We start from the raw sequence: 52914 nt of genomic DNA, 5'->3' as shown, positions 1-52914 counted from the left end.
TGATGCTGTTCGGCCCCACCCTCGCCGCCCGCCTCATCCCGCAGGCGGCGTCCTTCCTCGTCGACGTGCACGTCCTCACCACAGAGAACGTCATCCTTCCCCTGTCCGACGCGGCAGGCCTCGACCTCGGCCGCCTGGTGATCGCTGCCGGTGGTCTGCTGCTGCTGCTCGCTCTGGTCGTCTTCGCGGTCCGTCGCGCCGCCGCCCGGTCCGCGAGAAGCACCGCGACACGATGACACGGCACCGCCGGGCACATCGGCTCCCCACCTCGAAAAACACCGCCCGGTAGACTCAGCGACACCCGACCGAAAAAGACGAAAAGCGCTCCGGAGTCTTGATCGACCAAGACTCCCCGCCCTGGATGACGAGGCGTCCCTCAGTGCCCTCCACTACACCTTCCCCCGCCACAGGCAACAGGCTCCGCGGCTACTTCCTCCCCGTGGGCCTTCACGCGCGCATCAAGGCCGCCTGGTGGGGGACCCGAGACACTGCTGACGCCGCTCCGACCCTCGCCTCGCTCGTGGCGCAGCTGCTCGTCGCCGGCGCCGCCCGTCTCGAAGACCGATACAACGACGGTGAGCCCTTCCCCGCCGCTCCCGAAGGAGCTCGCGGCCGCGCGCTCGGCGACGGCGAGCAGCGCAACCACAGCTACTTCCTCCCCGATGCCGTGCACGCCCGAGCGAAAGCGGCCTGGTGGGCAACGCGCGATCGCGACGCCGGCTATCCGTCGATGTCGTCGATGGTCGCCGCCCTGCTCACCGAAGAGGCCACGCGACTCGAGGAGAAGCACAACGCGGGTGCCCCGTTCCCCGAAGCGCCGATCGGCGCTCGAGGGGTGGACCCGGAGGCCGCCAGGCGTCAGGCGGAGATGATGGCCAGCCTGTGGGCCGAGCGATCTCACGCGGCCCGGAACGACTAGCTCCAGCTGGTGGCGAGTCCGTCAGGTGAGCGGCGCGGTCTCCGTGTGCAGCGGATGACGCAGCAACCCTGTGTCGGATCTCACGAGAGTTGTCAGATCGTGGAGCTGCTCACCTGGGGTTTTCTCACTCGAGCGTTCGAGCCAACGCAGTGATCCGTCTCACGACAGTTGTTACGAATCCGCGGCCGCGCACCGGGAGTGTCCGCGGCCATGCGCACTATCAGCGCTGCCACTCAACTTGTCAGCAGATCCGCCCGGCGGGGGATTCATAGCAGGGATGCTGCTTCTACCCTGGGGCATATGAGCGACTTCCTTGGGTGGGGCGCGATCGGGATTGTGCTCGCCATTCCGATCGTCTTTGGGGTGGTGGGGATCGCAACCCGCCGGCGCCATCATGCCGGTGATGCCACGGCACCCTCATCAGCTGGCCTGCTCGGATTCGACGAACTCTTCCATCCGTCTGCTCACAACGCGCGGATCGCGTGGGAGGCCGAGCGAGAGATTCCCGCCCCGGCGCCGACGCCCGACAAGGGGCCGGGTGTCATCGACGCGAGCGGCAAGATCGTGATCGAGGTCTCGGAGTGAGGGCGTCATGCTGAGCCTGCGGGAGAGGGTAGACGCCGACATTGCGACGGTGATGAGTTGGATTCCGGATGAGAGGGCGCTGTACCTGTTCACGGGTCCCCGGTTGGTGTGGCCGCTGACAGTAGATCAGTTGGCAGCCATGACCGTCACCAGTGAGATAAGGGCGTGGGTGATGGTCGACGATGAGTCACTTGTGATCGGGCACTTCGACCTCACGCTGGCCGATGACACCGCCCGGATTGGGAGAGTCATCGTCGATCCGGCAGAGCGCGGTCGTGGCTATGGCGGCGCGCTGGTGAGCCTGGCGGTAGAGAGGGCTCGCTCGCTCGGTGCGAGGCGCGTCGCGCTCAACGTGATTGCCGACAACGCGCCCGCGATCGCAACTTATGAGCAGGCCGGATTCCGGCAGCTGCCCGGAGGCGACAGGCCAGACGTTCGGTCCATGGCCCTGACCCTCTGACTCTCCGGTGTTGCTTGCCATCGACTACTGGCAGGTTCCGTGGCGACGGCGCCCGTCGAGGGTGAAACTGTGCCGCGGAGTTCTGCGGGACACTGGCTGGCGGCCAGCGACAAAGAGCATGGCGTCGACCAAGAGCTACGCGGCTCGCCGTGCTTCTGACAACTGGAGTGAGAATCGGACAACTGGAGTGAGACGACTCGACAGGTCCGTGAGAATCGGACAACTGGAGTGAGACACGACACCCTGCATGCTCTTGATCTAGCAAGTTGCTATCTACCTGATGCCGGTGGGAAGCTCGCTCCGTTGCCTCGATCGGCAGTCGCGAGCTTATCACGGCTGTCAAGGGGGGTGCCAAATATCTGCCTATCGTCTGCATATGCCGCCGCACCCGCACCGATGACAACCCATCGGTAGTTTCTGCCAACCGATCTGTGGTTCCAGCCCCGGGCGCCCGGGGAGTAAGGGCTTCGTCGACGCCTGCATCACGTTCGCCGGTGATGTCCGATTCCGCTGGCAATGCCGACCTATGTGCCATAGAGACGCATCGTCTCTGCAGCCGCTGATGCATAGGAGGTAGATGGGATGTCTCGCGCAATGTTGGGTGTGAGGCCCGAGGTCGTGGAGGACGTTGCCGTGCGCGCGTTGCCGCGGCGGCCGCTCGCGTGGCCGATGCGGGTCGTCGTCGTCTCGGCGATCGCGTTGATGGCCGGAGGACTGGCGGCGGTGACCGATCGCGTCGAGCTGCTGGTGTTGGTCGTGATCGTCGCGGCGGTGATCATCGCCGCCCTGATCGTACTCGGTCATCGCGCGTGGCAACGCGGCCGGTCCATCGACCTGATGATCGAGGCCGTCAACTCTGTGGTGAGAGCGTCAGCTCCGACCCGAGACCTGGTGACCGTGTCGAGGTGGAGGGGAGGGTGGATCGGCGCTCCGCAGCGCATCGTGATCCGCTACCCCGGAGATCTGGTCGACTCGGATCTGAAGTTCGCCGAGACGCTGGTCGTCCAGGTGAGCAACCGGATGGGGATCGCGTACCGGGTGAAGAAGAACGATGCGCGCCGATGCCTGATCACGCTGACCGCAGACCCGGCCGCCCCTGAGCCTGTGGTCGACCCGGATCAATCCCGTCTGGAGAGCGTGCTGTCGGTGATCATCCCCGGGGTGTCCGTCGACGAGTTCGTCCGGGACAATGCCGACAACCTGCAGCGAACGATTCTGCACTGGCCGCCGACGTCGACTTCGCGGGTGTCGAAGACGATCTGGCAGAAGCAGGCTGTCGACGCCGTGCGCTCCTCGGTCGTGGCGCCCAACGCGGCGCAGCTGACCATCGACTGGGATCTCACCGCCGACCGCGGTACCGTGCGCCCGCTGACGCCGCTGCCTGATGTGCTCCCTCATCCGCCCCGTGACGACGACAACCCGATGAAGATCGCCTTCGGTCACTTCCGCGACGGGACTCCCTGCGTCTGGGACCTCGACGCTCCACTCCCGCACTTGCTGATCGTGGGTGGCACCGGTGGTGGAAAGACGGTGCTATTGCTGTCGATTCTCACCGCACTGCCCACGGGGATGCGGCGTGACGCATTCGGTCAGTGGGTTCGCGACCCAGACATGCCGATGGCCGAGATCTGGCCGATCGACCCGAAGCGCCTCGGCCTGTTCAACCTCGGGCTGCTCCCCGGCGCGAAGCCGGCCGCGACCCGCGAGGCGGCGATCGTCACTTACATCCTCAAGGTGAAGAAGCTCATGGACGACCGATACGAGTACCTCGAGCGGAACGGTCCTCATCTGCGCTCCACGCTCGACCCGCTCGTCCTCGCCGTCGACGAGGGCGAGGAGATGGCCGACATGCTCAACGAGTGGTGGAAATCCGGCGGCGGCAAGGCCGACTGGTGCCAGAGGATGGGTCTCGAGAAGGCGCCGACCGGCAGCATCCACCCCGTGATGACGGCATTCGGCTCGATCCTGCGGCTCGGCCGCGAAGCGCGAGTGCACGTCATTCTCGCCTCGCAGCAGGCGGCGGCGTCGTGGTTGAGCACTTCGAGCCGATCCCAGTTCGCCGTCCGCATCGCGCTGCGCAACCTGGAGCAGTCCACCTCGATGATGACGTTCGGCAGCCTCGTGGCCACCGCCGGGCTCGAGAACAAGCCCGGCCGCGCCTGGGTGTCTCCGGGTATGGGTATCCCGCCCGAGCATGCGCAGATCTTCTGGACCCCGAAGCTCGCCCAAGGGCTCGGCGACGAGGACCGCGCGATCATGCACGCGCTCGGAATCACCCTCCCGGACGACCCGGACTTCGTTCCGCAAGACGACGTCGTCCAGGTGCCCACCGAGAACGGTGAGACCGAAGACGTGGCAGAGATCTCCGGCGAGGAGGATGCGGGCCGCCCGCACCTGTATGCCGTCGAGGACTCGACCCCCATCGAGGAAGAGAACGTGCGCAGCTTCGAGCTGTCGGTCTCCGAGCTCGATGTGGGGATGAGCATCCTCGTCGACGTCGACGGTGAAGGCGTGATCGCGACCGTGGAGTCCATCGACGTCGACTTGGAGGACCAGGACTACCTCATCCTGACCTACCTCACCGAAGACGGCGAGAAGGGTGAGGTCGCGGTGCCCGACGACGAACAGGTGACGATCCTGCTCCCGGAGTGACCTCGAAGCCGACAAGACGATCTCGTCTTTCTATCGCATAGGAGTTAGACTCATATGCGTAAAGAAAGACGAGATCGTCTTTGTCCGATCTGGGCCTCTAACCGGACCCATGTCGAGTAGAGGCATCCCGCCTCATCCTCGACAAGAAGGAGGGTCATCATGACCATCACCCAGACCGCCCCCGCGAGCACCGCGGTGGGGGTCGATGTCACCGGAACGGTGCGCAGCCCGCTCATGCTCTTCCGCACCATCCCCGACCGCATCCCGCACGTCTCGTTCCGCATCGACGGCGTCGACGGGCCGTACAACGTGCACGCGCGCGGCGTGCTCGCAGAGCTGCTCCGGCAGACGATCCGCAAGGGGAACGCCGTGCGGGTTCACGCACCCTGCGCGACTCTCGCGCACCCCGATCAACACGTTCCGGATCTCGAGGCGGACAGCGTCGAGCTCGATCTGCGTTGACCTCCGCGTCAACGCCCGGACCCCTGACGAGAGGACCTCTCACGGATGTGTGACCCGAAGCCTGGTGCGCGGTGCAGCGCCGACACCTGGAAGGAACTGCAGCACGCGCGATCGAAGGCAGATGCCGCTCGACGAGATCTCGACCGCGCGCCCGAGGACCCTTCCGCACGGCGCCGGCTGCACCAAGCCGAGAGCAACCTCGCAGAGAAGAGCGCCGCATACGACTCCTCGCCTCGGGGCCAGCGCGAGCTCGCGGAGATGATCGACTCCGCAGCTGATCCGAATAACCCCGAGCTCGACGATCTGCGCACTCGGCTCTGCGCCGGCCGGGCTACGCGCATCGCCCAGAAGCAAGCCCTCGCCCGGTCACGCGGCCTGTCCGGGGCGGAGGAGTCCCTCGAGGTGGATCGTGCCCTCAACCGGCTTCGCCACCCGGACGGCGGATACACCCGCCACCCGAACACTGGTCGCGAGGAGAGCATCGGCTTCTTCGTCTCGCCCTACCCAGACCGCGAGGTAGCCATCCCCGTCGACCAGCTCCGACCCATCGACCTCCTGCGATTCAGCAAGGCCAACGCCGATCTGCTGCGGATGGACTACCACTACGAGGGCGCCTGGCACGATCCTGAGACGGGAATCGTCTCCCTGGACGTGTCCGTGAAGACCCTCGACGCAGCCGAGGCTCGACGGCTCGCCGAGCAGCACCAGCAAGTCGCGTTCTTCGACGCGCAGACCGGCGCCTCGGTCGAGGTCGACCCGAATGCCCGCGACCGAATCTCGCACCTCAACGAAGGGAACCCGTCATGACGAAGGACCTCAAGTACATCGCGGCCGGGGCGCCCGGCGATCCGCTCACGGACATCGTCGCCGCCGTCGCCGCCGTCGCCGCCATCAACGGCCACACCCCGGACGACGCCGAGCTGCGCGAGCTGCTCGACGAGCAGGCTTTGCCCTCCGATGACGAGAGCGTGCAGCGACTGCGCGCCATGCTCGTCGACGCCGGGCTGGGGGAGGGGACATGACCGCACGATCCGCACAGCCCCGCACCCTTCGCGGCCGCATCGTGACGTCGAACGAATCGTCGCTCGAGGTGCTCGCTGACCTCGTCGCCTCGGCCGACGCTCTACGGGCGGAAGCCGATGCGCTGCGCGCGAGACTGTCAGCCGGCAAGCTCGTCGCCGTCGCCGCGGCCGCGCGGGAAATGATCGTCAAACTGCGCATCCGTGGAGCAGTACCCGAAGGCGACTACCTCGCGCTGGTCGACGCGGCGCGCATCGTCCTCTGCCGGCAGCGATTGCTCCTGCACCAGCTGCTCGCGTCAGGGGGAGCCGCCTCTGGGACCGGACCAGCTGCAGGCGATGGGGTGCAGGAGCCATGAGGACGCTCCGAGACAATGACGCTGCCGGCTACCCGGACGGCGTCTCGAGCGATGATCTGCACCGCCGCCGCGAGGGCGATGAGCTCGGATACATCCCGTCGACGGGGGACTGCATCCGGTATGCGATGCGCCACTCGGCCTGGGACGAGAACGGGCACCGCCTCGAGGACTGGCCGGCCCGAGACGCGCGCGGGCCGTGGGGGCCGGCGACCGACGTCGTGAGCGTGACGCCGGTCGCCGAGCCTCTCATCGTGAAGGTCGCATGCCGCAACCCTCGCAACGGTGAGCGCACATGGATCGACCTCGACTGGTGGATCTGTGAGCCGGTCTATCAGGACGGAGCGCTCTGGTGAGCCCGTCGACGTGGGCGGAGCGATCGCACAGCGATCCCTACTGCGCGGCCCATTGCTCAGCGGGGCACAAGCACAGCCAGTGCGGATGCTCGTGCAGCCACCGTCGCGCCGCCTCGATCTCTGATCGGTGGCAGGGCGCGTACTCCTACGCTCTGACGAACTCAGAGATCGACGATGCTGCAGCATTCGCGGATGAGTTCGCGGCCTACATCGAGGACAGGATGCACGAGATCCGGTATCCCGACGTGCCCCTGCCGACGCCCGAGGAGTACGAGCTCGCGCATCGATGACAGGTGCTCTGAGCGCCTGGACATCACCGTTGCACATATGAGATAGTTGCTGTGGGTGACCGCCCGAACTTCACCTCGGTCCCCGGAGGGTGCTGCATCCCTCCGGGGACCTTCTCTATGCGGCGTCTTCACCGCCGGGGGTGATCAACGGCAGCAGGTCTCGCGCGGCCTTCGGGTACGTCGTCCGCTCGAGAGCGACCAGCTGTTGGCGACGCTGACGCGCAGTGCCGAGCGCCCAGGCGTAGCGGAAGTTGCCGGGGTGGCGGATCTTCTGCACTCCGACGTCGACGAGTGCCGTATGCAGCCACGCGCGAGGATCCTGCCCGGCGCGACGCGGCCGGGCACCGAGCTTCACCAGGTGCCGCTCGGCGGCGTCGCATCCCTGCTCCCCAGTGCGAAGCTTCGAGAGGGTCCGCTCGGAGAGCACGAGGCCGGCGGTGGGGACGAAGCCGTCGACGATCGCAGCGCGCGTGATGTCGGGACTGGTGAAAGATTTGCCTCGTCGGGCCGCCGGCTGCCGGTAGGTTCCCACGTCGGAGTGCAGTGCCCATTGCGTCAGAAGGTGGTCGATCAGCTCTCGGAGCTCGTCGAGGTTTCGGGTGGTCACCGTCGGCCGCTCGAAGCGCCTGCCGTTACTTGCTCGGAATCATCCTCTAGGCGAGCAAGCGCGCGGGCGACCGTCGATTTACCAACGCTGAGAACCCCGGCGATGTGATCAAGACTCGCGTTCTCGGCGCGCATCCGTTTGGCCTGTGCGATCTTCTCCGGCGTCATCTTCGCCGGCCGCCCACCGACTCGACCCTGCGACTTCGCGTGAGCGAGGCCCCGCATGGTGTTCTCCCGGATCGTGTCGACGCGGAGCTGCGCGAACACGGCGACCATGCCGAACAGGGCGCGGCCCATCGGGGTTGTGGTGTCGATCATCGGCTCCGTGAGGCTCTTGATGTTCACCCCTCGACGGTCGAGGTCGTGCAGCGTCTCGATGATGATTCGCTCCGTGCCGCCGAGGCGGTCGAGGCGGCGCACCAGAAGGGTGTCGCCCTCGCGGAGGTAATCGAGGCAGGCAAGCCACTGCGGGCGGTCCGTGATGCGGCTGGATTCGCCGTGGTCGACGAATACTCGAGAAGCGCCGGCCGCGCGCAGCTCGGCCTCCTGGGCGGCGGGGTTCTGCTCCCGCTTCGACACACGGGCGTAGCCGACAACGTTCATCGCGCACTCCCCCGCGTGCCCTTCGACGACGCATCCGATCGACGGATGTACTCGGCGTGGTCGATCCGGCCACCCGCATACTCGGTGAGGTTGGCGACGTCGGCGCGGTTCGGCTCCCAGCCCTCATGCCAGGCGGCCGCGAGGGACTGCGCGACGGACCAGCGCTGCGTCTCGGTCAGGCCGTCGAACAACTCCGGCCACCGCTGCTCAATGTCGAATCGAGTAGTCATCGGGTCAGTCACGTCCGCTCCGTCCTGTGTCGGTTCTGCCTCTTTCGGGGTGCTGCGTCGTCGAACGTTTTGCGACGTTCGCGCCCGGCGTGGGTGCCGGTCGCACGGCCCCTCTCGCACTCATGGGGAAGCTTGCGCGGAGGGCGTCGGCTACGCCGTTGTCGCTCATCCGGGACGCCGAAGCGTCACGGTCTAAAGGGGTGATCGCCTTCCCCAGCACCGCGGCGAGCTGATCGTTTCGGCCGGTGTCCTGGGAGTGAAACCGTGCCTGCACGAACTCGTCGCGCAGCGGCGAGCCGGGAGCAAATTGCGCGGCGTCGATCCGATAGCCGGCCTGCTCTGCGAGCTGGGAGAAGAACACGAACTGCGTCCGCGTATTGCCCTCACGGAAGCTGTGCACGACATTCAGCTCCCCCCAGCTCTCCGCGAGCTCGTCGACGAACTTCGCTTTCGGCAGTCCGCGCAGATAGTCCTTGCTGGCGAGCTTGGCGTACTCGGCCTCGGCGCCCGCCGTCAGGTGAGGGCCGGCGCCGTAGTAGGCGTGTCCGTCCTTCGTCATGAACTGTCCGGCCGGCGCCACCCGTTCTTGACCAGCCCACTCGTAGACGTCCTGGAACACGTAAGCGTGGATCGCCTTCATGTGGTCGTAGTCGAACTGGCCAGGAATCGGGCCGTCGTACAGCTCTTGAAGGCGCGTGTGCGCGTATGCCTCTTCCAACTGCCGGAGCTTGTCGGGGTCGGGTTCCCCATACGGCTTGCCGGGTGCGGTGAACTTGTTCCTCAACACAGAAGTACCTGGGATGAAGTAGTCATCCCAGGTACGAAAGGTGGTGCCGCGAGGCATCAGCCCTGCACATGGCGGCGGATCGCAGCGCGCGCCTCATCCCCCGTCAGCTCGTGGCGAGCGGCCCGCTCGACGATGGTGCGCAGCGCCGGGTCGATGACCTCGTGGCCGGCCAGCGCGAGAGCTGCATCCGCGAACGCCAGGCGGTCCTCGGCAGTGGTCGATGCCGGCGGTGCGGCAATGAGCGTACGGACCATGATTGCCCCTCTCGTGGCGTGCTTCGATTCTATCAGCTATGGGCCGAAAACGGTCGAATCAGGTTTCGGAACATGGGAGGTTTTGGCACGGAGTTTCGGCACGGCGTGTCGACGTCGACGTGTGGATGTGATGGCTTGGTGGCGGGCTTCTGTGATCGCTCAGTGGCGGTGCAGGCGCGGTCAGGTGTCCGCCGTGGTGCGGCGCAGCTCGCGGTAGATGGTGGTGCGGGAGACGTTGAACAGCTCGGCGAGCTCGGCCTGGGTGTGCTCGCCAGCCGCGTGCAACGTCAACAGATGCTTGCGCTGAGAGGGCGAGAGCTTGGGCTTCTTGCCCTTGAGCTTGCCCTTGGATCTGGCGATGGCCATGCCCTCGCGGGTGCGCAGGCGGATGAGGTCCGCCTCGAACTCGGCCACCATGCCGAGCACGTTGAACAGCAACCGGCCGACGGCGTCGTTGGGGTCGTAGACGCTGCCTCCGAGACTGAGCGCCACTCCTTTGATGGTGAGCTCGTCGGCGATGTCCCTCGCGTCCGGGAGCGAGCGGGCCAGCCGGTCGAGCTTGGTCACCACCAGGGTGTCCCCATCCCGGGTCGCGGCCAGTGCCTCACGCAGCCCGGGCCGGGCGCGGGTCGTTCCCGTTAGGCCGTGGTCGAAGTAGATGTTCTTGTTCTCGACTCCGAGGCGCTCGAGTGCTTCCCGTTGGGCGGAGAGGTCTTGCTCGAGAGTCGAGACGCGCGCGTAGCCGACATGCATGTCCCCATTGTTGCAGTTGCCCTCCCCTCACCGCCCATGTCACCGTACGGGTCTTGCGTACATGCCGATCCCTCGTAAGGAGTCGTCGAGGAGGAAGCTCTCTCGACGTACGGTGAAGGTTCCCCTTACGGGCATGCGATCTAGGCTGACGCCTGTGACCGAGTGTTCAGTGCGCGCTGTATAGTTCAGTCCATGCTGACTATTGCTTCGCGTCTCGACGTGATGAACCGCCTGGGTCGTGCACTGGCCGACCCCACTCGATCCCGGATCATCTTGACCCTGCTCGACCATCCCGCTTACCCGGCGGAACTGGCCCGAGATCTGGACCTGACACGCCCGAACGTGTCCAACCACCTGGCATGCCTGCGCGATTGCGGGATCGTCGTCTCCGAGCCCGAGGGTCGTCGGACACGATATGAGATCGCCGATTCGCACCTGGCGCAGGCGCTGACGGCACTGGTCGATGCCACCCTGGCAGTGGACGAAGACGCCCCGTGCATCGATCCCGCCTGCTCGCTTCCCGGATGCGACGCAGCTGGGGAGGGCGCATGATCCTCACCTCGGTCTTGCAGGCGATGGGCCTGTTCGCAGCGACCAACATCGACGACATCATCGTGCTCTCCCTCTTCTTCGCGCGAGGGGCAGGCCAGCGCGGCACTACCGCCCGCATTCTGGCCGGCCAGTACCTCGGATTCGCCGGCATCCTCGGTGCCGCGGTCCTGGTGACCATCGGTGCCGGAGCATTCCTGCCCTCGGCAGCCATCCCGTACTTCGGTCTCATCCCTCTGGGCCTCGGCCTCTGGGCCGCATGGCAGGCCTGGCGCGGAGACGATGACGACGATGACGACGAGGCCAAGGTTGCCGGCAAGAAGGTCGGCGTGTGGACAGTCGCAGGCGTCACCCTTGCCAACGGCGGCGACAACATCGGCGTCTACACCCCTGTCTTCCTCAGCGTGGAACCTCTCGCAGTAGTCGCCTACTGCATCGTCTTCCTCGCGCTCGTCGCGGTCCTGGTGGCCCTGGCAAAGTTCGTCGCCACCCGCCCCCCGATCGCAGAAGTGCTCGAACGCTGGGAGCACATCCTCTTCCCCATCGTTCTCATCGGCCTCGGCATCGTGATCCTCGTCAGCGGCGGAGCCTTCGGACTCTGACGTAGCGGCAGCGATCCAAACGGCCCCGACCGGGCGCACCCCTCTCGGTTCAGACCGCGACACCTACCTGCAGCCAGTCCTGCGTGATCGCGGCAACAAGACCGCCACGGAGCGCTGCAAAAACCCCGCCACCAAGCGAACGAAGCCACAACGTCGACGGGTGTGAAGTTCGGCGCTCTTCGGCGGTGTTCTGTGATCGTCCGGTGTCGCTAGTTTCCGATGACGAGGATGCTGGCGGCGGCTTCGACGACGTCGTCGGTGATGGTGTCGAGCTGGTTGATCCTGAGTACCCGGTTGATCTGGGGGAAGAGTCGCTCGAGGAGGCGGAAGTTGCCGCGGGTGATGCGTTCGATCGCGGCGATGGCCTGCGCGTCGGTGAAGTCGTCCGGATCGAGGGTCTTTCCGAGGCGCTTCCAGTGGCGATCCAGGACGAACAGGAGTTCCTCACGGCCTAGGTTTCGGTACTGATGTGAGAAACCAAGCCGGCTGAAGAGTTGCGGGTAGTGGCGGAAACGTTCGTCGATGCCGGGCATGCCGATCAGGATGATCGCGAGGTGGGTGCGGTCGTGTTGGTCCCGGAGCAGTTCCAGCCCTGTCGGGGTGAGCCGTTCGGCTTCGTCAATGATGAGCAGTTCGACGAGGTGTTTGACGTCTCTCTGACAGAAGGACCCGGTGTCTGGGTTGAGTGTTCTGAGGTGTTCGTCGGCGCAGATGCCGACTTTCATTTGCCAGTGGTCGATGTCCTGCATGAGGTCTTTGGGGCGGCAGAGGACTTCGGGCGTGTAGAAGACGGCCCGAGATCGGTTCGCCAGTGCGTAATGCTTCGCGTCGTGCTCTCCGCGCGGACCCCATTCGTTGATGTACGGCTCGAGGATGTCCCAGCTCGCGTAGCGGCGGGCGGAGTTCGTCTTCCCGACGCCCGCTGCGCCGTGGCAGATCCCGATCGTCTTCTCTTTCCGGACGGCGTTCGCGAACTCGGTGAAGCGTCGGTGTTCTTTGGTGACGATGAATCCGTGGCTCATCATTCGTCCTCTTCGTAGGTGCGCAGCCGTGGCCGCCGCGGGGTGAGCGCGGGCACTGGCGCGCGGGGTTCTTCACGTGGAGCGACCGTGGCGATCCGATCGTTGATTGTGCGGCGCAGTTCTCGGCGCCGTGCCCGGCGTGCGGTTTCGATGTCGCGGAGGCTGAGGCGGAGGTTCGGGTGGGCTTCGTCTATGGCTGTGCAGATGAACGTGTCGCGGTCGTAGACGCGGATCTCTGAGATGTCGCGGGGGTCGTATCGGATGGTGATTGTTCGTCCCACGAACGGCGCCAAAGTCGGCGCGAGGTACCTCTGGCCTTGGAAATGGATGCCGTCGCGTTGCACGACTCTGTTCTTCGGGACGGTGAGGAGCAGACCGTCGAGTTCTTCGAGGCTGTCGGGCATGCGAGGAAGCCACCCGTCGCCGATCCACGCAGCCTTCGGAGAGATCCCAAGTTCGCTGTGAATTCGGTCGTTGTAGGTCGCGATGAACGCGCCGATTGCCCGATCAAGCTCTGTCAGGGTGAGGACTGGCTTCGGATTCCTGCTGCCTCGGTCGAGGTGCCCGGGCAGCACTGCGAGGAGCTCGGTGTTGATGGTGCGGAAGACTCGCTCGATTTTTCCTCGCCCTTGAGGTCTGCCGACGGTGGAGTGGATGATCCGGATGTGTAGCGAGATCGCGGTACGTTCCAGATGATGGCTGGTGAAGTCGGAGCCGTGATCGACGTGCAGAACGTCGGGGATCCCGCACATGGCCCAGGCGGGGTCAGTCTTGCGCCAAATCGCCTGCCGGAGCGCGAGGGCGGTGTTTATCGCAGACGGTGCGCCGGTGAACACCATGTAGCCGCAGATCGCGCGGGAGTGATCATCTAGGACCGTGGTCAACCAGGGTCGATCCGGTTTACCGTCGGCGCCGACGATGAGGATGTCGAGTTCGGTGTGGTCGGACTGCCACGTCTGGTTCGGGTGATCGGCACGGCGACGGAAAACCAGCTCGAACTTGTCCCGATACGACGCCGGCCCCTCTAACGCGAGGGTCACCAACGCCGGGTCGAGATCCATGACGATCTCCCTGACCGTCGAATAGCTCGGCGCGGGAACACCCCTCCGTGTTGCGTCCGCAGTGGCGAGGCGATGGAGCGTAGCAAGGGCGGGACGGGGTCTCGTCAATGCCAGGCGTTCGATGAACGCCACAGTCTCAGGCTGGGTCCGTCGCGCTCCGCGGTCACCGCGAGGCTGAGCGTCGAGCGCGGCGAGGCCGCCATCGCGGTACAGGTGATGCCAGCGTTGAAGTGTTCTCGCGCTGATCCGGGATTCTCGGGCGAGGGCGGCGAGGGGAATCTGGTCTTCGACATGCAGCCGAAGAATCCGCCACCGCCCCTCACCGTCCACGACCGCTACATCGTCGCGGCGTGTGAAGCGTGAGTTTGCTGATGCCGGTACAGGGTCGCTCGGCTCCACCCGACGAGACGGGCCGCATCTTCCGCCGTGCGGCCCCGGGAACGCGCATCAGCTACGAGCTGCAGCTTCTCCGCGATCACGACCGGGTCAGACACGGGCCGACCGAATCGGGTTCCGTTTTGCCTGGCGGCGGCGATGCCGGCGTTGACTCGTTCGACAATCAACTCACGCTCGTACTCGGCGAGTGTGGCCAGCATGTTGAGCATTAGCCGGCCCGTCGATGTCGTCGGGTCGATGCCATCGGAGATCGAGCGCACGTGGATGCCGCGATCGCGCAGTAGGTTCACTGTGTTGAGGACGTCGATCAGGGATCGGCCGAGTCGGTCGACGCGCCAGACGACGACGGTGTCGCCGGGCTCAGCGTGTTCGAGAAGCTTCTTCATCCCTCGACGCTCGACCGCCGTCTTGCTGCCGGATGTGACGTCAGCGAACACATCACGCTTTTGAACGCCGGCGCCAACGAGCGCGTCGAGCTGCAGCTGTGCATCCTGGCTTGATGTGCTGACCCGGGTGTATCCAAGAAGTCTCACCTGGCCATTGTGACTCAGAAACCCTCGGTCGTCACCCGGCCGAGACACTTTGCGTTGAGACGAATTTGCAAGACATGCACCGCCACGGAATCGCGGCACTCGAACCGAGCCTTCTCGGCGACAGGCCACTGTCTCGGAAAGCTGTACGTTTCTGCAACACCGACATAATCGTTCGCAGTAGCGGAAACGTGGGCCGCTTGTCATATTCTCGCTGCGAGAATATGGTTGGTGATATGACCATTCCCCTAGCCCCACCGTCGTTTTGGATCTTGACTGCGCTAGCGTCGCACCGTCGGCACGGGTACGAGATCCTTCAGGTGGCGGCGACAGCATCCGATGGGCGGGTCTCGCTGAAGGTGCCCACGCTCTATGCGGCCTTGGAGCGACTTGAGGCGAACGGGTCCATCCGCGCTGATGGCGAGGAGATCGTAAATGGTCGCGCGCGGCGCTACTTTGTCATCACTGACGAGGGCGCCGCACGACTCTCGGAGGAGGTCGACTCGATGGAGCAGGCCGCTCGCGCGGCTCGCGCCCAGTTGACGACGCATAAGTCAGCGTTCGCCTTCACGCCGGCGGCGTTGGCATGAGCCGGCGCGGTGCTGACGCGTTCGAGCGGTTGCTGCGCTGGTATCCGGCGTGGTGGCGTGCGGCGAATGGGGACGTGCTGCTCGGCACGTTGCTTGATCACGCCGAGCACGAGGGCAGGAAGGGACCGTCTCGCGATGAGGCCCTCTCAGCGATGGTGAACGGCCTGGCGATGCGCTTGGATACCCGGGTCGCTCTCTGGTCGTCGGTAGTCGCGCTCGTCCTTAGCTCGGGTGTGTGGATGCTCGGTCTGCGGGGCGCTTACACGGGAGTAGTGACGACTGGGATAGCTCCTGTCCTAGCCTTGATCGGAGTTGTTGCGCTGATCCGCTCCCGTGGATGGATCGCGCCGCTTCGTACGCTGATCGTGCTCGCCGTGCTTGTCGGTGCGCTGATTCTTGCCGCGCTCGCGCAACTGTCGTGGGCGCGGGGCTTCGATCTCGCGGATGCTGGCATCGCCCTTGCCGGACTGGCAGCCGCGTGGGTGCCGCTCTTCATCGGCGGTTGGGTTGTCGGTGGTTTCGGGCTCGCGCTTCTTCTCGACGGCGTGCTCACCCCAACCCGCATACCGGGGTTTGGCCGCATCGCCATCGCGATTATTGTCGGCGCGCTGGCTGCTCCCGTCTTGGGCGTCGGACTGATCAATCCTGTGATGTCCAACGTCGTTGCCGTCATCGTGGCCATCGTGGCGCTGCGCACCGTCGAACGGGGGGACGCGACGCCCACGCACGCGCTCAGGTCGCCATCACGCGCCGATGAATCCCGACGTTCAGGGCAGCGGCTGGCCTGGTTCAGCGTGGCCGGCGGACTCGTGGGCGTGGCCTACGCTCTCACCGGCACCGCGTGGTCTGCGGGAGCGACGGATGGCACCGTGGCGATGGGCCAGGGCATTACGATCATGCTCGCCGCCAGCATCCCCCTCCTTGCTGCGGTCGGGCTCGATGCGTCGAAACACCGCGGACGCATCGTCGTGTGGGGGCCGCTCTGCGTCGCGGTCGTCGCTCTCATCGCAGTCGCCGTTGCCTATATGTTCGCCCCCGAGTGGGAGGGCATGGGTCCATGGATGACGCTGTCAGCTGCTCTTGGCGGCGGCGCCCTGGCCTGGTGGGCCACTCCGCGCCTGCGCGGACCGCTCGCAGCCCGTGTCGCTGTGGGTATCGCCAGTGGCATCGCCTACGCAGCGCTCATCGGCATCACGGTAATACCTGTGCTTGCGTTCGCCGTCCCGATTTTCGGCGTGATCGTCGCGCTCCGCGGCCGAAGCGGCGGTCAGTCGAAGCATCCCAGCGCTGTTCACGACGGACCCGCAGCCCCGGCGGTGATGGCATGAAGTGTGTCCCGCGGGTCGCGCTAGTTCTTGCAGCGCTGACGTTGCTGACGGGGTGCGCAGCCTTCGGTCAAACGCCGTCGCCAACGACCATCCACACGAACGCAGCGGGTGAGCAAGTTGTTGCCGAGTGGATGAACTATCCGGCGCATGCCGGTCAGGACGGAGAAGCGCTCATCGGCTACCCGGATCAGGTCGAGTTGCAGCCCGTAGCAACGCGCATCACCAAAGACATCGCCGAAGCGATCACGGACGAGTCAGGTATCGCCCTGGTCCCTGCCACCCCCGAATCGACCTGGTTCTCAGACGACAACTGGCACGCCCAAGTGGGGAACGGGTACGGCGGGGAATCCATGCTGATCACCGTCAACTGCTGCGAGCTCGCCTCGGAGGGGACGCCGGACCGAGCGAAGTGGCAAACGGTACTCGATGCGGCCAGTCGTGCAGCCGAGCGGGCCGGTCTCGGACCATTCGTCGTCGATGAGCAGTCTGAAAGCTGTGGGAAAGCCGACAGGGAGTCCTGCTGGATCCTCGCGGCGACCGCCAGTGATGGGGTCCAGTGGGTGTCGTTCACCATCCAGGACCGGGCGCTAGACCTGTCTGGCGATGCGGAACGCGAGGCCGAGAAGTTCGACTGGCCCATGGCAACAATCGCCATCAGCTACGGTGCAACCGTCGTCCAAGCAGGCAAGCAGGACAAGTTCGCTCGCGCCATGCAGGACTTCGTCGGCCTCGACCGGCCAGCGGGCACTACCTCTGACTAGTCTGCACCGACGACGCGGGTGCGTCGCAACCCGATGCCGCAAAGCTCAGACGCGACGAGGAGCGATCGCAGAACACCGCCGAAGAGCGCCGAACTCCGTGGGGATCTTCCCGAACCGTGATGCGATCATCCGCCTCGTCGGCGCAGTCCTCGCCGAGCAGACCGACGAATGGGCAGAAGGCCGCCGCTACCTCGGCCTCGACATCCTCGCCAAGTCCCGCCTCACCTTCGTCCCCGACACCACAAGCGAGGTGACCACCGACACGATCCTCGAACTCAGCGCCTAACCAACATCAACAGCAGAAGGATCACCGAGAACTACACCACTCCAAGGGGCCGTGGTGCCTCATTGTCAAGTGCCCGCGAAATCTGACCCGTGCCTCAAGTAGGAATGCCCGCGAGATCGGGTCAGCTGGCGGGGCGGAGACGGACGCCGCGGCTGGTGTCGGGCAGTGGCGTGGCCGAGACGGCCTGGAGGGCGAGGGTCGTGTCGCGTGCAAGGCCGGTGAGGTGGTCTTGGAGGGACTGGATGCGGCGGGCGATCTCGGCGGGGTTGAGTGCGTCGCGGCGGGCGCGCAGCTCGGCCTCTTGTGCCGGGGAGAGCACCCCTGCGTCCAGGAGCCGGTCGATCGGGGTCTTTGGCTTGTCGTAGAGGCGCTTGCGGCGCCCGGCGGCGTCGGTGGCCCATCCGGTGGGCTTCTTGGTCGGGGTGAAGTAGTTCAGCCGGTCGTTCACCAGCGGCCAGAGCTGGTTGAGCAGGATCAGCGCTTCGGGGGTGTCGTAGCGCCAGTAGAACCCGTAACGGCGTACGAGGTGGTTGTTCTTAGATTCGATCGTGGCCTGGTCGTTCTTCTTGTAGGGCCGAGACCGGGTGAAGAAGATCTTCCGGCCCGCGGCCCAGCCGACCACGTCATGGTTGATGAACTCGGATCCGTTGTCGAAGTCCAGCCCGACGATCTCGAAGGGGATTGCCTCCACCGCTGCGTCGAGGGCGGACAGGATGTGCACGTGCGCGTTGTTGCGGACCGAGCGCGTGAACACCCACCCGGTGCGCATGTCGGTCAGGTTTACCGTCCGGGCGAACTCGCCCCTGAGCGTTGGGCCGCAGTGCGCGACGGTGTCGCCCTCGAAGAACCCGGGGGCGTCCTCGACCTCGTCGCCAGCCTTACGGACCGTGATCGAGGAGCGCAGCAGCGGCGACGGCTTCGTCGTCGAGACCCCGCGCAGCGGGTCCGTCGCACGGGCTGGTGCAAGGTACCGGTCGATCGTTGCCGCGCTCATCCCGAGCAGCTCGGCGCGCACCTGCGCCGAGTACCGCGCCTTTCCGGGCACGAGTTCGCCGTGGCGCTCCAGCGCGTCCAGCAGGGCCATCATCGAGGCAGCCAGGTACTTCCCGCACTCGAATCCGGCGAACGCCCACACCAGCTGCAGCACCTTCACCGCGTCGTAGGAGTATTTCCGCGGCCGCGGCCGCTGCGGCGTCACCGCCCGAGGCCGCGGCTTGGCGGCGGCGGCCAGCCTGCGGCGGGCGTTGTCACGGGACCAGCCCGTCACCGCGACCACCTCGCCCAGCAGCCGGCCCCGCTCCTTCTTCGACACCCTCGCATACGCCTTGGCGTACTTCGCTGTGATCTCCGCACGTGACCGCACCGACAACTCGCTTCCCATGCCGGTGACGTCCCTGGGAGTGGTGTAGTTCTCGGGCTCGAGTGTCACGTCGTGAACGTGGTGAGCCATCGTGCGATGGTCAGTGAGAACTGTCTAGGAAACTCACGGAAGGACACAAACGCACGATGGCTCTTGACCAGTCTGCCCTGCTCGAGCTGCTCGGGGAACTGAAACTCACCGATGTCACCGACCGGATCCGGGTCGCGACCGAGACGCTCTACCAGGAGCTGATCAACGCGGAAGCGACCGCGTTGATCGGTGCCGCCCCGTTCGAACGGTCGTCCACCCGGACGACACAGCGCAACGGCTCCCGACCGAGGACCCTGTCCACGACCGCCGGGGATCTGGAGCTGCGGATCCCGAAGCTGCGGCAGGGGACGTTCTTCCCGTCGCTGCTGGAGCGACGTCGCCGCGTCGATCAGGCACTGTTCGCGGTGGTGATGGAGGCCTACCTGCACGGCGTCTCCACGAGGAAGGTCGACGACCTGGTGAAGGCGCTCGGCGCCGACACCGGGATCTCGAAGTCCGAGGTGTCCAGGATCTGCGCCGACCTGGACGCCGAGGTCGCCGCGTTCCGCGACCGCGATCTTGCGACGATGGGCTACCCGTATGTGTTCCTCGACGCCACCTACTGCAAAGCACGAGTGAATCATCGGGTGGTGTCGCAGGCGATCGTCGTCGCCGTCGGCGTCGCCGCAGACGGACGCCGCGAAGTGCTCGGCTTCGACGTCGGCGACACCGAGAGTGAGCCGTTCTGGACCAGCTTCCTGCGCTCTCTGAAGGCCCGTGGGCTGGCCGGCACGCAACTGGTGATCTCCGACGCCCACACCGGGCTGAAGAAAGCGATCAGCACCGTTCTGCAGGGCGCCGCCTGGCAACGCTGCCGGGTGCACTTCATGCGCAACGTCCTCGCGGTGGTGCCCAAGGCCAGCGGCGAGATGGTCGCCTCGATCATCCGCACGATCTTCGCCCAACCCGACAAGGAGCATGTTCAGGCCCAGTTCGACGAAGTCGTCCGCATGCTCGACCGGTCGCACCCGAAGGTTGCCGAGATGCTCTCCGACGCACGAGACGACCTGCTCGCGTTCACTGGGTTCCCGCAGAAGCACTGGCGGCAGATCTGGTCCACGAACCCGCTGGAACGGGTGAACAAGGAGATCAAGCGTCGCACCGACGTGGTCGGGGTGTTCCCCAACCCCGCCGCGCTGCTGCGCCTGGCCGGCGCGGTCCTGGTCGAGCAGCACGACGAATGGGAAGCCGGCGACCGCCGCTACTTCTCCGAGCACTCCATGCGGCAACTCGACGCCATGAACACCGCCCACATCGAGGAGGTGGTCATCCCCGAAATCGCTGCGGCATAATCAAACCCAACTGACCGCACGGTGTCGAGAAACTCCACCACTCAGCGGGACGTCACCCCCATGCCCCGAGCGTCGCCATTTCGCGGGCATTCTCAGATGAGGCACCGAAGGCGTTTCGCGGGCACTTTAAGTGAGTCTCGTCGGGGGCTTGACCCCCTCAGATTCCTCCCCTAGCCTCGACGTGAGAACACCATCGGCGGTCGTTCCTCGGCCGTCGATTCGGCATCCCAAAATCCAGGCAGAAGGAGGAGAACGATGGCAGAAGAGTTCGCGGGCAAGGTCGCGCTGGTCACCGGAGGAGCGTCCGGCATCGGTGAGGTGGTGGCCCGGATGCTGGCACAGCAGGGTGCGTCCGTGCTGGTCGTCGACCTGAACGAGGAGGGCGCGAACCGGGTCGCGGGGGAGATCGGGAACGCCGGCGGCAAGGCGGCCGGCTTCGCGGCGGACGTGACCGACGCGGACCGGATGAAGGCGGCGGTCGACGCGGCGGTCGAGCAGTTCGGCGGGCTGCACCTCGCGTTCAACAACGCCGGCATCGTCGGCCCGCTCGGCCCGCTACACGAGACGGACCTCGAGGGATACCGAAAGCTGATGGCGATCAACCTCGACTCCGTCTACTACGGCATGTACTACGAGATCCCGGCGATGCTGAAGGCCGGGGGTGGCTCCATCGTGAACACCTCCTCCATCCTCGGGCTCGTCGGCGTCACGGGGGCCGTCCCGTACGTCGCAGCCAAGCACGGAGTCACCGGAATGACGAAGGCCGCAGCGCTCGGGTACGCGCCGCAGGGAATCCGCATCAACTCGGTGCATCCCGGCTACATCGACACGCCCCTGCTCGGGAACCTCTCCGAGGAGTGGTACAACGGGCTGGTCGCGAAGCACCCCATCGGCCGTCTCGGGAAGGCGGAGGAGGTCGCGGAGCTGGTGCTGTTCCTGCTGTCCGACCGGTCGTCGTTCATCACCGGCACGCAGCACACCGTGGACGGCGGCTACACCGCGCAGTAACGCGAGCGGATCCAGGCGGTCACCGAGTCCGCTCCCAGGCGCCGGGCTCGGTGCCCTTCGACGGGCTCGGGGACCGTGCGCGGCCCTTCGACAGGCTCAGGGACCGTGCGCGGCCCTTCGACGGGCTCACGCGACCGGACGACTACCCCTGGAAGTCCTCCGGGTCGACCTCCTCCAGGAATCGCTTGAACTCGGCGAGCTTCGCCTCCTCGTCCTCGTGCGAGCCTTCCGTCTCGTCGGCGATGCCCGCCTCGGCGAGCACCTCGTCCGCCACCCAGATCGGCGCGTCGACGCGGGCGGCGAGCGCGATGGAGTCGGAGGGCCGGGCGTCGAGGACGCGGCGGCCGTACTGGGTCTGCAGGGTGATCTCGGCGTAGAAGGTGCCGCCTTCGATCTTCGTCACCTCCACCCGCTCGACCTCGGCGCCGACCGTCTCGAGCGACTCTTCCCCCAGATCAACCGGGTACTCAGGATCAACCAGCTCGACACCATCACCGACGACGTCGTCGAAGCCGCCGCCAGCATCCTCGTCATCGGAAACTAGCGACACCGGACGATCACAGAACACCGCCGAAGAGCGCCGAACTTCACAGTCGACGGGCCGGGGTTGGCACTCGTCCCGAAATCGATCGTTATCGGCCCACACAAGCCGAGCACTCACACACCCACTCGCTGCCATCAGTGGCGGGGATCATGGGGTGGAGACACCCAGGACAGTTCGGCACGTCCAGCGAGAGGTGTTCCCTCTCAAATCGTCGACGACGAGCGTGGGACACATCATCGTTGCCGTCGAACATGCTCAGAGCTTAGGTCGCTCGATCTGTCGAAGGAGCGCGGTTGGCCGGCGCCGGCAGTGATGGCGAACCGCTGGATGCCTCAGCGTGCCGTTCTAGCGGTTGCCCTTCTGACGATTGTGCGTCGTGCACAGCATCGTCAGATTGCTGATGTCCGTCGCCCCGCCCTTCGACCAGGCCGTGACGTGGTCAGCGTCCATCTCCTTCAGCGACCAGATCTTCGTCGCGTTGGCGTCGCCCGCGAACACGCACGCCGGGCAGTTGGAGGTGCCGGCCGCCTCCGCCGCCGCCGTCTGCTGTGCGTACTTGACCTTCTTGTCCTTGTCTTCGAACAGGCGGATGTTGAGCAAGCGCGGCTGCGTCTCGCCGCCGAGGACGTACTCGTACACCCCCTTTCGGTCATGCACGGCACCGCTGCTGAGCAGCTCGCCCACGCGCGCGCTCACGACGCGACCGTTGTAGGGGTTGTTGCCGAAGCGCTCGTACAAATCAGCCCACGCCAGCCCTCTCATCTCTGAGTCGGTGCGCCCCCCGAACGTCGTCTCGACCCACTCGATGACCGTTGTGAAGTAGGCCTGCAGCTCGTCGATCGTCGTGTCGTGCCGATGCAGCGACATATAGTCGTCGATCTCCTGGGCCTTGGATGCGGCGACCCACTTGAGCGCGACCTCGAGGACCTCCTGGCGGAGCGGGTCGCCCTTGACGAAGCTCGCCCACTTCTGCTGCAGCGCGTTCCGCGCGTTCGAGAACTCAGCCTTGGCGAGCGTAACGAACGGACCGGAGTATGCGGCGTTGCGCAGCTCCTGCCGGGTCAGCTCGACGCCTGCGGTGTTGATTGTCTGGAACCAGGCCTTTATCTCGGGCTCGGTGCCCTCGCACACGTAGACCAGCAGCTCGCGGTCCATGATCAGTTCCTTCTCGGTGTCCGACAGCGACGAGAAGTACCGCTCGCGGCCACCGACCTTTACCGCGAACTTGTTCGTCACGAAGCGACCGATCGAGGTGATGCGCTGCTGGCCGTCGAGCACCTCGAGATGCTGCTTGCCGTCGTTGAAGCCCGCGGTCACATCGGTGAAGTAGATCAGTCCGATCGGGTACTCCTTCAGCAGCGAGTCGATGACGGCGCCCTCGCGCGGGGTGTTCCCGTACACGAAGTGTCGCTGATACTCCGGCTGAATCGTCAGCGTGCCCGACAGGCCGTAGAGACCCTTCGCATCGAGCTCGCTGTACTGAAAACCTGCGACGAGGTCGCTGATCTTGATGAACTTCAGCTCGGTCTTCATGCTGTCTCTCTGATCTGGGGTGCGCGGTGGCGAACGAGAACGCGGAAGTAGGGGGACTTTCCCCCGGGCAGGCGTAGATCTTTGCCGTCTCTGCCATAACGGAAGCGCACGATCTCAAACTGCTCGGGGTTGTACTTGCCCAGAAAGGTGATCGGGACACCCATCAGCCCGGGGTAGTCGCTCGGGATGGCGTCCAGCCGCGGAACCTCAATCGCGTCTTCATTCTCGTAACGCTCGTAGCCGATGCCCTTGACGTGAGCGTGCTTGCTGTACCGGATGTTCTCCGCTTCGGACATCAGCTGCAGCGGCTGGTGACGTCGACCGTGGTCGATGTTGGTGAACCAGGCCGAGTTTCCGACCGTCTGATAGCGAACCCCGTCTTCGACCTTCTGGCCGGTGGCTTTGATCGGTGCGTCGTCGGGGATCCGGAACCACATCGAGCCGTTACCGTCGCGGGTCACACCCAGCCACAGATCGTTGTCCTGGATCAGTGGGTAGACCTCCTTGTACGTGGCCTGAGTCCCGTTGAGTGGTGGACTTTCCGGTCTTGAGCGTCGTGTCATTGACGTGGGGGGCCACCGTGCGATGGTCAGTGAGAACGACCAAGTTACTCACGACAGGAGATCGCACGATGGCCCTCAATCAGTCTGCCCTGCTCGAGCTGCTCGCCGAGCTGAAACTCACCGACACCACCGACCGGATCCGTCAGATGACCGAACGGCTCTACCAAGAACTCATCGACGCTGAAGCCGCGTCGGTGATCGGTGCCGGACCCTACGAGCGCACCGTCGAGCGCACCGCTACCCGCAACGGGGCGAGGCTGCGCACCCTGTCGACCACTGCGGGAGATCTGGAGTTACGAATCCCGAAGCTACGGGCCGGCAGTTTCTTCCCGTCGCTGTTGGAGAGGCGCCGTCGGGTTGATCAGGCGCTGTTCGCCGTCGTGATGGAGGCCTACCTGCACGGCGTGTCCACCCGCAAAGTCGACGACCTGGTCAAAGCGCTCGGCGCCGACACCGGCATCTCGAAGTCCGAGGTGTCGCGCATCTGCGAAGGCCTTGACGCGACGGTTGCGGCATTCCGCGACCGCTCCCTGTCCCAGATCGCCTACCCCTACGTCTTCCTGGACGCCACCTACTGCAAGGTTCGCATCGACGGTCGGGTGGTGTCCCAAGCGGTTGTCGTCGCGATCGGGATAACCGCTGACGGGCACCGTCAGGTGCTCGGCTTCGACGTGGGCGACAGCGAAACCGAGGAGTTCTGGAAAGCATTCTTACGGTCCCTGAAAGCCCGAGGCCTTGGCGGGGTGAAGCTGGTGATCTCCGACGCACACGCTGGCTTGAAAGCAGCCGCCGCAGTGGTGTTGCAGGGAGCCAGTTGGCAGCGGTGTCGCGTGCACTTCATGCGCAACGTGCTCACCGCCTTACCCAAGGGTCGGCAGGAGATGGTCGCCTCGATCATCCGCACGATCTTCGCCCAACCCGACGCTGAGCACATTGATGCACAGTTCGATGAGGTTGCACGCATGATCGACCGCGTTCACCCCAAGGCGGCTGAGATGCTCCACGATGCCCGAGCCGACGTGCTGGCGTTCAAGCACTTCCCAGCCCGGCATTGGCGGCAGATCTGGTCGACGAACCCGCTGGAACGGCTGAACCGGGAGATCAAACGTCGCACCGACGTCGTCGGAGTGTTCCCGAACGCTGCCAGCCTGCTGCGCCTGACCGGCGCCGTTCTGATCGAGCAGCACGACGAATGGGAAGCCGGCGACCGCCGCTACTTCTCCGAAGCGTCTATGGCCGAACTCGCCGCCACCAACTCGGTCGAGGACGCGGTGATGCTGCCCGAGATCACGGCCGCCTAAACTGCAACCAGCTGATCATCGAGTGGAAACGAAAGACCACCACTCAGCGGGACGTGGCCTTGTACGTGATCGCGTTGCTGTTGCCGATGACCGAAAACCGGACATCGCCGGCCATCAGCCACGCGTGAGAATGTCAACCTCAGCTGGGCCCAGGGCGGCAATCTAAACGGGACCCACCCTGTGGTTTCTGGTCTTGGTTCCGGGCCCCGGTAGTATCTCGTTCATGAACTTCAACCGTTCCGCTTGGTGGTGGCTGCGATAGCAGCCGGTTGAAGTATGTTCACGGGCTGCACGGCAGCTCGTGGAACGGCCCGAGTACTCCGTGTAGCTCCCAATCATCGGGAGACACAAATGGAGTCCTTCATCGCAACCGCGCAACGCTCGGCAGAGGTCGCGGTCCTCGTGGCCGAGCACCCCGAGCACTTTCGAGTCCTCACGGGTGAGCGGCCGACTGGGCCGCTGCATCTGGGCCACTACTTTGGCACCATCAGGGAACGGGTGCGTCTCCAGCAGGCTGGCGTCGAGATGTTCCTCGTGCTCGCGGACTATCAGGTCATCACCGACCGAGACACGATGGCTCACGTTCGCGAGAACGTCTATAGCGCTGTGCTCGACTATCTCGCCGCGGGCATCGACCCGGAACGGACGACCATTTTCACCCACTCGTCGGTGCCGGCGCTGAATCAGTTGATGCTGCCGTTCCTGAGCTTGGTCACCGAGGCGGAACTGCATCGTAATCCGACCGTCAAAGCGGAACTCGCGGCGTCCGGGCGCGCGTTGAGCGGGTTGCTCTTGACCTATCCGGTGCACCAGGCGGCCGACATTCTGTTCTGCAAAGGCAATCTCGTGCCCGTCGGCAAGGACAACCTCCCGCATGTGGAGATGACTCGCGTGATCGCTCGACGGTTCAACGAGCGCTATGGGGATGTCTTCCCGGTTCCGGATGCGTTGATCACGTCGACGCCGGAGGTTCCGGGCTTGGACGGTCGGAAGATGTCGAAGAGCTACGGGAACGCGATCGCGTTATCTATGACACCGGACGAGACACGAGCGCGTACATCGCCCACCCGCGCGCCAACCACCACACCGGCCGGAGCGAGATAAGCAGATCGATGACCCAGGAGGCCACAGCGTTGCGCCGCGCTCGCTCTACGGCCGAGCGCCAGCGGGTCGAGACCCACTCAGCCGCAACAGCCGAAGGCTTGCGCCGATCAACGGCAACTTCCGAGCGCGGCGGGATGCCCGCCGCCGAACGCAACTCGGCCGCGTATGCGTCGGGGTCCCTGAGCGCGAAGTCTTCGCCGCTGTCGGACGCCTGGTCGAGGAGGTCGGATTCGAGCCCTTCGACCAGTTCGTCGATCTCGTCGGTGGGAAGGTCGTCGAGAGATGCGCGCACTGCCGCCGCGAACGCGGCGATCGAGGCATCCGGAGCGGTCGTCGTCTGGTCCATCACTTCTCTCCGATCTTCGTGATCTTGCGGGGGCGCGGTTGGGGTTCCAGCAGAGTCGTCATGACCCCTGCGAACTCCATCCAGTCGCGCTGCTGCTCCGCGAGCATGTTTCGACCCAGCGGACTGATCGCGTAGTACTTGCGATGCGGTCCGCCGTCCGAGGGCACGACGTAGCTCGACAGGGCCCCGGCCCCGTATAGCCGTCGAAGCGTGCCATAGACCGAGGCGTCCCCCACGTCGCCGAGGCCGGCATCGCGCAGGCGCCGGACGATGTCGTATCCGTAGCCGTCCTCATGTTGCACGACCGCGAGGACGGCGGCGTCGAGCACGCCCTTGAGGAGTTGTGTGGAATCCATCGGACCTCCCTCTTGTCGAGTGCACGCTACCACGCAATGCGCAGTAGCTCGCACAGCGCTATGCGCGGCGCGGCGATCAACGGACCTCGGCCGCCGGCTCAGCCCGAGGCGGAGGGAAACAGAAGGGCGCCCCGAGTCAGTTTCGACTCGGGGCGCCCTCTGGTGCCGAATTCAGCTCGCGGCCGAGGCGGCGAGTCCCGCGATTTCGCGACCGGATCGGACGGCGTGGGTCTCGGCCGTCTGCTTCAGGTCCGCGGCCACATCGGCGAACGCGTCGAGGGCCGGGTTCACGCCGACGAGCGTGAAGGGACGCTCCACGACCCGCAGGTCGAGGCCCCAGACATCCTCCAGAACGCGACGCAGCCACGCGGTCGAGTGATCCCACCCTTCCTTCGGCGTTCCGGGGGCGTAGTTGCCACCGAGCACCGTGACGAGGGTTGCGGGCTTACCGCGGAGCGCGGTGCCCTGCGGGTCGATGCGCGGATCGGTGTAGGCGACGTCGAACCAGGTCTTGAAGTGCTGGGACACCCCGTAGTTGTAGAGCGGAACGGCGAACAGCAGGGCGTCGGCGTCGATCATCTCGTCGGCGAGCTCTGCTGCCAGTGCACGGGCTGCACGCTGGCCGTCGGTGTGATCCGCGGCGGGCGTGAAGTTGGAGGTGACGGCATCCGCCCATGCGGTCGCCGGAATCGGGTCGGCGGACAGGTCGCGTCGAACGACGTCGGATGTGGGGTGCGTCGAGAGCCACTCGGCCTCGACGAGATCGGCGAGCGCGCGGCTGGAGGAGGTGGGGGGAAGGATGCTGGCGTCGAGCCGGAACAGCGTGGTCATGGTGTCCTATCTGGAATCCGAAGTAACTAAGTAAAACATAGCGACTCCGGAGACTGTAGCACCCGTACGATGAATTCATGACGCCCCCCGACGACGAGCACGAGCGCGAGGTCTGCGACGCGGCCGTGACGCTGGCGTTCTCGGTGCTCGGCAAGAGATGGAACGGGATGATCGTCTCGGCGCTCGGCAGCGGCGCGTCCACGTTCGGCGGCCTGCGGCGCGCGGTTCCGGGCATCAGCGACGCCGTGCTCTCGGATCGCCTCGCCGGACTCGCCGAGGCGGGACTCGTTCTGCGGACCGTCACCCCCGGTCCCCCGACGGCCGTTTCGTACGCGCTGAGCGACAGCGGCGAACGCTTGCTGCCGATCCTCGACCAGCTCGGTCGATGGGCATCGGGCAACCTCACCGAGCAGCCCACGGCCTAGGCGCGGCTCGGAGATCGAGTGCCGCCGTCGCTCCGCACCCCGCGTCGGCGAGGGCGGAGCGACGGTTTAGCTCAGGGGACGACGACGGCTCGGCCGCGCACGGTTCCCGCGTGCAGCTTCGCGTACGCCTCGACGGCGTCGTCGATGCCGTACCGCTCGACGTGCACCTCGACATCGCCCGCGCGGGCGAGATCGAGTACCTCGATCAACTCACTGCGCGATCCCCAGTACGGTGCACGAACCGCCGCACCGAACGGGGTGGCGAAGTACCCGATCTGCATCGTGCCGCCACCGATCCCGACAATGTGCACGAAGCCATCCATCGCCACCACGGCGCGCGCGGTGTCGATCGTCTGCTGCACCCCGACGAAGTCGAAGACGGTCTCGGCGCCCGCCTCTCCCGTCAGCCGCTTGATCTCGGCGACCGTGTCAGGGCCCGAGATCACGGTGTGGTGGGCACCCACTTCGCGTGCGAGCGCGAGCTTGTCCTCGTTCAGGTCCACCACGATCACGGTGGCCGACGAGACGGCCCGCAGGATCTGGATCGCGACGTGGCCGAGGCCGCCCGCGCCGATGACGACGGCGGTCGCGCCGGGGTACAGCTTTGCTGCGGCTGACCGGATCGCGTGGTACGGCGTCAGGCCGGCGTCCGTGAGAGACACGGTCGCGACCGGATCGAGATCGCCGAGCGGCACCAGGTGGCGTGCGTCGTCGACGATCACGTACTCGGCCATCGCACCGGGGGCGCCCAGGCCGGGAGGGGCAATGCCCTGGGCCCAGGCGTTCGGGCAATAGTTCTCGCGCCCCTGGGAGCACGCGTGGCACTGTCCGCACCCCCACGGACCGTAGATCGCGTATGAACCGCCGAGCTCGATGCCCTCGACCCCTTCGCCCAGCTTGTCGACCGTCCCCGCGCCCTCGTGTCCGAGAGTCAGCGGTAGGCCGTAGATGTACTGCTCAGCCGGGAGGTCCATCAGGAACCAATCGGTGTGGCAGAGCCCTGCTGCCGCGACCTTGAGTCGGATCTGCCCGGGCCCGGGCTCCGGTGTATCGATCTCGACGACCTCGGGACCTTTGCCGATCTCGCGGTACTGGACTGCCTTCATGGTCAACTCCCATTCTCTGCGTGTTCTCAGTTCTCTGCGTTTCTCAGTCTGCTCCTCCGGGTGTGAGAATGTCAACCTCAGCTGGGCCCAGGGCGGCAATCTAAACGGGACCCACCCTGTGGTTTCTGGTCTTGGTTCCGGGCCCCGGTAGTATCTCGTTCATGAACTTCAACCGTTCCGCTTGGTGGTGGCTGCGATAGCAGCCGGTTGAAGTATGTTCACGGGCTGCACGGCAGCTCGTGGAACGGCCCGAGTACTCCGTGTAGCTCCCAATCATCGGGAGACACAAATGGAGTCCTTCATCGCAACCGCGCAACGCTCGGCAGAGGTCGCGGTCCTCGTGGCCGAGCACCCCGAGCACTTTCGAGTCCTCACGGGTGAGCGGCCGACTGGGCCGCTGCATCTGGGCCACTACTTTGGCACCATCAGGGAACGGGTGCGTCTCCAGCAGGCTGGCGTCGAGATGTTCCTCGTGCTCGCGGACTATCAGGTCATCACCGACCGAGACACGATGGCTCACGTTCGCGAGAACGTCTATAGCGCTGTGCTCGACTATCTCGCCGCGGGCATCGACCCGGAACGGACGACCATTTTCACCCACTCGTCGGTGCCGGCGCTGAATCAGTTGATGCTGCCGTTCCTGAGCTTGGTCACCGAGGCGGAACTGCATCGTAATCCGACCGTCAAAGCGGAACTCGCGGCGTCCGGGCGCGCGTTGAGCGGGTTGCTCTTGACCTATCCGGTGCACCAGGCGGCCGACATTCTGTTCTGCAAAGGCAATCTCGTGCCCGTCGGCAAGGACAACCTCCCGCATGTGGAGATGACTCGCGTGATCGCTCGACGGTTCAACGAGCGCTATGGGGATGTCTTCCCGGTTCCGGATGCGTTGATCACGTCGACGCCGGAGGTTCCGGGCTTGGACGGTCGGAAGATGTCGAAGAGCTACGGGAACGCGATCGCGTTATCTATGACACCGGACGAGACAGTTGCGGTGATTCGTCAGACTCGGACCGATCAGGACCGGCGGATCAGTTTCGATCCCGAGGACAGGCCTGGTGTTTCGGCGCTGTTGTCGACGGCCGCGCTGTGCCGCGGTGTCGAGCCAGCCGAGTTAGCCGACGAGATCGGTGATGGCGGCAGCAGCGCCCTGAAAGCCATGACGGCGACAGCCGTGAACGACTTCTTGGAACCGTTGCGCGTGAGGCGGCAAGCCTTCGCCAAAGACGAGGATCTCGTGCGGGCGATTCTTCGCCACGGCAATGAGGCTGCGAACACTTCGGCGGAGTCAACACTGGCCCAGGTGCGCGAAGCAATGGGGACGATCTACTAGGACCTCGGTCAGACCTGGTCAGTGAGTCGGCGGGTGTGGGCGAGGCGATAGGAGTCGGTGCCGGTTTCGATGATGCTGCCACCGAACGTGAGTCGGTCGACGATCGCAGCGCAGAGCCTCGGGTCGGTGAAGGTCCTCGTCCATCCGGAGAACGATTCGTTGGAGGCTATCGCGACGGAGTTCTTCTCTTCGCGTTCGGTGAGGACCTGGAACAGGAGCTCGGCTCCGCGGCGGTCGAGTTCCATGTAGCCGAGTTCATCGATGCAGAGCAAGTCGACGCGGCCGTAGCGAGCGATGGTGCGGGCGAGCTGCTTCTCGTCGGCGGCTTCGACGAGTTCGTTGACGAGTTTCGTCGCGAGCGTGTATTTGACCCGATAGCCCTTCTCTGCAGCCGCGGTTCCCAGACCGATCAGTAGATGCGATTTCCCGGTACCGGAGTCGCCGATGAGGCAGAGCGGTTCGCCTTTGCGGATCCAGTCACCGGTAGCGAGTTGGTGGATCGTGGCCGGGTTGATGTTCGGGTTCGCGTCGAAATCGAAGTCACCGAGCCACTTGCTCCGCGGGAAGCCAGCCGCAGACACGCGCCGAATCGAGGAGCGCCGATCGCGATCATCGCACTCCGCGAGCAGTAGCTCTGCCAGGAACCCTTGGTAGGACAGCTGCTCTCGGTTCGCGGTCACCAGGGCCTCGTCAACGACGGCGCGGACAGTCGGGAGCCGGAGACGCCGGCAGGCCTGATCGACAGCCGCGATCGCTGCTTCTTCGGTGAGCCCGCGTCTCCGGCGCAGCGTCGTCGTGACGGTGGTGGGTTTCGTGGTCATGTTCCCGTGGTTCCTTCCCGATCAATCGCTTCGTCCGTGAGCGTCGGGCGTGCCCGACGTTCCAAGAGTTCGTCGTAGCCGGCGACACTCGGCAGTGGTCTCGTGTCGGCCGGGAGACCTGCGATCACCGCGGCCGGATCAGCGAGACGGCGTTGGGTGAGACTGACAACTCGTTGCTCGCGGCCAGACGCGAGTTCACGGAGATGACCATGCAGGCCAGGCCCACCCGTCGAAGTTTGTCTGCGGGCTTCGACAGCGACGACATCGGCGGTGACTGCCCCGACTTGGAGTGCTGCGTGGATGCCGGCGATCACTTCCTCTGCGGGCATGCTCCGGTGCAGAAGCAGAACATCAATGAGGGCTCGCGTGCCGACGGCATCACCATCGGTCTTGCGGGCGGCCGCCCAGAACGCATCGTGGGCAGCCGTAAACACTCCGGCCTCCCGCGCCCTCGCTAAGGCGGTGGCTCCCGGGAGCGCTCCGGGCTTCTGACGCAACACCTCGAGGTAATGGTCGAGGACGACTGATTGTCCGCCGCGCGCGACAACTCGCTCATGGCGGGCAACTTCCTGGTGCCCGTCGAAAACGACGACCACGGACGCGCGTAATGAGACGCGGACGTTCCGGCCGATCAGATGGGCGGGGACGGAGTACTTCGCCATCCGAACCGTGATCAGACTCGACCTGTCGACCCGCGGATGCAGCGTCAGGCCTGGATCGAATCGCTCATACGGCAGCGGCGACAGCAGTGCCTGTTCGACGGCGAAGTCCTGGCCGACTGTGCGAATCCGCGACGCGATCCGCCGCCTGTCATCCGCCGCGTCCCAGGCGCGGATTCTCGCGTTGAGTTCTGCGAGGGAATCGACAACCGGCATGGGTGTCAAATGTGTTCGCCGGAACCGCCCGACCTCACCCTCAACGCCGCCCTTCTCATGTGCGCCCGTGATACCGGGTTGGCAGTAGAACGAATCGAACCCGTAGTGGGAGCGGAACAGCACCCACCGCTCGTTCTCGATCCGGCCGCGCCCGTTGCCATAGAGCACCGCCTGGACTGCCGATGTCAGATTGTCGTAACGGATATGCCGGGTCGGGATGCCGCCAATCTCTTCGAACGCATCAATGTGGCCCTCGAGGAATGCTTCCTGCGACTGAGTCGAATAAACCCGGTGGATCGCCTTCCCCGAGTGAGAGAGCCGGAACACGAACATGTGGCACTTCGTCTTCACCCCAGCTAGCACCACCCACACCTCGCCGAAATCGACCTCAGCCTCCGCACCTGGCTGGTGGTCTTGAGGGATGAAGACCTCCACCCGCCGGCCCGCGACCGCGTCGATCTCGGGCCGGCGAAAGCGGACGTAGTTACGAACAGTCGAATACGACAATTCAGTCGCTCCGTGCTCCTCAATAAGACGATCCAGTACCCGGGTCGCGGTGTGGCGCTGCTTCCTTGGTGCCGTCAGATCCTCCCGCAGCATCGCGTCGATCGCGGGCTTGAACCGGTCAAGCCTCGGCGCCGACCTCACCCGCGTCTTCTTCGGCGGCGGTTCCGGCGAAGCCAACGCCTGCCGCACCGTCGCTCGCCCAACGTGATGACGGCGCGCAAGCTCTCTGATCGAGAGCTCCTCCACCCGCGCATCACGCCGAATCGCCGCGAACACATCCACCCGAGATCCCATCCCAAACCTCCACCATCAGCATCCGGAACAACAGTTCCGTCAACGGTGGAGGTGGACTCGGCTCAGGCTGCCGTGGACACCCCGTCAAGCAGCAAGTGGTCTCCGCTTAGATTGCCCTGGTGGGTCCGACTTACGCTGCCATAGTCAGACGTAGTTCAGCGTCCGCGGGGTGGATCGCCCCAGGGCGATCGCCCCCGTGGCCTGGTAAATCGTGCCCACATGACCCCGGGAGACGGTCTCGACACGGGTGGAGATCTGGCCGTGCTCGTCGACGTCGGTGATGGTTCGCTGCCGTGGCATCGGGTCGGCGAAAGAGACGATCCCGAGGATGCCGGCAGCCGCTGCGCGCTTCCAGACCTGGGCGAGGAACCAGGACTCGGCGTTGGCGGGTGCGGCATCCGTGAGCACGAAGCGGCCGAGCTCGAGAGATTGCGTGAAGGGGGCGAGTTCAGGGAAGACGTTGCTGACGACGGCTGCCCTCATGGGGACGGACAGGACCGCGACGCCGACCAGGCTCGCGGGATCCTCGCCGGCCTCAGAGAACAGCCCCCACGCCATCCGGCCAGCCGGGTACGAGGCTGCGTAGTGGTGCCGGCAGACGAACGATCGCGCGACGGACTCCGGGATCTCGGCGACGGAGAACTGACGCGCGTCGAAACCTCCCTCGGACAGATGACGCCACGAGTGTCGCCCCAGCGTCCACCGCTGGCAGGAGGACGATTCGGGGGTAGGCGTGCGGGTCATCGGGCGGATCCTTCCGGGTGGGTGTCGTGCGGGACGCCGATCGTGGAGGAGGACGTGCGCGGCGCGGCGAGGGCGATCGCGTACAGCTGTTGGAGTCGCCGGCGAAGGTGCGGATTCGCTGCAGCTGACCGGCGGAGCTCCGCTGCAGAGATCTCGCCCCCGAGGGTGCGGAGATCCAGGGTGGCGATCGCCCAGTCGCAGAGCGCGACGTCGTCGACGTCGAGCTCTACCTCGACGGTCGTCGTCTGCTGCCAGCTGAGCGCGGTCTTCACTGTGTGCCCTCAACGGTTCTGCGGCCGGTGCCCGGTCAGCTGGTGGTACGGGACTGTCTCGGGCCAATTGCCACCGGAGTCGCTGCGGAGTGAAACGGTGGTCCGGTTCGCGCGGACGACCGTGTGCCAGCGGCCGCGATGCTCCACGAGATCTCCGGGGGCGACAGCTCTCCGATCGACTCGGGTGGCGCCGGCGCCGTTGAGGTGCGCCTGCTCCACGGCCTGCCAGAAGCGCAGCCGTCCCGTCAGCTGCTCGCGCTCGTCGAGAAGCTCCTCCCGCTCGGCGCCACGAGCGGGAGGGAACGTGACTCCAAGGTGGTTGCGGTAGCCGGCGAGATCTCGCGCCGTCGCGCGGAGTCGCCGCTGCAGCCGTTCGATCCTCCGGGCGGCGTCCTGCGGACTGGTCCTCACCTCGTGCCAGGTGGTGAGATCTTCGACGGGCTGGGGCAGTACCTCGAGCTCGACGAGGACGACGTGCCCAGCTCGGGTGAGCTCCTCCTCGGTGCGTGCGATGAGGTCTCGCCGCGGCGCACGGTCCTGCGAGGAGGGGACATACCATTTGGCGCGTCGTCGCGAGTACCGCCACCCGCACGCCCGGAGGGCCTCGGCTTCGGCCCCGTCGACGCGGACGCCGGCCAGCGTGGTGCCCTCGGCGCCGCGGTGGGTGATCCGCAACGAGCTCATGGCTCGTCCCGGAAGATCGCGATCGCGTTCCTGACGACCAGTCGGAGGAGGAACCAGAGCCCGATCAGCAGACCGAGCTCGAGCAGGGCATGCCAGACGCGGCCGCCGAGGATGAGCGCCGCGGCGACCGCGACTGCGGCGACGAGAACGAACACGGCGCCGGATGCCGCCCGGCTGGAGCGCTGTGAGATCTCCGCGGAGACATGGCGACGGGGATACGGAGCGATAGCCATGCTCAGCCCCCGATGCGTTGCGTCGGCTCCACCGCTGGACCGCGCCGCCACTGCGGTGTGAAGTCGCACAGGCCGGAGTACTCGACGACGCCCGGGTGGTCATCGCTGGCGACCAACGGCCAGGCGCGCAGCCGTGACTGGATTGCGGCCCCGAGCCTGTCGAGGAACTTGCGGGCGAACGAGTCCGCCCAGTTCGGACTGCCGGCGCTGTTGTCGATGAGGAAGAGCCGGCATCGCTCCACTTGGAGGGCCTGCTCCTCGGTGATGGTGAACGTCTCCCGCTGCTCGGGCTGCCAGATCAGATCGAAGACTGGCTGCCAGGTGTACAGCGGGGTGGGGTGATGGGTGCCGGCCGCTGCGTTCGCGGCCGCGTAGTTCTCCGAGCGCAGCTGACGGCCGATCCGATCTGCGGCCCTGACGATCTCCTCCGCGTCGCGGTCGACGGTGGAGTTGCCGATGACGGCGGCGCTCACGATGAGGTCGATGGTGTCTTTGGTGACGATCTGGACGCGCACGAGAAACCTCCCTGCATTTAGCTGACTTGACAGCATCGAATATAGGGCACACATAGCAGATAGTCAACTGGTCAACCTCGTCGTCGACCGAAGCGTGCGGATCGGTAGGCCAGTGGACGCCTTCAGCCGGCCGCAGTGCGCAGCAGAGCGGCGCCCGGGCATGAGGGAGCGGGCTGGTTCTTACCGCCGGTTGCTCGTGGGTGGGCCGGTGTACCGCACGTACTCAGACCAGGTGCACTCCACGGCGAGGCGCATCGCGTCTTCCGGAAAGTACCCGATGAGCTGCCGCTGCTCAGGATCCTGCGACCAGGTCACCGAACGCAGCAGACGTCGCCCTTTGACTTCGACATGCCGGATGATCGCGATGCGCTTGCTCTGGTCGAACACGTACCAGATGCCCGGCTCTGGCGATCTCTGCAGCTGCGACATCGGAGTCCAGTGCTGCACCACCCCGTGACCATACGCAAGGGTGCCGACAACCACACGGTTGCACAGACGAGCCAGGTCGAGTGTCCGCTCTAGGTGGCCATCAACGTCGGCGGCGCACCAGTCTGCTTCTGTTCCTAGGTGTCATCCCGAGGGCTGCTACTGATAGCGGCCGCCGTGCTGGTCAAACAGGGCGCGCACGTCGGCCTCGGTGCCGCCGGTCTTCGCCAGGGAGATCATCGCGTCCTGCGCTGTCGGGCTCGCGAGGTTCAGCTGGACGAGGACGTCGGAGCCCTTCTTTTCGTCGATGATCGCGAGAACGCGGCCGAGGCGGGTGGCGTTCTGCTTCGTGTACTCGGCGAGAGCGCCCCACTTCGGGATTGTGTCGCTGCGGGACGGATCGTGTGGGTCGATGATGTCTATGAGCACTTCGCCGTCGCGTTCGGTGAAGACCAGGAAGTCGGGATGCAGCAGGCGCTGCTCCCCGAGCGGGCCGTACGCGATCGCGATGGACTGGGTGCCGCTCGAGGGGTTCCGATACCAGGCGAGGGTGGTGTGGCGCTTCGTCTCCGTCTCGAGCACGGCGCGTTCCCACGTGTTGCCGTCGTGCGGGAATTGTCCGTCAGTGTCCGCGAGCAGGTGGCGCGGCCAGCGGTGCTCGGCGTCCTTCACTACCGTGTCCGCGGGTGCCTCGACGGGGATCTCGACGGAACGCTTCGACTCGGCGAACGCGGCGTAGAAGTCGGTCTCTGCGGTCCCGCCGATCTGCGACAGGGCGGCGGCGTGCTGCTTCCGCCATTGATCCAGCAGCGTCTGGCTGGCGTCCTCGACAGCTTTCACTGTGTCGGGCTGCTGTGCGACAGCTGCGACGATGAGGCGTGCGGCGTCTCCGTCCCGGTCGCCTTCGGGCTGGGCCATGTACAGGCGGTCCCAGAGCCACTTCGCTGAGTTGTCCGGGAGGCGGCGGGCGGCGATGTTGAACAGGTCGGCGACGTTACGGGTGGCAATCTTCGCGCTTTCGGCCTGCGTGCCAGTCTGCTCGCCGGTGAGCCAGTCGATCGCGAGGGTCTGATAGTCGACCTCCTCGTAGGCGGTCACCTTGTCGTCGACGAACTGCTGGTTGGCTTTGATGTGCTGCAGCAGGGTGTCGACTGCCCGGTCTTGAGCGATCCGCGGTGCGTCTTGGAGGATGCCGGTCTTCGCGAGCACCATCGCCGCGGTCAATACGCGGGATGTCGCCGGCCGCGCGGTCCGTGAGGGCCGCGACCAGCTGGGGAAGTCCCTGAACGCGGTCCATACAGCATCCGGCACGGCGGCGTTGCGGGTGACTGGCACCGGGTTCACCACGACGGGCGTTGCGACCTCGGTGTCGCCGGTGCGCAGGCGCATCGCGACCCGCTCGACGGACTCCTGATCGAAGTGCGGAAGATAGGTCCACACGGCGTTCAGGTTGTCGTCGCCGGCGACCCGCTTCGCGAGTGGGGTGCGGACGATGCGGCCGACGAGCTGGGTGATGGTCACGTCGTCGCTGGTGCCGCGGAGGGAGACCAGCACCTCGGCGCGGGGGCAATCCCACCCGGTCGTGAGCGCGTCCTTGAACAGCACCACCTTCACTCCGCCGGTCTCCTGGATCCGGGGTGGGTCGACGTAGCGCACGTCGTGGCTTCCGAAGGTGACCGCGGATCCGCCCTCGAGCGCGTTGGCGAAGTTGTCGATTGTGAGGGTTGAGTCGGCTTGCAGGATGTCCTGGATGAAGCCGGCCACGATGGTCTCATTCGGTTTTGCGGTCAGCTGTACGAGAAGCACCGGCTCCACGAGCGCATCGCCCGGATTCTGGTCCGCCCAGGACGCCCATCGCTGCTCCTGGCGGGCGCGCTGGATCGCCGCCTCCCGAACGAGGGTCGAGTCTGATGCGATCTCCTCGGTCGGATGCGCGAGGACGAGCTGGTCCTTCACGAGCCCGGACTCGCGTACCGCCGCAACCTCTACGTCGACCGCCTCACGGTACGCCCGATGCGCTGCGATGTTCTTTTCGAAGCGCTCCGGAGTGGCGGAGACACCGACGACGATCGGCACCGGATTGCTCATCTTGCCGCCGCCCCGGGTCAGCTGCCCGAGGATCGTGTCGCCGCTCGCACTGGATCCGCCGCCAGTGCCCTGGTGCGCTTCGTCGACGAACATGACCACGCGGCTGCCGAACCGGTCGACCGTGTTGCTCAGGGTCTCCCACAGGGTGAAGGTGCGCCCATCCTTTGAGGTGTAGTTGGTCGCGCTGCTGCCGAGCTTCTGGGTGTTCAGAAAGTACACCCGGCCCGGTGTCAGTGTTTCCACGTCGTACTGCTTCGAGGAGTCGATGATGTGCAACCGGGGACGCAGCTTCTCGCTCGCGCGTTCGAACTTGTCACGAGTCTGCTCGTTCAGCTTCGGGTAGAGCGATACCCACAGGATGACCGGTTCCTCGCCGGGTATCACCGTGTCACCGAAAATCAGATCCTCGATGGCGGCCGCGGCGATGATCGTCTTGCCGGCACCGGTCGGTGCCGCGAGGCTCACAGCCGACGACTTACCCTTCGACGCGAGCCCGGCGCCCACTTCGATACCGCTGACGATCTCGCCGGCGGCCTGCGCCTGGTAGCCCCGGAGCTGGTACTCCATCAGCGCCCTCCCACGTTGATCTCGAAGTTGCTGAGATAGTTCTCGTACAGCCGGAACGACGACACCTCGGGGCGCATCGCTCGCACGATCGGGCCGTACGTGGTCTCCGAGTCCGAGACGACGTAGACGGTCTCGATCTCCGGCCGGCTGTTCACGAGCTCGACGAACGGTGCCCACTCGGCGACGCTGAACAGCACCGCATAGTTCGCGCCCTCGGGCACCGCGAATGCCTCGGCACGCTCAGCGATCACCGGGCCGCGCCCGCCGGCCTTCACCCACAGCAGCGTCGCGATCTGCCGGAATGCATCGTCGGCAGCGATGTCATCGCGGTCGAGGTAGTCGAGCTTCAAAAAGGTCACGTTCTCGTCGTACCCAATCGCACCCGGAATGCCCGACGCGATCTTCTTGCCGTCCGCGTCCATCACCGGGTCAGTGAGCTTCGAGCCGTCGCGCCGTGTGCCAGTGACAACCGTCTGGATTCGCGGCAGCGTGACCTTCTCGAAAACACCTTCCGCCTCCCACTCGGGATCTCCCGCTGCATGGCCAGCTTTGGTGAGGGCCGTCGCCGCCTTCTGCCCTACCTCGTTATTTGTCACGACAATCGACTGCCTGTGGCCGCCATCGGTCGCGTTGAGCTGCAGAACGGCGTGCGCAGTCGTCCCGGTGCCTGCGAAGAAGTCGAGAACTACGGCACTGGGCTGGCCGCCTGTCGCGATGTTCACCCACCGCGCGATGACGTCGACGTCTTTCGGGAAGGGGAAGTCGTTGGTTCCGAGGATCGCAGCTAGTGACCTCGTAGCCTTCGATCGGTCCTGAGTGAACACGGGGGCAACAGACTGCTGGCTGCCGGCTTCCAGGAAGCGCTTCTGGCGCGCGGAACCGGTGCTGTCAGGGGCAAAGACGACTATGCCGTCTTCAATCGCTTGCATCATCCGCTCGCGCGACCAGATCCACCCGTTCGGATGCATCTTCACGGGCTTGCCATCGACCGGGTGCGGAATGTCGTACTGAAGGTTCGGGCGGGGAAAGGGGTTTCGCAGATCGCCCGTGCTGTAGACCTTGCCGGCGTGCTTCGGATGGCCATCAACTTGGTCGTACATGTTGAGGCCGCGCTCGGCACGGGCCGGGTGGTCAGCCGGAAGGGCTCTGCGCCAGTTTCGGAGCAACGCGGTGGCAGCTGCAGCGTCATGACCGGACTCCTCCCACGCATCGAGCCCAGCCTGCAGTAGTTCGTCGTACCCGGGACGTGACTCCTTCCAGGCATCACCGGTAGAGAGAAGCGCCTTGTCCTTCGCGAAAAAGAGCATGTAGTCGTGCGTGTCGGCGATGAACTTCACGTTGTTCTTACGGCCGCCCTGCCACACAACGTTGCCGAGGAAGTTCTGCTCACCGAATACTTCGTCCAGGAGCACCCGAAGGCGGTGGTGCTCGTTGTCGTCGATGGCGACGATGATGACGCCGGTCGGAGCGAGGAGGTGTCGCGCGAGCTCGAGGCGCTTCTGCATGAAGCTCAGCCACTTGGAATGGCGGTATGCGTCCGCGTCGCCGACGTAGCGGTCGTTGTAGATCCAGTCGCCGGCGCCGGTGTTGTAGGGCGGGTCGATGTAGATCAGATCGACCTTGCCCTCGTGCGTGTATCGGAGCGTCTCGAGCGCGTGGAAGTTCTCACCCTCGATGACGAGGTGGTGCGGCTTGTCGCCGCCGCGCTCTATCGACCCGAGCGGCGTGAAGCCTGGGTAGACGGGCTCGTCGAAGACACGCGCGACCACGAGGTCGCCTGTCGGCACTTCGCGCGTTTCGCCGTCGTGGTGCAGTTGCGCGACTCCGCCGACGACCCTCTTCACCTCCCAGTAGCGCGGGTCAGAACCGTCGCGTAGCTGGGCGCGGACGCCGCGTCGCACGCGGGCCTTCGGGATGCGGATGCCTTCGGGGAGGTGCTCCTCGAAGTTCAAGCCCCACTTCTTCTTGCCGGTGATCTGGGTGATCTCGGCGGCGATGCGGTCGCGCAGGGCCTGGTCGGCTACCTGATCCAGCAGCACGTCTATGCGTCGCCGTTCGTCGGTCATCGGGGCAGCTCCTCAGCCTGGAGCGTCAGTCCCGGACGCTCACTCGTCATCACGCTATCGGGCGCTTATGCCGGGCGTGTCTGTCTGCAATGGGCCGCGGACAGAGAGGGCACCCGGCCGTGGATCGTCAAGTGTCAAGTCAACTAATCCAGGAGGGCCGGATGTCCAGCGCTCCACTGACCGGGTGCCGTCTCAGATCTTAGCGGTCGCCCCCGTCGCCGGGGACTGACGCGTGCGGCGCGGCCGCGCATGCGCGCAGCCATGCCGCAACGCGCGCTTCGTCCCATTCCGTGATCTCGCTGGTGTGCAGTTGCGCGATCAGATCGTCGACGAGCCGGTTCCACGCTGCGAGGCCCAGAGGTGCTATTCCGGCGAGGGGGAGGCGTTGGCGCCACCAGGTGGAGGACTCTGCTGGGTTCCCGCCGGCGTCCGAGCCGCAGTTGGGGCACAGACCGAGGGAGTCGGTGGTCTTCCGCCGGTGCCAGACGACAACGGCCCCGCACCAGGCGCATTGGTGGACGAACTGCTCGCCCCGTCTCATGGCCTCGGTGGGCACGAGTTCGAGGCCGACGTCGGCGAGTTCGAACAGCGGCTCGTCGGCGGTCATGACTTCCCTCGCTTTCCGGGCGCCGACGCTCAGGGATCTCGCCGTGGCGATCCGTGGCCGGCCGATGACCTCGTAGTCGTGACTCTGCTCCCAGCGGTCGGCAGCGTCACGGCTCGTGAAGGGCACGGCCACGACCTCGCCGGAGGTGAACTCCACTAGGAGCACGACGCGCTCGTCATTCATCGGGGACCTCCTCGAGGTGTGCGCGGAGGTGGAGGCGATCGCGGATCTCGTCGACGATCTCCTCGCTGCCGCCGCCGAGGATCTCGTCGACGACCTCGAGGTGGATGTGTCCGGTCAGCCCGAGCTCGCGCAGCGCCGCGCAGACGGATGCCGCCTCGGCGGGGTCACCGAGATCCAGGACGACCCGTCGACGTCGCGGCGAGAGGTGGGTGACCAGGCTCATGCTGCGACCCGCTTCCGCAGTGTCCGCTCGAAGACGGTCTGGATGTCGCCGCGGTGATGCCGCTCCGCGGCTTTGACGATGGCCGGCACGGTGCGGCCAACGATGGCGGCGGCCTGGTGGGGGGATTCGCCGAGCTCGAGCAGGAAGGCGATGTCGTCGAGGTACTCGGTGGCCGTGTATCGGGCGTCACGCGCCTTCGCCACTCCCTCCGGCACCTCGGTGGGGTCGTCGATGTCGTCCCAGGCGAGCGGGCCGACCCACCGGTAGTGCTTGGCGATCTTCTTGGCCCGCTCGGCGCGTACCCCGTCCTGCGGCTTGTCCCACTGCTGGATGAAGAGGGCAGTGACCTTGTTGCGGGTGCCGGTGGTGATGCGGTTCCTCCGTCCGTGCAGCAGGGTCCAGAAGTTCCCGACGCCCATCCCCAGCGCCTCGGCGAGAGCGGTCTCCTGCCATCCGATGGCGACGAGTGCGCGCAGCCGGCGGACGGTGCCTGTGGGATCGATGAGAGCGGCCTCGATGCTGTCGGCGGTGAGGGCGAGGAGAGCATCGGCGTACGACTTGCGGATCTTCTCCACGGGGGCACGCTGATCGGTTCCGCGCGGCCCGTAGATGAGGTCCATCATCGGGCCGTGCCCGACGCCTGCTGCCCGGCCGATGCGTTCGTAGCCGAGGCCGAGCTCGTGCAGCTGCTGGACGTGTGCGCGGACGGGGGCCGCGGGTACCAGGCGGGGGCCGATCTGGTCGTCTCGACCGTAGGCGCGCAGCCTGTTCCGTCGACGCTGCCGTTCCATTGCTCGCTCGTGGACGCACGTGCTGCAGCGGCATCCGTGTCGCGTCCAGCAGGTGTCGACGTCGTGAGGATGATCGGGTGGGCACTGGTTCCGGATGCCGTTGGCGCGGGTGGGGCGGGCGGTGTGGTTGCCGGCGCGGTACTCCCGCAGGTAGTGCATGCGGCACAGCCCGCGAGCGGTGACCGGCCGGGAGCACTGCTCTTCGGGTGCCTGGCAGGTGCGATTGGTGGTCAAGGTTGTTCACCTCCTAGACGGGGGCGGCTGGCGCCGCCCCCGTGGGGTCAGAGGAGCGCGAGCGCGTCCGTGGCGTCGGTGACGAGGGTGGCTCCGCTCTCGCGGATGAGACGGTGGGTGCCGGCGCTGCTCGGGCTCGTGATCGGGCCGGGCACCGCGCCGACACGTCGACCGAGCTGCGCGGTCTCAGCGGCCAGGAGCAGGGAGCCGCTGCGCCAGCCGGCTTCGACGATCACGGATGCCTGCGACAGCCCGCCGAGGACGCGAGCCCGAGCGGCGAAGCGCCACTTGGTGGGCGCGGCACCGGGGGCGAGTTCGCTGACGATCGCGCCGCCGGCGATCGCTACCCGGTTGATCAGGTCGTTGTGTCCTGCCGGGTAGGGGCGGTCGACGCCGCCGCCGAGGACGACGATCGGGGTGCCGCCGGCGGCGAGGGTGGCGCGGGTGGCTGCCCCGTCGATCCCATAGGCGGCGCCGGTGGCGATCGCCACGCCCCGCTCGGTGAGCTCGGTGGCGAGCTCACCGGCGACGTGGTCGCCGTACCCGGTGGAGGCCCGCGCTCCGCCAATCGCGATGACTCGAGCGTGGCGCAGCGCGGCCGCGTCGCCGCGTACCCACAGTCCCGCGGGGCGGCGGTCGCCGAGGGCGTCGAGAGCGGTCGGCCAGGCGTCGTCCCCGGGGATGAGGAAGACGGCATCGGCGTGGCTGTCCAGCCAGCGCGCGGCGCGCTCGATCCCGTCGCCCAGGAGGGTGCGGGGTCGGATCTGGTTGACAGCCTCGATCTCGGTGGCGCTCAGTCCGGCGAGGTCGCCCGTGATGATCGTCGTGACGACGTCGCGGGCGGGAGTCTCGCTGCCGGTCTGCGCGCGACGTGTGAGCCAGGCGCCCAGGGTCGGGTTGTTGGGCTCTGCCCAGACGGTGAGCGCGAGGCGAGACTCGCGCTCGGTCCAGGTTGCGACCTCACCGGTCGTGGGGAGGGGGAGAGTGGTGGTGCGGGTGGTCATCGGATCCTCCTGGATGATGATTAGTTGACTTGACACCATCTAATATAGATCTCAGGTTGGACATGCGCAACCCCTCAGCCGTCGCAGCGCTCCAGGATGTGGGTGATGGCGAGGCGGTCCTCAGCGAGGAGGGGCAGCTGGTACTTGGAGGCGACGAAGGTGAGTCGGGCCGCATAGGTGCAGAGGTAGTCGGCGTTGGCGGGCAGCCACTGGCTGGGACCGCTGTCTCCCTTGGCGCTGTTGCTGGGGCCGTCGACGGCTTCGAGGTTGGCAGGGTCGTTGGCGAACTGCTCGCGCTTGTCGGCGGTCCACAGATCAGCGCCGGCGTGCCAGCTGCCCGAGAGGCTCCAGAGGTGGTCGATCTGGACGAGCTCGCTGGTTCCCTGACCTCGCTGGAAGGTGATGTCTTGCCCGGTGTAGGCGTCATGCAGAGTCCCGGTCAGGACCACGCAGTCGTTCGTTCCCGGCTTGAGGCCGACGTCGACGAGATCTCTGCGGAGGATGTCGTTGCGGGTGTCGCACCCGTTCCGATCGACGTCGGCCCACCGCTGGCCGTAGGCGTCACGACTGTAGGGGAGAGCCGACTGCGCCTCACCCACGGCGGGGATCGTCGCGAGCAGCTGCAGCGTCGCGTCGGCATTGATCGTCGTGACGTCGTGCTCCGTGTCGGCGAGACCGGCGCCGATCAACTCGTCGATCGCGGAATCATCGGCCTGGGTGCTCAACTGCTGTACGGGCGACGATGGCTCGCCCGTCTCCGCGTGCGAGTCAAACGGGGAGCCCGACAGCCAGGTGATGCCGGCGACGACGGCAGCGAGGCTCGCGACGGTGAATGCCGGCAGCGCGGGGGAGCGTCTTCTGGTCATCGCCGGCCGCCGTCTCCGCCGGCTCGCTGCGGCAGCCGGGTCCATCCGCGGTCGGCGAGATCCGCGATCGCGCGCTCGAGCTCGGAGGTGGGGATGTAGAACGTCGAGGCGTTCTCCAGGCACTCCTGCAGATCGAGGTAGAACTCCTCTTCGGGCCAGTTGCCCCGGGACATAGTCACCACCCCCGGATCCGGTCTTCGACGTATCGCGCGAACGCCGCGCGCTGCGCCCCGGTGAGGGGTCGCGCCGCGTAGGTCAGGGCCTCGATGTGCCGCTCGAGGTGCGCTGCCTGCTTCGCGGCTCTCTTGGAGGCGTCGGCATCCGCCTTGAGCTGGTACGCGGCCCGGTCGGCGACTTGCCAGGCGGTGAGGGTGGCCTCGTCGACGTCGGTGACGTGTCCGGCGATGCGGGGTTGGCGCGGGCCTTTCGAGAAGTAGACGTCGGGCTCGTCGGCGGGCGAGGAGATCGTGATGCGCGCCCCGATCTGCGCGCCGGTCACGAGCGGCGCGGTGTAGTAGCGGGTGCGGTCGCCTTCGAGGTAGGCGTAGCCGAGCTTGCCGTTGCTGGCCAGGGTGCGCCGGCCGATGTAGGTGACGTCGGTCGAGACCGGCTCGGTCGTCTCTGTGGTGCTCATCGTGGTTCCTCTCTGGTCCCTGCAGGTCATAGGTGCGCGAGCGTGCGCGGATCGGACAAGGCGTCGAGCTCGTCGGGGGTATGGACGAGGGTCGCGAGATCTGCGGCGAGCAGCTGCCGGGTGCCGCGACCCGGGCGGGACTGATCAGTGGGCGTGGCGGCCACGGCCCGGGACAGCCCGCCGGCGATCGCGGCCGCGGTCATCCCCGCCGATCGCGCACCGATCTCGACGAGGACGAGGCGAGCCGCGAGCGCGGCGATGAGGCGTGCGCTGCGGTGGGAGGTGCGGCCGCCCCGTGGCGACGAGGCCTCCCAGAGGATCAGCCCGCCGCGCTCGAGGATCCCCCGCTGCGCGGCACGGGCGATGTGGCCGGCCTCCGCCGGTGGACGGTCGGTGATCGCGATGACGCGCCCGCCGGCGCGGCGGGCGGCGTCGACCACGGCGAGATCGGTTCCCGTCTCGGCGGGAGTGATGAGGGCCTCACCACGAGCGGCGAGCCCGGCGGCCAGCGCCGCGCCGGCGGCCCGACCGGCGACCGTCGCTGTACGGCCACCGATGAGTGCCGTGCGCGCCTGGGACTGGAGAAGATCCAGAGCGCCGAGGGCAAAGATGCGGCGTGGGGCGATCGAGCCGAGATCGGCGAACTCTGCCGGCCAGTGCTCATGCTCGGGGTGCAGCAGGATGGCGCCGTCTGTGCCGGGTGTCTCGTGCGCGGCCATGACGTCCTCCAATCCAAATTAGCTGACTTGACGGTTACAAATATAGGTTACGCATATGAGCTAGTCAAGATGCCCGTCTCCGAGCGAGAGGATGCGGACTGGGCAGCGGGGGACATACCATCTGGGCATGAGGTTGATCGGGACGGTGCGCAGCGAGCCGGAGGCGGAGCCCACGAGGATCGAGGTCGACGCTGCGACCTATCCGGCCGCCCTCGAGCAGCTCGAGCAGCGCGTGCCCGCAGGGCATCAGCTCATCGCCATCAGAGTCGATCGAGACGACGACCCCCGAGCCTCTTGATGTGTCGGTCGGCAGAGGAGGGCGGCCGCCGCTGCCCGAACTGCGGCAGCGAGTCTGAGCGCGCCACCCACAACGCCCGACGTCGGCAGAATCGCGCCGCCCGCTCGGCGATCGTCTCGTGGGCGCGAGCAGAGGGTGTGCCGGACGAGGCGATCTCGCTCCTCGCGAAGGCGCCGCCGTCCGTAGCGAAGCGGTGGGCGCGCGAGGCGGGCGCGCCGGCATCGCTGCTCGAAGATCCCCCGCCGGCATCGGCGGCGCGAGCAATGTCCCCCCGGGAGGTGTCAGACATCTTCTGGGTGGGGCCGGATGTTCTCCCGTCGATCATCGCCACCGCCGCGCAGCAGGGCAGGCATCCCCGCGAGCGTGCCCTCCTGGATGCCGAGGTGGCCGGCCTCGAGTGGGCGGAGGAATCGGGGGTGAACGAGACCATCCGGGTGCGGCTGACGGACGGCGCAGACGCCTACCACAAACCCTTCGACGGGCTGGATGAGGAAGCGAGCGAGGACTACGGGCACGACGGGCCGCTGCAGCCGGTCCATGAGGTCGCAGCGTGGGCGCTGGCTCGCGAGCTCGGCGGGCCGTGGGACGAGCTCGTGCCGCCCTGCGTGCTGCGCGAGATCGACGGCCGGCTCGGCTCGTTGTCGATGGGCGTCCCCGGCAACGTGACGAACCCGCTGCCGGTCGTGCCCGAGGAGCGGATCCTCGCGGCCGGGTTCTTCGACGCCCTCATCGGTCAGCAGGACCGTCACGGCGGGAACCTCCTCGTCGACCAGGACCGGCTCTACCTGATCGACCACGGGTTCGCGTTCGGCCGCACCGGCGACGGGTACAACCTGCAGCTGCTCCAGCAGCGCCGAGTGTTCCACGCCCCGCAGCTCACGGACGGCGAGCGCAGCGCGTTGCATCGGCTCGTGGGGTCGCCGGATCTGTTGGGTGTGGCGCCGTTGCTCCAGGGGGATCGCGCGGACGCGCTGCGCGCGCGGGCGGAGATCATGCTGGCTTCGGGCCGGGTGCTGCCGGGGGGCTGGTTCTAAAATGCAGGGCACGAGTGAGGTGACATCCCGATGATCGAAGTCGAGTTCCGGCGGCCCGCGGCGAGCGGGTACGAGGCGGTCGGTGTGCTGCGTGTCGAGGACGATGGCTCTTATCGGGTCTCGGGGGACATCGGGGTCGACCTTGAGGAAGTGACCATCATGGACCGGTCAGCGCCGGGCGGTCGTCTCGCGCTGGCTGATGATCCGGTCACCTGGGCGCGGAAGGCGCGGCGGGCGTTCCGCACCGGCTACCTGGTGCCGGTGGTGGTGGCTGATACCTCCCCGGCGGCGAGCGCGCCGATAGTGGAGGGTTGAGCGATGGGTGAGCTGATCGATCCGGCCGATCCGGAGTACGAGTGGAAGGTCGCCGAGCAGTATCAGGCCCTCGTGGACGCGCCCGGGCCGGATGACGACGCTCCTGTGCAGATCACGTCTCGGCAGGCGTTGAAGCTCGCGGCGATCGCCGAGGCCGTGGCCGCGGGGCATGTCGGATTCACCGATGCGCTGCGCGCAGGGGCTTGGTTCCTGCAGTGCGCGAACGCCGAGGCGCCCCACGTGGGGGATCGCATGCGGATGTCGATGTCCGCCGCCGAGGCGTGGGAGCGGGTGGACGCATACCCGTGGCCGCGGTCAGGGAAGCCGCGGGGCTGAGCCGTCGACGACCCGCCTGACGGCGATCGAGTGTGGCTCTGTGTCGGCGTGGGAGTAGCCGGCTGCGGCGAGCGCGACTGCGGGCTCCGGGGTGGAGCCCCTCCCTCCGAGGGGAGGCGGTGTGCGCTTCCCCTGGCCGCTGTGCGGTTGGCGGGCCTGCCCCCTCTCCTGTCGATTAGCTGACTTGACTACTACTAATATAGGGCATGCCTCCGACATGCGCAAGTCGTCGGCCGCCGCCGCCGTCGCGCCGTAGTCGAGCTGAGCGTCTTGGCGTGTTCTGACTTGCACGGGGGTGGGGCGGCGAGCGCCCCACCCCCGTACAGGTCAACGCTCGAAGGCCCAGCGAGGGAGGTGGCCTGCCTGGACGAACGAGGCGACGATCTCGGAGAGGCCGTGGCCGGGTTCGATCGTGAGCGCCTGGCGGGCGTAGGCGTCGGCGTGGGTGGAGTGCCCGAGCGCCCAGGAGAGCCACGCGATGGTCGCCAGCAGGCCCGCGCGGAGGGGCTGGGGGGCGAGTGCGGTCAGGTGGCGCACGGTGGCGAGAGCGGACTGCAGGCGGCGCGCGTCGGGTCGGGGAGCGTCGCCCCACATGATGCTGGCGAGGTCGGTCGGGTACTCCTCGCCGTGCTCCCATCCGGCCTGCGCCTCGGCGGCCCGCTCGCCGCCGTGCTCGTCGGTGGCCCACTGCACGATGGCGATGTCGCGGAGGGAGGGGCGGCTGAGGGCGAAGATCAGGCTGGCCGCGTCGAACGGGTCGATCTCCTCGGGCCGGGTGGTCGCGGCGACCTCCGCGAGTGCGACCCAGTCGGTTTCGGCGACGTCGGCGAGGCCGAAGTCCTCGAACGCTGCGAGCACGGCCTCGAGGCGGTCCTCGTCGGGGGCGGGGATCTCGGTGCCGCTGTGCTGGTCGCCGGTGGTGGCGCGGCCTGCGGCGAGCGCGGAGTTGATCTCGGTGAGCGGGTGGGGCTGCTCGTCGGTGAGGGCGCTTCCCCAGCCATCGCGGGCGACGTAGAGGGCGTCCTTGATGCCGAAGCCGCACTCGGTGGCTCGGTCGAGGAGGGCGCCGATGATGGGGCGGGTGGTGTGCCCGTCCTGGTCGGTGTAGATGACCACGGCGACGGCCCGGGCGTCGGGGATACGGCAGACGATGCCGGTGATGGTGCTGGCGAGGGCCTGCGGGTCGGTGTCCTCGTTGAGGTCGAAGCGTGCGGCCCCGGCGGTGTGGTTGCCGCGGAAGGGGACGACGACGATGGAGCGGGTCGGGGTGTAGCCGATGAGGGCGGGGATGAGGCCGAGGAAGTCGGCGGCGCTGGTGGCCTGGACGACGGTCGGCTGGGCGGTGGTGGTCATGGGGTCCTCCTCGGACGATGATTAGTTGACTTGACTACTACGAATATAGGGCATGGGTCCGACATTGGCAACCCCCGGGGAGCGAGACGGCGAATCGCCCCGCTCCCCGGGCCTGATTCACCAGATCTCGAAGCCCCCGCTGTGCCGCGCGAAGCGGGCGAACTCGGCCACGTTGGCGACCTCGAACGGGTAGTGCCGCGCGCTCGGCTCGGTCTGCCCGGTGCCGCTGCAGGCGTTGCACCCGCCACGACCGGTCACGGGGTCGCGAGGCTTGTCGAGGCCGTTCTGCACGCCGATCTCGTCGGTGCGCACCCCGGTGCCCGAGCACAGCCAGCACTCCTCCATCGGGAGCGCGGCGAGGTAGACGCTGCGCTCCGCCTCGTACAGCGCAACGGTGCCGTTGGCGAGGTCTGCGTCGAGCGCGTCGGCCAGGGCGAGCGCGCCAGCGTCGTCGAGGCCGTCGCCGTCGTTGCTGTGCCAGTAGGTGCATCCGGCGGTCAGCGCCGGGTGCGCAGCGGTGAGGTAGTCGGCGAGCGGATGCCAGCCCCACACGCTGTTGCGGAAGTACTGCCCGACCTCGGCGGTCGGGTTCTTCCCGTAGACGTCCATACCCATGTCGATCCCCTTTCCTTGGGATTAGTTGACTTGACACCTACGAATATAGGAGGGAGGTCGGACATTGGCGCTGCGGAGTGGTTCGGGTAGGCGGGAGGGGCGGAGCCGGCTCGACCCCGCCCCTCCTGAGCGCCGCGGTATCAGGCGACGGTGGGGGTGAACACGCAGTAGGTCTCGCGTCCGTGGTGCCAGCCGTCGCACTCGATGTGCCCGAGCTTCCGGGCGTCGTTGCGGCAGGCGCGGCGCGCGGCGATCTCGTCGCTGTCGATGCGCGCGGCGTGCAGCGCCTCGATGTGGTCGAGCTTGTCGGCGAAGCCGTCGTGGTCGGGGAGTCCTGCAGCGGCCCACAGCCGCGCGCACAGCCCGAAGCCCTCGTGCGAGAGCGGTGCCCGCTCTGCGGCCGCGAGAAGGCCGATCACCACCTCCACGGCGGTGCCCGGGCGGGTGTCCTCCCCGTGGGCGACCCGTTCGAGGATCTCGCGCACGTGGGCGCGGTAGACGATCTCCACGCCCATCCGGGCGGATGCCTCATCGCCGCTCAGCAGGGCGAACGAGTGATAGAGCTTGTCGGCGTCCTCGGGGTGGCGCAGCTGCGCCTGCGCGATCTCGTCCTCGGCCCAGCCGATGCGCTCGAAGATCGACCCGAGCGCATCCTCGATCCCGGCCAGGATCTCGGCCGCTCCAGTGGTGACGTCAGTCATGGTGTCCTCCTAGATATGGGTTAGTTGACTTGACACCTACGAATATAGGAGGGGGGTCGGACATTGGCGCGCAGGCCGACAGTCGGGGCAAGAGAGAGGGGCGGAGCCAAGTCGGCTCCGCCCCTCGGTCAGCGGTGGATCAGGCGCGCTCGGCGTCCCAGTCGTCCACGTCCAGGCCGCTCCAGCCGTTCGAGCGGATGGACTCGATCACGTCCTCGGAGGTGATCTCCTCGGAGGCGAGATCGCCCGCGCCGTCGCTGTCGCGGGCGGCGACCGTCTTGTAGACGGTGAGGGAGATCGTGATGTCGAGGCGGACCTCGAAGTCGCGCTCGCGGGGCACCCCGTTCAGTTCGTCCGCGAGGCGGTCGTATTCGGCGCAGAACCCGGCGTAGTCAGCGATCCGGCCCGCCTTGTCCCAGAAGTCGACGAGGCGGGGGTCGCCGCCGTCCGTGATCTGGTCGAAGCGCAGCCGGTTGTTCTCCGCCTCGAGCTCGGCCACGCGAGCGAGCGCGTCGCGCGCCGTGGCCTCGGCCCGGGCGATCTCGCCGATGGCGACTGTCCGGTTGTCGCGGATGAAGCTGATCTCGCCCAGCTCGGCCGCGGTGTCGGTTCCGGTGGTGGTGATGTCAGTCATGATGTCCTCCCTAGAACGATGATTAGTTGACTTGACGTGTACAAATATAGGGGCCACCTCCGACATTGGGAGGTGGCCCCTATCCGCCTAGGGAGTGACGGGGATCAGGAGGTCATGGCATCGACCTCCTCGGCCCATGCCTCGGGGTCGGCCTCGGCGCACTTGCGACGGATCTCACCGGCGATCTCGGCCATGTCGGCGGTGTCGTAGACCGTGGCGAGGGCCTCGGCTTCGCGGCGGGTGAAGTGCTCGAAGAAGTCCTCGCCCACCTCGATCCGGCCCAGCAGCTCGGCCAGCTCGCGCAGCTCGGCGCGCAGCCGGTCGAGCACCTCGGCGGGGGAGTGTCCCGGCTCGTAGACCGGCTCCAGGTTCCCCGCGCTCGTGCGCTCGGCCACGATGCGCCCGCCCTGCCATTGCTCGCGGGTGACGCTCGGCTCCTCGCCGGTCCACTCGGTCTCGATCAGCACCGTCGCGGTCTGGTAGCGGTGCGTGAACGCTTCCCCGAACGTGGCGAGTCCCTCGGTCTCGTACTTGTCGTGGTACGCCAGGTGCGCACCCTCATCGTCGAGACCGAAGTCCGAGTCGAATCCGAGCGCCCGCCCGCCCAGATAGACCCGCTCCTCGCGGAGGCTCTCGCCGATCTCCAGGCCGTGCTCGCGGTCCACGCTCGCGTTCCACAGCGCCACCATGCTCTCCAGCGCGGCGACCTCCTCCCGGTTCGGGAAGGTGATCGTCACCGATGTCCACATGCTCATGTCAGGCCCTACCTTTCTTGATTAGTTGACTTGACAGCTACTAATATAGACATAGGTTCCGACATCGGGATCACAGCACCGAAAGAGGCCGAAATGACCGCCCAGACCATCGCTACCGCAGAGGCCGCGCTCGCCGCACTGACCGGCAACGTGACCCACCGACCCACCGACCACGAGATCGCGCTCGCAGAGGCACTGCAGGCGCTCGTGAGCGACCACACCGCCCTGCTGGGCGAGGGGCACTGCGCGAGGGCGTGGGAGGAGGGCGTCGAAGCCGCGCTCTACGCCGTGACATCCCCCGAGCCGGGAGCACCGTTCAGCGTCGGGCCGAACCCCTACGAACCCGCCAGCTAACCCGCCTCGGCGCGCAGCGCCGAACCGACCACAGGAACGGGGGAGAGGATGACCGCCAGCACCCTCCGGCAGCCGATGCCCAGACCCCAGAGCTACGCCGAATACGAACGCGCCCGCCCCCACATGATCGACACCGCAGGCCGCCCCCTCGAACTCGCCTGGTGCCGCCCCTGCAACCGTGAACACTTCACCGTCGAACCCCACGCCGCCGATGTGCCCTGCCCCCGCTGCAAGGCCACCGCAGGGCGCTGCACCCGCCCCTCCGGCCACGAGGCAGACGCCTGGCACAAAGACCGCCTCGACGCCTTCTATGCCCTCTGTGACGCACTCGAATCCGCAGGGCACCCACAGGTAGCCCGCTGGCCGTAGACCCCCCACAGCGGCAGGCAGCCGGCTCCCCAGAACGGGCCACCCCAGCACGCCGCCGGAGGGCGCGCAGCGCCGACCCCACCGAGGCCGGAGGCCCGGCCTGCCGGGCCGACCCGGAGGGGCGCGCAGCGCCCCGGACCCTCCCCGACGG

The 52914-nt window shown here is 66.7% G+C and carries 66 protein-coding genes and 3 pseudogenes (1 of these 69 only partly in view); 29 read left to right on the top strand and 40 right to left on the bottom strand.

Translation table 11 applies throughout. The annotated features are described in order from the left end of the window. The 11 genes from AOA12_RS22190 to AOA12_RS22145 all read left to right on the top strand — a co-directional run. On the top strand, window positions 1-236 hold the 3' portion of the coding sequence (locus AOA12_RS22190) for a hypothetical protein (RefSeq protein ID WP_054687578.1). The gene continues 70 nt to the left of window position 1, outside the view; the window shows 236 of its 306 coding nt (coding positions 71-306); its start codon lies beyond the left edge, outside the window; the stop codon is at window positions 234-236. Between the two features lie 143 nt (window positions 237-379). Then, window positions 380-919: a hypothetical protein gene (locus AOA12_RS22185; RefSeq protein ID WP_156366711.1), complete on the top strand. Its 540-nt coding sequence runs from the start codon at window positions 380-382 to the stop codon at window positions 917-919. A 300-nt stretch (window positions 920-1219) separates the two neighbouring features. Next, window positions 1220-1504, top strand: a complete 285-nt coding sequence (locus AOA12_RS22180) for a hypothetical protein (protein WP_054687573.1) — start codon at window positions 1220-1222, stop codon at window positions 1502-1504. 7 nt (window positions 1505-1511) lie between these two features. Beyond that, window positions 1512-1964, top strand: coding sequence for a GNAT family N-acetyltransferase (locus tag AOA12_RS22175; RefSeq protein ID WP_054687571.1), 453 nt, complete (start codon window positions 1512-1514; stop codon window positions 1962-1964). A 618-nt stretch (window positions 1965-2582) separates the two neighbouring features. Then, window positions 2583-4616 (top strand): hypothetical protein, encoded by a 2034-nt coding sequence (locus AOA12_RS22170; protein WP_156366710.1) that lies wholly within the window; start codon window positions 2583-2585, stop codon window positions 4614-4616. A gap of 159 nt (window positions 4617-4775) precedes the next feature. Next, entirely contained in the window at window positions 4776-5078 is a 303-nt protein-coding gene (locus tag AOA12_RS22165) for a hypothetical protein (protein ID WP_054687566.1), read from the top strand. A 45-nt stretch (window positions 5079-5123) separates the two neighbouring features. Continuing rightward, window positions 5124-5885, top strand: a complete 762-nt coding sequence (locus AOA12_RS22160; RefSeq protein ID WP_054687565.1) for a hypothetical protein — start codon at window positions 5124-5126, stop codon at window positions 5883-5885. Continuing rightward, complete coding sequence (locus AOA12_RS22155) at window positions 5882-6100, top strand: hypothetical protein (protein WP_054687563.1); 219 nt, start codon at window positions 5882-5884, stop codon at window positions 6098-6100. The genes AOA12_RS22160 and AOA12_RS22155 overlap by 4 nt, the downstream gene beginning before the upstream one ends. Beyond that, window positions 6097-6456: a hypothetical protein gene (locus tag AOA12_RS23430; RefSeq protein ID WP_061683612.1), complete on the top strand. Its 360-nt coding sequence runs from the start codon at window positions 6097-6099 to the stop codon at window positions 6454-6456. Before AOA12_RS22155 ends, AOA12_RS23430 begins: the two co-directional genes overlap by 4 nt. After that, complete coding sequence (locus AOA12_RS22150; protein ID WP_054687561.1) at window positions 6453-6809, top strand: hypothetical protein; 357 nt, start codon at window positions 6453-6455, stop codon at window positions 6807-6809. Before AOA12_RS23430 ends, AOA12_RS22150 begins: the two co-directional genes overlap by 4 nt. Further along, window positions 6806-7099, top strand: a complete 294-nt coding sequence (locus AOA12_RS22145; protein ID WP_054687560.1) for a hypothetical protein — start codon at window positions 6806-6808, stop codon at window positions 7097-7099. Before AOA12_RS22150 ends, AOA12_RS22145 begins: the two co-directional genes overlap by 4 nt. 115 nt (window positions 7100-7214) lie before the next feature. On the opposite strand, the gene AOA12_RS22140 is transcribed toward AOA12_RS22145, so the two are convergent. The 6 genes from AOA12_RS22140 to AOA12_RS22115 form a co-directional block, all read right to left on the bottom strand. Then, a complete protein-coding gene (locus tag AOA12_RS22140; RefSeq protein WP_054687558.1) occupies window positions 7215-7706 on the bottom strand; it encodes a hypothetical protein in 492 nt (163 codons plus the stop codon). Further along, window positions 7703-8308, bottom strand: a complete 606-nt coding sequence (locus tag AOA12_RS22135; RefSeq protein ID WP_054687556.1) for a recombinase family protein — start codon at window positions 8306-8308, stop codon at window positions 7703-7705. The genes AOA12_RS22140 and AOA12_RS22135 overlap by 4 nt, the downstream gene beginning before the upstream one ends. After that, window positions 8305-8538 (bottom strand): antitoxin VbhA family protein, encoded by a 234-nt coding sequence (locus AOA12_RS22130; protein WP_054687661.1) that lies wholly within the window; start codon window positions 8536-8538, stop codon window positions 8305-8307. The genes AOA12_RS22135 and AOA12_RS22130 overlap by 4 nt, the downstream gene beginning before the upstream one ends. Window positions 8539-8542: 4 nt before the next feature. Continuing rightward, complete coding sequence (locus tag AOA12_RS22125) at window positions 8543-9382, bottom strand: Fic/DOC family protein (RefSeq protein WP_082406574.1); 840 nt, start codon at window positions 9380-9382, stop codon at window positions 8543-8545. Further along, window positions 9382-9579 carry a hypothetical protein gene (locus tag AOA12_RS22120; RefSeq protein ID WP_054687554.1) on the bottom strand — a complete coding sequence of 66 codons (198 nt, stop codon included), beginning with the start codon at window positions 9577-9579 and terminating at the stop codon, window positions 9382-9384. The genes AOA12_RS22125 and AOA12_RS22120 overlap by 1 nt, the downstream gene beginning before the upstream one ends. A gap of 180 nt (window positions 9580-9759) precedes the next feature. Continuing rightward, window positions 9760-10332 (bottom strand): recombinase family protein, encoded by a 573-nt coding sequence (locus AOA12_RS22115; protein WP_054687552.1) that lies wholly within the window; start codon window positions 10330-10332, stop codon window positions 9760-9762. A gap of 192 nt (window positions 10333-10524) precedes the next feature. On the opposite strand from AOA12_RS22115, the gene cmtR reads away from it, so the two are divergent. After that, window positions 10525-10884: a Cd(II)/Pb(II)-sensing metalloregulatory transcriptional regulator CmtR gene (cmtR, locus tag AOA12_RS22860; RefSeq protein ID WP_006590980.1), complete on the top strand. Its 360-nt coding sequence runs from the start codon at window positions 10525-10527 to the stop codon at window positions 10882-10884. After that, the gene (locus AOA12_RS22110; protein ID WP_016997609.1) at window positions 10881-11483 is read left to right on the top strand and encodes a cadmium resistance transporter; all 603 of its coding nucleotides are present in this window, start codon (window positions 10881-10883) and stop codon (window positions 11481-11483) included. Before cmtR ends, AOA12_RS22110 begins: the two co-directional genes overlap by 4 nt. A gap of 209 nt (window positions 11484-11692) precedes the next feature. Here the strand turns inward: AOA12_RS22110 and AOA12_RS22105 are convergent, their stop codons facing one another. The 3 genes from AOA12_RS22105 to AOA12_RS22095 are packed head-to-tail and all read right to left on the bottom strand — an operon-like array spanning window position 11693 to window position 14495. Then, window positions 11693-12505, bottom strand: a complete 813-nt coding sequence (locus AOA12_RS22105) for an AAA family ATPase (RefSeq protein ID WP_054687550.1) — start codon at window positions 12503-12505, stop codon at window positions 11693-11695. Beyond that, window positions 12505-13896, bottom strand: coding sequence for a Mu transposase C-terminal domain-containing protein (locus AOA12_RS22100; RefSeq protein ID WP_082406573.1), 1392 nt, complete (start codon window positions 13894-13896; stop codon window positions 12505-12507). Before AOA12_RS22100 ends, AOA12_RS22105 begins: the two co-directional genes overlap by 1 nt. 5 nt (window positions 13897-13901) lie before the next feature. Further along, window positions 13902-14495: a recombinase family protein gene (locus AOA12_RS22095; protein ID WP_054687548.1), complete on the bottom strand. Its 594-nt coding sequence runs from the start codon at window positions 14493-14495 to the stop codon at window positions 13902-13904. Between the two features lie 233 nt (window positions 14496-14728). On the opposite strand from AOA12_RS22095, the gene AOA12_RS22090 reads away from it, so the two are divergent. From AOA12_RS22090 to AOA12_RS22075, 4 genes and pseudogenes are all read left to right on the top strand, one after another. Beyond that, on the top strand, window positions 14729-15082 hold the full coding sequence (locus AOA12_RS22090) for a PadR family transcriptional regulator (protein ID WP_054687547.1): 354 nt from the start codon (window positions 14729-14731) through the stop codon (window positions 15080-15082). Continuing rightward, window positions 15079-16410: a hypothetical protein gene (locus AOA12_RS22085; RefSeq protein WP_156366709.1), complete on the top strand. Its 1332-nt coding sequence runs from the start codon at window positions 15079-15081 to the stop codon at window positions 16408-16410. Before AOA12_RS22090 ends, AOA12_RS22085 begins: the two co-directional genes overlap by 4 nt. Further along, window positions 16407-17171, top strand: coding sequence for a hypothetical protein (locus AOA12_RS22080; RefSeq protein WP_156366708.1), 765 nt, complete (start codon window positions 16407-16409; stop codon window positions 17169-17171). The genes AOA12_RS22085 and AOA12_RS22080 overlap by 4 nt, the downstream gene beginning before the upstream one ends. Window positions 17172-17250: 79 nt before the next feature. Further along, a pseudogene (locus AOA12_RS22075) lies at window positions 17251-17457 on the top strand (transposase); the annotation flags it as partial. Between the two features lie 121 nt (window positions 17458-17578). Here the strand turns inward: AOA12_RS22075 and AOA12_RS22070 are convergent. Next, entirely contained in the window at window positions 17579-18907 is a 1329-nt protein-coding gene (locus AOA12_RS22070; protein ID WP_442922295.1) for an integrase catalytic domain-containing protein, read from the bottom strand. Between the two features lie 56 nt (window positions 18908-18963). Between AOA12_RS22070 and AOA12_RS22065 the strand changes: the two genes are divergently transcribed. Continuing rightward, window positions 18964-20199 (top strand): IS256 family transposase, encoded by a 1236-nt coding sequence (locus AOA12_RS22065; protein WP_054678746.1) that lies wholly within the window; start codon window positions 18964-18966, stop codon window positions 20197-20199. A 255-nt stretch (window positions 20200-20454) separates the two neighbouring features. Then, the gene (locus AOA12_RS22060) at window positions 20455-21207 is read left to right on the top strand and encodes an SDR family NAD(P)-dependent oxidoreductase (RefSeq protein ID WP_054687544.1); all 753 of its coding nucleotides are present in this window, start codon (window positions 20455-20457) and stop codon (window positions 21205-21207) included. Between the two features lie 142 nt (window positions 21208-21349). Here AOA12_RS22060 and AOA12_RS23990 read toward each other — a convergent pair whose 3' ends face one another. Further along, window positions 21350-21610, bottom strand: a complete 261-nt coding sequence (locus AOA12_RS23990) for a bifunctional nuclease family protein (protein WP_231637278.1) — start codon at window positions 21608-21610, stop codon at window positions 21350-21352. A gap of 30 nt (window positions 21611-21640) precedes the next feature. On the opposite strand from AOA12_RS23990, the pseudogene AOA12_RS23985 reads away from it, so the two are divergent. Continuing rightward, window positions 21641-21751, top strand: a pseudogene (locus AOA12_RS23985) (AAA family ATPase); the annotation flags it as partial. Window positions 21752-22096: 345 nt separating this feature from the next. Here the strand turns inward: AOA12_RS23985 and AOA12_RS22050 are convergent. Both AOA12_RS22050 and AOA12_RS22045 read right to left on the bottom strand, forming a co-directional pair. After that, a complete protein-coding gene (locus tag AOA12_RS22050; protein ID WP_054687542.1) occupies window positions 22097-23284 on the bottom strand; it encodes a GmrSD restriction endonuclease domain-containing protein in 1188 nt (395 codons plus the stop codon). Continuing rightward, window positions 23281-23745 carry an adenine-specific methyltransferase EcoRI family protein gene (locus tag AOA12_RS22045; protein WP_054687540.1) on the bottom strand — a complete coding sequence of 155 codons (465 nt, stop codon included), beginning with the start codon at window positions 23743-23745 and terminating at the stop codon, window positions 23281-23283. The genes AOA12_RS22050 and AOA12_RS22045 overlap by 4 nt, the downstream gene beginning before the upstream one ends. A 170-nt stretch (window positions 23746-23915) precedes the next feature. Between AOA12_RS22045 and AOA12_RS22040 the strand changes: the two genes are divergently transcribed. Continuing rightward, the gene (locus AOA12_RS22040; RefSeq protein ID WP_054678500.1) at window positions 23916-25148 is read left to right on the top strand and encodes an IS256 family transposase; all 1233 of its coding nucleotides are present in this window, start codon (window positions 23916-23918) and stop codon (window positions 25146-25148) included. A gap of 351 nt (window positions 25149-25499) precedes the next feature. Next, a pseudogene (gene trpS / locus AOA12_RS22035) lies at window positions 25500-26237 on the top strand (tryptophan--tRNA ligase); the annotation flags it as partial. Here trpS (AOA12_RS22035) and AOA12_RS22030 read toward each other — a convergent pair. From AOA12_RS22030 to AOA12_RS22020, 3 genes are all read right to left on the bottom strand, one after another. Next, complete coding sequence (locus AOA12_RS22030; RefSeq protein ID WP_054687538.1) at window positions 26176-26598, bottom strand: hypothetical protein; 423 nt, start codon at window positions 26596-26598, stop codon at window positions 26176-26178. The pseudogene trpS (AOA12_RS22035) and the gene AOA12_RS22030 overlap by 62 nt on opposite strands. Continuing rightward, a complete protein-coding gene (locus AOA12_RS22025) occupies window positions 26598-26954 on the bottom strand; it encodes a PadR family transcriptional regulator (RefSeq protein ID WP_054687536.1) in 357 nt (118 codons plus the stop codon). The genes AOA12_RS22030 and AOA12_RS22025 overlap by 1 nt, the downstream gene beginning before the upstream one ends. Before the next feature lie 171 nt (window positions 26955-27125). Beyond that, a complete protein-coding gene (locus AOA12_RS22020) occupies window positions 27126-27785 on the bottom strand; it encodes an FMN-dependent NADH-azoreductase (protein ID WP_054687533.1) in 660 nt (219 codons plus the stop codon). A gap of 77 nt (window positions 27786-27862) precedes the next feature. Here AOA12_RS22020 and AOA12_RS22015 point away from each other — a divergent pair, with 77 nt between their 5' ends. Further along, a complete protein-coding gene (locus AOA12_RS22015; RefSeq protein WP_054687531.1) occupies window positions 27863-28210 on the top strand; it encodes a winged helix-turn-helix transcriptional regulator in 348 nt (115 codons plus the stop codon). Between the two features lie 71 nt (window positions 28211-28281). Here the strand turns inward: AOA12_RS22015 and AOA12_RS22010 are convergent, their stop codons facing one another. Next, window positions 28282-29316: an NAD(P)-dependent alcohol dehydrogenase gene (locus AOA12_RS22010; RefSeq protein WP_054687529.1), complete on the bottom strand. Its 1035-nt coding sequence runs from the start codon at window positions 29314-29316 to the stop codon at window positions 28282-28284. A 289-nt stretch (window positions 29317-29605) separates the two neighbouring features. Here AOA12_RS22010 and trpS (AOA12_RS22005) point away from each other — a divergent pair, with 289 nt between their 5' ends. Beyond that, window positions 29606-30646: a tryptophan--tRNA ligase gene (gene trpS, locus AOA12_RS22005; RefSeq protein WP_054679560.1), complete on the top strand. Its 1041-nt coding sequence runs from the start codon at window positions 29606-29608 to the stop codon at window positions 30644-30646. An 8-nt stretch (window positions 30647-30654) separates the two neighbouring features. On the opposite strand, the gene istB is transcribed toward trpS (AOA12_RS22005), so the two are convergent. The 18 genes from istB to AOA12_RS21920 all read right to left on the bottom strand — a co-directional run bounded on the left by istB (window position 30655) and on the right by AOA12_RS21920 (window position 45999). Beyond that, the gene (gene istB, locus AOA12_RS22000) at window positions 30655-31467 is read right to left on the bottom strand and encodes an IS21-like element helper ATPase IstB (protein ID WP_054679557.1); all 813 of its coding nucleotides are present in this window, start codon (window positions 31465-31467) and stop codon (window positions 30655-30657) included. Continuing rightward, on the bottom strand, window positions 31464-33143 hold the full coding sequence (gene istA, locus AOA12_RS21995) for an IS21 family transposase (RefSeq protein ID WP_054679554.1): 1680 nt from the start codon (window positions 33141-33143) through the stop codon (window positions 31464-31466). Before istA ends, istB begins: the two co-directional genes overlap by 4 nt. A gap of 144 nt (window positions 33144-33287) precedes the next feature. Further along, window positions 33288-33887: a Mom family adenine methylcarbamoylation protein gene (locus AOA12_RS21990; protein ID WP_054687527.1), complete on the bottom strand. Its 600-nt coding sequence runs from the start codon at window positions 33885-33887 to the stop codon at window positions 33288-33290. Continuing rightward, the gene (locus AOA12_RS21985) at window positions 33884-34159 is read right to left on the bottom strand and encodes a hypothetical protein (protein WP_054687525.1); all 276 of its coding nucleotides are present in this window, start codon (window positions 34157-34159) and stop codon (window positions 33884-33886) included. Before AOA12_RS21985 ends, AOA12_RS21990 begins: the two co-directional genes overlap by 4 nt. Before the next feature lie 9 nt (window positions 34160-34168). After that, complete coding sequence (locus tag AOA12_RS21980; protein WP_054687523.1) at window positions 34169-34843, bottom strand: hypothetical protein; 675 nt, start codon at window positions 34841-34843, stop codon at window positions 34169-34171. Beyond that, window positions 34840-35076, bottom strand: a complete 237-nt coding sequence (locus tag AOA12_RS21975) for a hypothetical protein (protein ID WP_054687521.1) — start codon at window positions 35074-35076, stop codon at window positions 34840-34842. Before AOA12_RS21975 ends, AOA12_RS21980 begins: the two co-directional genes overlap by 4 nt. Before the next feature lie 2 nt (window positions 35077-35078). After that, window positions 35079-35591: a hypothetical protein gene (locus AOA12_RS21970; protein WP_054687520.1), complete on the bottom strand. Its 513-nt coding sequence runs from the start codon at window positions 35589-35591 to the stop codon at window positions 35079-35081. Window positions 35592-35771: 180 nt separating this feature from the next. Next, window positions 35772-36041 (bottom strand): hypothetical protein, encoded by a 270-nt coding sequence (locus AOA12_RS21965; protein ID WP_061683549.1) that lies wholly within the window; start codon window positions 36039-36041, stop codon window positions 35772-35774. 135 nt (window positions 36042-36176) lie between these two features. Further along, window positions 36177-38672, bottom strand: a complete 2496-nt coding sequence (locus AOA12_RS21960; RefSeq protein ID WP_054687516.1) for a DEAD/DEAH box helicase — start codon at window positions 38670-38672, stop codon at window positions 36177-36179. After that, complete coding sequence (locus AOA12_RS21955; RefSeq protein ID WP_054687514.1) at window positions 38672-40738, bottom strand: site-specific DNA-methyltransferase; 2067 nt, start codon at window positions 40736-40738, stop codon at window positions 38672-38674. Before AOA12_RS21955 ends, AOA12_RS21960 begins: the two co-directional genes overlap by 1 nt. Window positions 40739-40937: 199 nt before the next feature. Continuing rightward, window positions 40938-41528, bottom strand: a complete 591-nt coding sequence (locus AOA12_RS21950) for a hypothetical protein (RefSeq protein WP_054687511.1) — start codon at window positions 41526-41528, stop codon at window positions 40938-40940. Continuing rightward, a complete protein-coding gene (locus AOA12_RS21945; protein ID WP_054687509.1) occupies window positions 41521-41751 on the bottom strand; it encodes a hypothetical protein in 231 nt (76 codons plus the stop codon). Before AOA12_RS21945 ends, AOA12_RS21950 begins: the two co-directional genes overlap by 8 nt. Beyond that, the gene (locus AOA12_RS21940) at window positions 41748-42542 is read right to left on the bottom strand and encodes a hypothetical protein (RefSeq protein ID WP_054687507.1); all 795 of its coding nucleotides are present in this window, start codon (window positions 42540-42542) and stop codon (window positions 41748-41750) included. Before AOA12_RS21940 ends, AOA12_RS21945 begins: the two co-directional genes overlap by 4 nt. A 281-nt stretch (window positions 42543-42823) precedes the next feature. Next, window positions 42824-43780, bottom strand: coding sequence for a DNA-processing protein DprA (locus AOA12_RS21935; protein WP_054687506.1), 957 nt, complete (start codon window positions 43778-43780; stop codon window positions 42824-42826). Between the two features lie 74 nt (window positions 43781-43854). Continuing rightward, complete coding sequence (locus AOA12_RS21930) at window positions 43855-44646, bottom strand: HNH endonuclease family protein (protein ID WP_054687504.1); 792 nt, start codon at window positions 44644-44646, stop codon at window positions 43855-43857. Further along, entirely contained in the window at window positions 44643-44825 is a 183-nt protein-coding gene (locus AOA12_RS23425) for a hypothetical protein (RefSeq protein WP_156366707.1), read from the bottom strand. Before AOA12_RS23425 ends, AOA12_RS21930 begins: the two co-directional genes overlap by 4 nt. Next, the gene (locus AOA12_RS21925) at window positions 44822-45280 is read right to left on the bottom strand and encodes a hypothetical protein (protein ID WP_054687503.1); all 459 of its coding nucleotides are present in this window, start codon (window positions 45278-45280) and stop codon (window positions 44822-44824) included. The genes AOA12_RS23425 and AOA12_RS21925 overlap by 4 nt, the downstream gene beginning before the upstream one ends. Window positions 45281-45306: 26 nt before the next feature. Continuing rightward, window positions 45307-45999, bottom strand: a complete 693-nt coding sequence (locus tag AOA12_RS21920) for a DNA-processing protein DprA (protein ID WP_054687500.1) — start codon at window positions 45997-45999, stop codon at window positions 45307-45309. Window positions 46000-46126: 127 nt separating this feature from the next. Between AOA12_RS21920 and AOA12_RS23420 the strand changes: the two genes are divergently transcribed. The 4 genes from AOA12_RS23420 (at window position 46127) to AOA12_RS21905 (ending at window position 47982) form a co-directional block, all read left to right on the top strand. Next, window positions 46127-46297 (top strand): hypothetical protein, encoded by a 171-nt coding sequence (locus AOA12_RS23420; RefSeq protein WP_156366706.1) that lies wholly within the window; start codon window positions 46127-46129, stop codon window positions 46295-46297. Between the two features lie 137 nt (window positions 46298-46434). Further along, a complete protein-coding gene (locus AOA12_RS21915; RefSeq protein WP_054687499.1) occupies window positions 46435-47331 on the top strand; it encodes a hypothetical protein in 897 nt (298 codons plus the stop codon). 30 nt (window positions 47332-47361) lie between these two features. Continuing rightward, complete coding sequence (locus AOA12_RS21910; RefSeq protein WP_054687497.1) at window positions 47362-47646, top strand: hypothetical protein; 285 nt, start codon at window positions 47362-47364, stop codon at window positions 47644-47646. 3 nt (window positions 47647-47649) lie between these two features. After that, window positions 47650-47982, top strand: coding sequence for a hypothetical protein (locus AOA12_RS21905; protein WP_054687495.1), 333 nt, complete (start codon window positions 47650-47652; stop codon window positions 47980-47982). A 327-nt stretch (window positions 47983-48309) separates the two neighbouring features. Here AOA12_RS21905 and AOA12_RS21900 read toward each other — a convergent pair whose 3' ends face one another. From AOA12_RS21900 to AOA12_RS21880, 5 genes are all read right to left on the bottom strand, one after another. Continuing rightward, the gene (locus AOA12_RS21900) at window positions 48310-49335 is read right to left on the bottom strand and encodes a DUF4192 family protein (RefSeq protein ID WP_054687493.1); all 1026 of its coding nucleotides are present in this window, start codon (window positions 49333-49335) and stop codon (window positions 48310-48312) included. Between the two features lie 117 nt (window positions 49336-49452). Continuing rightward, window positions 49453-49950: a hypothetical protein gene (locus tag AOA12_RS21895; protein ID WP_058633113.1), complete on the bottom strand. Its 498-nt coding sequence runs from the start codon at window positions 49948-49950 to the stop codon at window positions 49453-49455. 140 nt (window positions 49951-50090) lie between these two features. Then, window positions 50091-50651 (bottom strand): hypothetical protein, encoded by a 561-nt coding sequence (locus AOA12_RS21890; protein ID WP_054687487.1) that lies wholly within the window; start codon window positions 50649-50651, stop codon window positions 50091-50093. Between the two features lie 139 nt (window positions 50652-50790). Next, window positions 50791-51285 carry a hypothetical protein gene (locus AOA12_RS21885; protein WP_054687484.1) on the bottom strand — a complete coding sequence of 165 codons (495 nt, stop codon included), beginning with the start codon at window positions 51283-51285 and terminating at the stop codon, window positions 50791-50793. Window positions 51286-51389: 104 nt separating this feature from the next. Next, on the bottom strand, window positions 51390-52040 hold the full coding sequence (locus AOA12_RS21880) for a hypothetical protein (protein WP_054687482.1): 651 nt from the start codon (window positions 52038-52040) through the stop codon (window positions 51390-51392). A gap of 93 nt (window positions 52041-52133) precedes the next feature. Between AOA12_RS21880 and AOA12_RS21875 the strand changes: the two genes are divergently transcribed. Continuing rightward, window positions 52134-52394 (top strand): hypothetical protein, encoded by a 261-nt coding sequence (locus AOA12_RS21875; RefSeq protein WP_054687480.1) that lies wholly within the window; start codon window positions 52134-52136, stop codon window positions 52392-52394. The last annotated feature ends 520 nt before the right edge of the window (window positions 52395-52914 follow it).

This window comes from Microbacterium sp. No. 7 (assembly GCF_001314225.1).
Taxonomy (GTDB): domain Bacteria; phylum Actinomycetota; class Actinomycetes; order Actinomycetales; family Microbacteriaceae; genus Microbacterium.
The sequence above is the reverse complement of the archived record's forward strand: the minus strand, read 5'-3'. Positions and strand labels throughout refer to the sequence as shown.

Excerpts from the sequence above, each read along its gene's own strand:
- AOA12_RS22180 (WP_054687573.1), top strand. The coding sequence starts at position 1,220 with ATGAGCGACTTCCTTGGGTGGGGCGCGATCGGGATTGTGCTCGCCATT.
- AOA12_RS22175 (WP_054687571.1), top strand. The coding sequence starts at position 1,512 with ATGCTGAGCCTGCGGGAGAGGGTAGACGCCGACATTGCGACGGTGATG.
- AOA12_RS22165 (WP_054687566.1), top strand. The coding sequence starts at position 4,776 with ATGACCATCACCCAGACCGCCCCCGCGAGCACCGCGGTGGGGGTCGAT.
- AOA12_RS22160 (WP_054687565.1), top strand. The coding sequence starts at position 5,124 with ATGTGTGACCCGAAGCCTGGTGCGCGGTGCAGCGCCGACACCTGGAAG.
- AOA12_RS22155 (WP_054687563.1), top strand. The coding sequence starts at position 5,882 with ATGACGAAGGACCTCAAGTACATCGCGGCCGGGGCGCCCGGCGATCCG.
- AOA12_RS23430 (WP_061683612.1), top strand. The coding sequence starts at position 6,097 with ATGACCGCACGATCCGCACAGCCCCGCACCCTTCGCGGCCGCATCGTG.
- AOA12_RS22150 (WP_054687561.1), top strand. The coding sequence starts at position 6,453 with ATGAGGACGCTCCGAGACAATGACGCTGCCGGCTACCCGGACGGCGTC.
- AOA12_RS22135 (WP_054687556.1), bottom strand. The coding sequence starts at position 8,308 with ATGAACGTTGTCGGCTACGCCCGTGTGTCGAAGCGGGAGCAGAACCCC.
- AOA12_RS22130 (WP_054687661.1), bottom strand. The coding sequence starts at position 8,538 with ATGACTACTCGATTCGACATTGAGCAGCGGTGGCCGGAGTTGTTCGAC.
- AOA12_RS22125 (WP_082406574.1), bottom strand. The coding sequence starts at position 9,382 with ATGCCTCGCGGCACCACCTTTCGTACCTGGGATGACTACTTCATCCCA.
- AOA12_RS22120 (WP_054687554.1), bottom strand. The coding sequence starts at position 9,579 with ATGGTCCGTACGCTCATTGCCGCACCGCCGGCATCGACCACTGCCGAG.
- AOA12_RS22115 (WP_054687552.1), bottom strand. The coding sequence starts at position 10,332 with ATGCATGTCGGCTACGCGCGCGTCTCGACTCTCGAGCAAGACCTCTCC.
- cmtR (WP_006590980.1), top strand. The coding sequence starts at position 10,525 with ATGCTGACTATTGCTTCGCGTCTCGACGTGATGAACCGCCTGGGTCGT.
- AOA12_RS22110 (WP_016997609.1), top strand. The coding sequence starts at position 10,881 with ATGATCCTCACCTCGGTCTTGCAGGCGATGGGCCTGTTCGCAGCGACC.
- AOA12_RS22105 (WP_054687550.1), bottom strand. The coding sequence starts at position 12,505 with ATGAGCCACGGATTCATCGTCACCAAAGAACACCGACGCTTCACCGAG.
- AOA12_RS22090 (WP_054687547.1), top strand. The coding sequence starts at position 14,729 with ATGACCATTCCCCTAGCCCCACCGTCGTTTTGGATCTTGACTGCGCTA.
- AOA12_RS22085 (WP_156366709.1), top strand. The coding sequence starts at position 15,079 with ATGAGCCGGCGCGGTGCTGACGCGTTCGAGCGGTTGCTGCGCTGGTAT.
- AOA12_RS22080 (WP_156366708.1), top strand. The coding sequence starts at position 16,407 with ATGAAGTGTGTCCCGCGGGTCGCGCTAGTTCTTGCAGCGCTGACGTTG.
- AOA12_RS22070 (WP_442922295.1), bottom strand. The coding sequence starts at position 18,907 with ATGGCTCACCACGTTCACGACGTGACACTCGAGCCCGAGAACTACACC.
- AOA12_RS22065 (WP_054678746.1), top strand. The coding sequence starts at position 18,964 with ATGGCTCTTGACCAGTCTGCCCTGCTCGAGCTGCTCGGGGAACTGAAA.
- AOA12_RS22060 (WP_054687544.1), top strand. The coding sequence starts at position 20,455 with ATGGCAGAAGAGTTCGCGGGCAAGGTCGCGCTGGTCACCGGAGGAGCG.
- AOA12_RS22050 (WP_054687542.1), bottom strand. The coding sequence starts at position 23,284 with ATGAAGACCGAGCTGAAGTTCATCAAGATCAGCGACCTCGTCGCAGGT.
- AOA12_RS22040 (WP_054678500.1), top strand. The coding sequence starts at position 23,916 with ATGGCCCTCAATCAGTCTGCCCTGCTCGAGCTGCTCGCCGAGCTGAAA.
- AOA12_RS22030 (WP_054687538.1), bottom strand. The coding sequence starts at position 26,598 with ATGGACCAGACGACGACCGCTCCGGATGCCTCGATCGCCGCGTTCGCG.
- AOA12_RS22025 (WP_054687536.1), bottom strand. The coding sequence starts at position 26,954 with ATGGATTCCACACAACTCCTCAAGGGCGTGCTCGACGCCGCCGTCCTC.
- AOA12_RS22020 (WP_054687533.1), bottom strand. The coding sequence starts at position 27,785 with ATGACCACGCTGTTCCGGCTCGACGCCAGCATCCTTCCCCCCACCTCC.
- AOA12_RS22015 (WP_054687531.1), top strand. The coding sequence starts at position 27,863 with ATGACGCCCCCCGACGACGAGCACGAGCGCGAGGTCTGCGACGCGGCC.
- AOA12_RS22010 (WP_054687529.1), bottom strand. The coding sequence starts at position 29,316 with ATGAAGGCAGTCCAGTACCGCGAGATCGGCAAAGGTCCCGAGGTCGTC.
- trpS (WP_054679560.1), top strand. The coding sequence starts at position 29,606 with ATGGAGTCCTTCATCGCAACCGCGCAACGCTCGGCAGAGGTCGCGGTC.
- istB (WP_054679557.1), bottom strand. The coding sequence starts at position 31,467 with ATGACCACGAAACCCACCACCGTCACGACGACGCTGCGCCGGAGACGC.
- istA (WP_054679554.1), bottom strand. The coding sequence starts at position 33,143 with ATGGGATCTCGGGTGGATGTGTTCGCGGCGATTCGGCGTGATGCGCGG.
- AOA12_RS21990 (WP_054687527.1), bottom strand. The coding sequence starts at position 33,887 with ATGACCCGCACGCCTACCCCCGAATCGTCCTCCTGCCAGCGGTGGACG.
- AOA12_RS21980 (WP_054687523.1), bottom strand. The coding sequence starts at position 34,843 with ATGAGCTCGTTGCGGATCACCCACCGCGGCGCCGAGGGCACCACGCTG.
- AOA12_RS21975 (WP_054687521.1), bottom strand. The coding sequence starts at position 35,076 with ATGGCTATCGCTCCGTATCCCCGTCGCCATGTCTCCGCGGAGATCTCA.
- AOA12_RS21960 (WP_054687516.1), bottom strand. The coding sequence starts at position 38,672 with ATGGAGTACCAGCTCCGGGGCTACCAGGCGCAGGCCGCCGGCGAGATC.
- AOA12_RS21955 (WP_054687514.1), bottom strand. The coding sequence starts at position 40,738 with ATGACCGACGAACGGCGACGCATAGACGTGCTGCTGGATCAGGTAGCC.
- AOA12_RS21950 (WP_054687511.1), bottom strand. The coding sequence starts at position 41,528 with ATGAATGACGAGCGCGTCGTGCTCCTAGTGGAGTTCACCTCCGGCGAG.
- AOA12_RS21945 (WP_054687509.1), bottom strand. The coding sequence starts at position 41,751 with ATGAGCCTGGTCACCCACCTCTCGCCGCGACGTCGACGGGTCGTCCTG.
- AOA12_RS21940 (WP_054687507.1), bottom strand. The coding sequence starts at position 42,542 with ATGGAACGGCAGCGTCGACGGAACAGGCTGCGCGCCTACGGTCGAGAC.
- AOA12_RS21935 (WP_054687506.1), bottom strand. The coding sequence starts at position 43,780 with ATGACCACCCGCACCACCACTCTCCCCCTCCCCACGACCGGTGAGGTC.
- AOA12_RS21930 (WP_054687504.1), bottom strand. The coding sequence starts at position 44,646 with ATGACCAGAAGACGCTCCCCCGCGCTGCCGGCATTCACCGTCGCGAGC.
- AOA12_RS21925 (WP_054687503.1), bottom strand. The coding sequence starts at position 45,280 with ATGAGCACCACAGAGACGACCGAGCCGGTCTCGACCGACGTCACCTAC.
- AOA12_RS21920 (WP_054687500.1), bottom strand. The coding sequence starts at position 45,999 with ATGGCCGCGCACGAGACACCCGGCACAGACGGCGCCATCCTGCTGCAC.
- AOA12_RS23420 (WP_156366706.1), top strand. The coding sequence starts at position 46,127 with ATGAGGTTGATCGGGACGGTGCGCAGCGAGCCGGAGGCGGAGCCCACG.
- AOA12_RS21910 (WP_054687497.1), top strand. The coding sequence starts at position 47,362 with ATGATCGAAGTCGAGTTCCGGCGGCCCGCGGCGAGCGGGTACGAGGCG.
- AOA12_RS21905 (WP_054687495.1), top strand. The coding sequence starts at position 47,650 with ATGGGTGAGCTGATCGATCCGGCCGATCCGGAGTACGAGTGGAAGGTC.
- AOA12_RS21900 (WP_054687493.1), bottom strand. The coding sequence starts at position 49,335 with ATGACCACCACCGCCCAGCCGACCGTCGTCCAGGCCACCAGCGCCGCC.
- AOA12_RS21895 (WP_058633113.1), bottom strand. The coding sequence starts at position 49,950 with ATGGGTATGGACGTCTACGGGAAGAACCCGACCGCCGAGGTCGGGCAG.
- AOA12_RS21890 (WP_054687487.1), bottom strand. The coding sequence starts at position 50,651 with ATGACTGACGTCACCACTGGAGCGGCCGAGATCCTGGCCGGGATCGAG.
- AOA12_RS21885 (WP_054687484.1), bottom strand. The coding sequence starts at position 51,285 with ATGACTGACATCACCACCACCGGAACCGACACCGCGGCCGAGCTGGGC.
- AOA12_RS21880 (WP_054687482.1), bottom strand. The coding sequence starts at position 52,040 with ATGAGCATGTGGACATCGGTGACGATCACCTTCCCGAACCGGGAGGAG.
- AOA12_RS21875 (WP_054687480.1), top strand. The coding sequence starts at position 52,134 with ATGACCGCCCAGACCATCGCTACCGCAGAGGCCGCGCTCGCCGCACTG.